Below are 57671 nucleotides of genomic sequence, written 5' to 3'. Positions count from 1 at the left end.
ACCAATGGATGTAGTAGAAATTGCTATTCCATTTTTGGAAATATTAACTATTTCGCTTATTCCGTTAAGTATTTTTTCTGCGTTCAAACAATTTGCTGAAGGTTTATCTGACACCAAAATAGCTATGTTTATTAGTGTTGCAGGCAATGTAGTAAATATCTTCTTAAACTACGTTTTGATATTTGGCAAATGGGGATTTCCGAAAATGGGTGTTTTAGGCTCAGCCTGGGCAAGCCTGTATGCACGAATTATCATGGCAATTGGAATGAGTATGTATATTTTTACAAATAAAAAGTTCAAAGCTTATTCCTCAAATTTCATAAAAGAAAAAACTGATTTTAAAGAAATATACGCATTGTTTAAAGTAGGAGTTGCGTCCGGCCTACAGTGGGTTTTTGAGGTGGGAGCCTTTAGTTGCGCAGTAATTATGGCAGGCTGGCTTGGCACAAAACAACAAGCGGCACATCAAATTGCCGTGAGTATTGCAGCAGCAACTTATATGATAGCAAGCGGTATATCGGCAGGAGTATCCGTAAAAGTTGGAAATGCAGTAGGCGAAAGAAACAAAGAGCATATTAAAATATCCGGGAATAGTGGATTTATATTGGTACTTGCATTTATGTCATTGAGCTGTATTTTGTTGATTGCATGCAAAAACTATTTTCCTCTGTTATTCAGCAAAGACATAGAAGTAATTGAAATGGCAGCGTCTCTTATTGTTATTGCAGGAATTTTCCAGTTGTTTGACGGAGCACAGGTAGTTGGGTTGGGAGCATTGAGAGGACTAAAGGATGCTAAAATACCCACCATTACAACACTTTTTGCCTATTGGATAATAGGACTACCGGTTGGATATTTTTTAGCTTTTACTCTTAATATGGGTGTACAAGGCATTTGGTGGGGACTTTCAGTCGGACTACTTTTTTCTGCAGTTGCACTGTATGCTAGATTTAAGTTTATTGCTAAGTCTATTCATTTGGAATAATCTCCACTCCCACACTTCTCAAATCAATCCAAAAATTTGGATATGATTTTTTTACCACCTCCGGATTTTCAATACGTATAGATCCCATTACAAATACCAAAACAGCAAAAGACATGGCCATTCTATGGTCATCATACACATGAATACTTACAAGTTCAGCTATTTCAGGCTTTCGAGAGTCAATTCGTAATGAATTATCTATTATTCCAACGTTTACATTCAGTTTAATCAATTCGTTTTTAAGTGCTGTTAGTCTGTCGGTTTCCTTATTTCTCAATGTTTGCAATCCATTCAACAAAAACGAATTAGTTGTAAATGCCGCAGTAACACTTACTGTTTGTGCTAAATCAGGACAATTAATAAAATCAAACTCAACTAGATTCGTATCCGACATATGCTTTTGTAAAACTATTTCTTGTAACTCGTAAATTGTATGCACCCCAAAGTGCCTATATATAGATGCAACCGCTGCATCTCCTTGCCAACTGTCTTTCTTTAATCCGACTAGAGTTAGTGTACACTCTTTACAAAGTGCAGCAACAGAATACCAATAAGAAGCCGCAGACCAATCTGATTCTACAGTATAAAAAGAAATATTATTTTCATCTCTATCCAACAAATGAGTTCGGTACTTTCCTGAATTTACAACTAACGTATTCTCTTTTCTCTGCACACGTACACCAAAAAGATTCATCATCTCCGTGGTCATTTTAAAATACGATTCAGATACAATCCCTTCGTTTATAGTAATACTCAAACCATCCTTTAAAGCAGGCGCAATAAGTAATAATGCAGAAATAAACTGACTGCTAATAGCACCCGTAATATTTACAGTACCTCCTTCTAACTTTTTTCCAATAATTTTCAAGGGTGGAAAACCAACAGACTCTAGATATTCGATATCTGCTCCAATTTGTTTTAATGCTTCTACCAAGGGTTTTATTGGCCGCTGGTGCATTCTCGAACTGCCCTTCAAAAACCAAGTACCCTCTGTTATAGAAAGTAATGCAGTTAAAAAACGAAAAGATGTACCGGCATCACCAACATCAACTACATTAGCACTTTTAGCTTTAATTAGCTGCAATGCTTCTTGCAACGACTTGGTATCATTACTCTCAGAAATATTCTTAATTGTAAAATTATCGTTGCAAAGCGCATGTATAATTAGCAGTCTGTTTGATTCACTTTTAGAGGCAGGCAATTGAATTCTGCCAACAACTTTATCTCCTGTATATTTAAGAAGGTAACTCAATCTGCTAAATAATATTCTATAGATTCGCGAATCATCTTAGATGTAATAAAATTGTCAAATGTTGGAGAGCCAATTTCTTTTAGCAATGTAAAATTAATTCTACCATCAACATTTTTTTTATCAAACAAAGTAAGCCTTACAATTCCTTCAATATCCGGTTTTGAAAAACGAACTTTAGTGTATTTTAACAGAATATCTTTTTTCATTGCGTCTACTTGTATCTTAGGAAACCCTAAAATTTTGAAAGACAAATAAGTTTCGCAAATTAATCCAATTGCTATTGCTTCGCCATGCAACAATTGGCGTTTACCTTTATTCATCAACAAAGCCTCAACTGCATGTCCAATGGTATGTCCGTAATTTAAAAATTTACGAATGCCTTTTTCTAACGGATCTTTCTGAGCTATCTTATTTTTATACTCTACCGATTTCTTGATTAATTCTATAAACAAATTATTCTTAGCAACATCTTTAAGAGAAATTTTTTGTGTAGTGCTGAAAAGGCTTTTACTACTTAATAACGCATGCTTTATCATTTCCGCAAAACCAGAGCGAATTTCCCTGTCTGATAATGTTCTCAAAAAATCGGAACCTATAAAAACTGCAATTGGATCGCTCACCAAACCAATCTGATTTTTTGCGCCTCCAAAATCTATACCCACCTTTCCTCCTACCGATGCGTCAACCATACTAAGCAACGTAGTTGGAATATTTATAAAACGAATTCCTCTTTTGTAAGTTGCAGCAACAAAGCCTCCTAAATCTGTTACAACACCACCTCCTATATTTACCAAAACGGTATTCCTATCTGCTTTAAGTTTCAACAAAGAATGCCATAATCGATTAACCGTATTAATTGATTTATGTTTTTCTCCACTTTTAATTGTAAGGACCTGAGCTTTGCTAAGTGTTGAAGAAGAATTTAAAATTGGCTTTAGGCAACATCGAAAAACATTATCATCTGTTAGAAATATAATTTTTTTTACAGGAATTTTGTTGACTCTTATAAAGCTAACAAAAGCAGAATCAATAGAATGACCTATTACTATAGGATACTTGTTATTCTTAACAACAGCTTTAGTTTTTTTGCCAGTTTTCAAAACAAATGAATAATTAACTTAAATTTATAGAGATTTCCATAAATAAGACTAAAATACTTTAAATATATGGTCTCTTTTGAGAATACAGAGATAGCTTTTGCATCAAAAACAACAGGTGCGTTAAACAAAGCATATTGGTTGTTTAAATTAATTGGCAATAGCAACGTTGTAACTGTTGGAAAATCGCTTACTGAGTTTGCATTGAAAATTAATTTCCCTATTAAAACAATTATTAAGGCTACTATTTTTAAACAGTTTGTTGGAGGCGAAACAATAGAGGAATGCGAATCGACCATCAATAAATTGGGGCAATATAACATTGGCGCTATTCTTGACTATTCTGTAGAAGGCAAAGAAAGCGAACAAGATTTTGATAATTGTGCTAAGGAAACACTAGCCACCATTCAAAAAGCAAAAAACAATAAACATATACCTTTCTGCGTTTTTAAAATTACCGGTTTGGCTCGTTTTGCTTTATTGGAAAAAGTAAGTGCAAATAAAACTTTAAGTGAAACAGAAAAAGAAGAATTTGAAAAAGTAAAAAGCAGAATCTATATCATTTGTAAATCTGCTTTTGAAAACAACATTCCAATTTTTATTGATGCAGAAGAAAGTTGGATCCAGCAAGCAATGGACGACTTAGCGGATGAAATGATGGAACAATTTAATAAAACCCGTGTAATAGTTTATAATACATTTCAATTGTATCGCAAAGACAGATTGGACTATTTGAAAAAATCGCACGAAAAAGCTAGAGCAAAAAAATATTTGTTGGGCGCTAAATTAGTTAGAGGTGCTTACATGGAAAAAGAACGCCTTCGCGCTAAAGAGCTTGCATATGCATCGCCTATTAATGATACAAAAACAGACACCGATAATTTGTATGATGCAACATTACGGTATTGCATAGATCATATTTCCTCAATTGCTATTTGTGCCGGCTCACACAACGAAAAAAGTTCGTTATTGCTAGTAGAATTAATGAGTAAAAATAATATTCCGAACAACCACCCCCACATTTATTTCTCTCAGCTATTTGGCATGAGTGATCATATTAGTTTTAATTTGGCTGCCGCAGGATATAACGTTGCAAAATATGTTCCTTATGGCCCGGTAAAGGAAGTATTACCTTATTTAATTAGACGTGCGCAAGAAAACACCTCAGTAAAAGGTCAAACCGGACGAGAGCTTAATTTAATTATCAAAGAGAAAAAAAGAAGAAGCTAATTTTATTGCATTAACAATACTTAACAATTAAATATTTAGCACATAAATTATTTATCCTACTTTTCTATTTAGTGAAAAACACAATCATAATTTATTTGCTTCTTTTACTCGTTGGCTTTAGTCAATTTATACAAAGCCAAACAAACCAAAATACCATAACAGTGGTTGGAAAAGTTGTTGACTATAAATCTAAAGTTCCACCAGAACGAATTATGGTTGTAAACAAAAGAACCTACACCGGAATGATTGTAGGAGCTGATGGAAAATTTACAACCACCATACCTAAAACAGATACACTCATTATTACTGCACTTGGGTATGAACTAAAAAACATATGTTTTAAGGATTCTATTTCAAAGACGAATTACCAAATATTAATTTCGCTCTACCCAAAAACCTATTATGGCAACGAGGTGGTAATACGACCTATAAAACCTATAAAAGAAGTTGAAAAAGAAATTGGAAGCATTTCCTCTACCTATAAGCCATCCTATAGCAACATTGGACGAGACAATGTAATTACCGCACTGTATATGCGCTTTAGCAAATTCGAACAAAGCAAACAGCGTGTGGCTGAATTAGAAGAGCGTGATGCCATGCAAGATGCACTAAAAGAGCTATTGCGAATTTACATCAAAAACGACATTATGTATTTAGATGATAAAGAATTTGATGATTTTATTGAATTTTGCGGTCTAAATATTAACTATGTTCAATCATCTACCATGTACGAGCTAGCAGAATACATAAAGCAACGATACGATATTTATAAAACTCTTATTTTTAGGAGAAAGAAAATCAAATAATTACTTGTCTTTACTATTTCATAAGTATATTTAGCTATGTCAATTATCAACTCTATAGCTTCTTGGGTGCTAAAAAAGCAAATGCACCAAATTGAGCTATTTATGAAGTACCCGAACGAAGTTCAAAACGAATGCCTTCTAAAACTTACACATACTGCACGAAATACGGAATGGGGAAAAAAATATGATTTTAAATCCATACAATCCTATTCAGATTTTAGTTCACGGATTCCGCTACAAGATTATGAATCATTAAAAAATGATATAGAACGGACAAGAAGAGGCGAGCAAAATATTTTATGGCCAACGGAAATAAAATGGTTTGCAAAATCGTCAGGAACCACTAGTGATAAAAGTAAATTCATTCCAGTAAGTCAAGAATCGTTGGAAGAATGCCACTACAAAGGCGGGAAAGATATGGTGGCTCTATTTTGCAATAACCATTCCAATACCGAGTTGTTTACCGGAAAAAATTTGGCACTTGGAGGCAGCCACAAAACAGACAAATATGGCGATTACGAATCTTATCATGGAGATTTGTCTGCCATTGTAATTCAGAACCTGCCGATGTGGGCTGAATTTTTGCGCGCTCCGGATATTACCATTGCACTAATGGACGAGTGGGAAGAAAAACTAGAAAAACTAGCACGCACTACTATGTTTGAAAATGTTACCAGTATTGCCGGTGTTCCTTCTTGGATGCTGGTTTTACTTAAACATATTTTAAAAATAAGTGGTAAAAAAAACATAAAAGAAGTGTGGCCCAATTTGGAAGTGTTTTTTCATGGAGGAATAAATTTCACTCCCTACCGAGAGCAGTTTAAAGAATTATTTGGTAGCAGTAATGTCTCCTTTTTAGAGTTATACAATGCATCGGAAGGTTTTTTTGGAATACAAGACAAATTAAATTCTGAAGAACTTTTGCTCATGCTCGACTATGGAATATTTTACGAATTTATTCCCATGGAATATTTTGAAACAGATTCGAAAAAAACAATTCCACTGAGTGAAGTCGAGCTGAATAAAAACTATGCGATGGTAATATCAAGCACATCGGGTTTGTGGCGGTACATGATTGGCGATACGGTGCAATTCACATCCACATATCCATACCGATTTAAAATTTCCGGACGTACCAAACATTTTATAAATGCCTTTGGAGAAGAAGTAATTATAGACAATGCTGAAAAAGCATTAGCCATTGCATGCGAAAAAACAAATGCCATTATTACAGAATACACAGCAGGACCAATATACATGGACAACTCTACTACAGGTGCACACGAATGGTATATTGAATTTGAAAAACATCCGGACAATTTAAATTACTTTACCGAAATGCTTGACAATGCGCTGAAATCAATCAACTCAGATTACGAAGCAAAACGCTACAATAATATGGCACTAAAAATGCCTACTGTTAAAACTGTGCCAACCAATACATTTCACAATTGGCTAAAATCAAAAAATAAACTGGGCGGACAAAACAAAGTACCTCGCTTATCCAATGACAGAAAGTATTTGGAGGAATTGAATAAATTTACTTGCTAAATAAACTACCAAGTGCTTTACAAAACATATATGAGCAAATCAATTATACTAGTTATATCTACATTCTTACTATTAAGTTTAAAATCCGACAACACATTCCAACTCAAATCTAACTTCAACTATCAAGATATATCGTATTTCGAAGCTGACTATCTAAACAACATTTACTTACTTTCCAACAATATCGTTCAAAAGAGAGATATAAACGGAAACGTAATGAGAACGTTTAATAATAAAAATTTAGGAAATATATTTTCCATTGATGCGAGTAATCCATTAAAAAATTTAATCTTTTATAAAGAATTTAGAACCATTCTTTTTTTAGATAACACACTTACGTTGAATGGAGGGCCCTACTTACTTGATGATAGCGGAATACACCAACCTTTATTAGCATGCAGTTCGTTTAACAATAGCATCTGGGTTTACGACCAACAAAATTTCGAATTAGTGAGATTAAGTGTCGATCTAAAAATAACACACCGGACAGGAAACATTGTTCAACTAACACAAGTAAGAAACATAAATCCAAATTTTATGGTTGAGTATAACAACCTACTTTACTTAAACGACCCGGCACAAGGCATTTTCGTATTCGATATTTTTGGAACATACAAAAAATTAATTCCGATTAAGATTAGCAATCATTTTCAAATAACCGAAGACTATGTGCTTTTTTGCAAAAACGATTCGTTATGGAGCTACAATTTTACATCTTTCGACAAAACATTTTTGACAACAGATACCGCACTTATTAAAGTAAAAAAAACAAAAGACTATTTAATAACATTTAGCAAAAATCAAGCTAAAACATATTACATTAAATAATTGATAAATACCCACTTTACACTCAAAATAAATTCATTCTAATCATTTGCTAAATACCAACCTATTTGTATATTAGATACGATTTACAAACAAGTACTTTTTGATAAAATAACTACTATGCATATTGCAATTGCCGGAAATATTGGTTCAGGAAAAACTACACTTACTACACTTTTATCAAAACATTATAATTGGGTTCCACATTACGAGGATGCTGACGACAATCCATATTTAAATGATTTTTACGAAGACATGCAACGTTGGTCTTTCAACTTGCAAGTGTACTTCCTGAATAGCCGTATTCAGCAATTATTAGAGTTCCGAAAGAAAAAACAAACCATCATCCAGGATAGAACTATTTACGAAGATGCATACATATTTGCTCCTAATCTTCATTCCATGGGTTTAATGACTACACGTGATTTTGAAAGTTACTTTGCCCTTTTTAAAGTAATGGAGCATTTTATTAAACCACCGGATTTATTGGTTTATTTACGTGCATCAGTTCCAACATTGGTTTCTCAAATTCAAAAAAGAGGGCGCGATTATGAAAACGCCATTCGTTTAGACTACTTAAAACGTTTAAATGAACGTTATGAGGCTTGGATTACGACCTACGACCAAGGAAAGTTGTTGATAATTGATGTTGATGACAATAAATTTTCGGAGAAAAAAGAAGATTTAGGTAAAGTAATTCAAAAAATTGACGGAGAAATTAACGGTCTCTTCTAATTCACAAATCACTTACTTAACTTTTTCAATATTTTTCTTGCCCTTGATTTGAATCCAGGCGAAGAATATGGATATTGTTTCTCCACCTCCCATTTTAACTCATTTACAATTTCCGGTATCCTTGAAGATATATTCGCTAGAACAGTCATAGAATACACTTTAACAGCAATAGGTTCGGAATTTGACTGCAAAAAACCAAAGCAGATATTAATTACCCTTCCTAACAATTCTTCAGGAATAGTTGCAAACTGAAATATTCGAACTGTATTTCGCTTCACAGCATCATGGACATTTTTGTTTTCCAGATTCAATACCATACGCTCTAAATAGCTATCGACTAAATGTGGGTGAGCGTCAAAACAGTGGCTAACAATCCAAGATGCGTACTGACTTAATTTATAATCATCACCAAAAAACAACTTCATTAAATGGCTAAACTTAGTTTTGTCCGAACCAATATAATTTGCAATTCGCAATGTATTTGCTTTTGAATACTCACTCAAAAGCTCCTTACGAAAATCCATTAAATTTTATCTGTTTTATTCAACGACATATATGTATTAAATATATCTCTCGATCTTAGATACCCAACAAATTGCTTATTGTCTGCAACCGGAATTTTATCGTAATCATGCTGCATCATCGTTTTTAAACCCGCGCTCAATTTCTCCGTAACATCTAATGCTACGATATTTTTATCTATAAAGTTGTTGATTGTTACAGTTTCATTCTTTAGAACTTCAGCTGCTACATTTACCTTTCGTAAAGAAATCATTCCCGCAAATTCATTGGAGTTTGTAACTACTACAAAATCACTGGCTGCAATTTTCACAGACATATCTAATAGACTTGACAACAAATCTGAATCCTTTACAACTGCAATATTTCTGAGCTCGTCTTTCTTATTGCTAAAATAAATTTTCTCTAAAACATCCAATCGCATATCCCAAAAATGAGCGGGACTTGCAAAACGATTCGGCAACTGATTTTTATATATCGATATCTTTTTAGATAAGATAAACGTAAAAATAGATACAATAATCAAGGGAGGAAGAAGAACATAAGTACCTGTCATCTCGCACACCATTATGATACCTGCAATTGGAGCATTAGCTACTCCTGCATAAAAAGCGCCCATTCCAACTACTACATACGAAGAAAAAGAAACCGTATTGTCATCAAAAAAAAGTTGAGCCAATGTACCTACACAGGCACCAAGCATAGCTCCAATAAACAAAGATGGGCCAAAAATTCCTGCTGCTCCACCTGTACCGATTGTAAGTGTAGTTGCTACAATCTTTAAAAGAGCAATCAACAAAAATGCTATTGCTATTGCGAACTGAGCATTCCCCATAAACACCGGCTTTTTACCTCCTGCTACAGCCAACATAAAATCTTGCCCGGTACCTGATATTTCAAAAAAGAGTAGCGAAAGTACTCCTACCAATAAACCTCCTATTGCCGGCTTTAATGCAGGATGAAGATTAAATTTCATAAAATATTTAGGAGTGTCATTAAATCCCTTTATAAACAAATACCCAAATGGATAACACATTATTCCCAACAACAAATAAAATGGCAATTCGGAAAAGTGAAAATGGTAGTTTGCAATAATATTCATAAAATGAGAGGACCCTGCAAACCAAGTGTAAACAATATAAGCAGTAACTGATGAGATAAAACAAGGAATTAAAGCATCTGCCTCAATATCTTCTTTATATACCATTTCGGCTGCTGTTAATGCTCCACCTAATGGCGATTTAAACACACTGCCCAATCCGGCTGCTGTTCCAGCCAATAACAAAGTTCTTCTGGCTCTAGCACCTGTATTTACAATTTTGGAAACTATAGCCCCAATTCCTGCTCCAATAAAAGCAATTGGCCCTTCCTTTCCTCCGCTTCCTCCGGAGGAAAGTGTAAATATGGTAGTTATCGATTTATAAAACGGAGCCTTTGTTTCAATTACACCCTCGTTTTGATGAAATGCATATATCATCTGATCGACTCCGGTACCGGCAGATGACTTAGAAAATTTATTTGTTATAATTCCGGTAATGAGCCCTCCAACAGAAGGAATCAAAACTATTAAAAGGGCTGTTACAACATCAATGTCAGTACGAAAAGATTGCGTTGCTATATCCGAATCGAAGTTGTACTTATGTAGCTTATAAACAAAGTGGGTGGCCTGTTCCAACAACCAAACAAAGCCAATAGCAAATAATCCGGTAACAACTCCAATTAAAATAGAGAGTACATATATATTATTGGCATTCTTCGTTTTGAAAAACATACGTGCAAATATATAGTAGAATTACTTATAAAATACTTTAAATAAAAATGGTCGAGCTACATGAACTCGACCAAAGGTTAACTAAAAAAATAAAATTGTAGATTGCAATTTAGGATAAATGTTACTACAAAAAATTGACTTAAGTCAATTTTTTAGAAAATTAAATAAGATACTTTACTTCATAATGAGTTTATCAATAGAAAAATATTACTTCAAACCTATTTCTATAATTGAAGGTCTCTCCCCTGAGCATGCTAATTTTTTAATTAGAAAAATGCAGCGACTAGAAATTAAGAAAGGGAAAATATTGTTTAAGGAAGGAGCATACCCTAGAGGGGTATTTATTCTTAGAAAAGGGAAGGTTAAAATTTTCCAGACAAATAAAGAAGGAAAAGAGCAAATTATGTATTTCTATAAAAAAGGTGAAGTATTTGGATACAGGCCTATTTTAAGCAACGAAACAAATCCGGTTTCTGCTCAAACGTTAGAAGACTGTGTAGTTTCCTTTATCCCCAAAAATTCATTTATACAAATCCTAAACTCTTCTGTTTTCCTATCAAATAAATTACTAGCAAATTTGGCGTTTGAATTTACAGTTTGGGTTAACAAAGTTTCCGTATTCACTCAGCAGCCTGTAAAAGAAAGAGTTGCCTTATCTTTACTAATACTGGAAGAAAAGTATCGACTAGAAAATTCTAGCAAACTAGCGACAATTAATCTTTCTAGAGATGATATTGCAAGTTATGTAGGCACTGCCAAAGAAACTTTAGTGAGGGTTTTAAAGGAATTCAAAGAAAAAAAATATATTGAAAGCAAAGGCAGAAGAATTACAATACTCAGCTTAAAAGGCCTAGAAAAGATTATTAATTGACTTATGTCAATGCACCCGCAAGAAACATGAAGTACTTTTATTAAAAAAGTACAATCATGATAAGTATAATAATTCCTGCCTACAATGAATCCAGTACAATAAGACAAGTAATTGAATTTGCCGCCTCATTTATAAATGTTACTGAGGTTATTGTTATAGACGACAACTCGCAAGACAACACTTTTGAAATTGCCTCTCTTACAAGTGCCACTGTAATTAAAAGTAAAAAACAAGGCAAAGGCACCTCTATGCAAGAAGGATTAGCTATTTCAAAAAATGAAATTATTATATTCTTAGATGCCGATATATACCCCTACCCTTGTAACACAATACAAGACTTATCTGAACCGATTATTTCGAACGAATTTGATTTCGTGAAAGGTACGTTTAACAGGCAAATGGGCAGAGTCACTGAACTTGTAGCCAAACCCCTACTAAGTCTATTTTTCCCAGAACTCAGTAATTTTAAACAACCACTTAGTGGAATTATAGCTGGAAAAAAAAGTTTTTTTTCACAAGTAACTTTCGAGGATGACTATGGTGTAGATATTGGAATTCTAATTGACTTATATACAATTAAAGCACGTATTACAGAAATTCATATTGGAGATATTGAAAACAAAATGAAGCCATGGAACGAACTTGGAAAAATGTCTAAAGAAGTTTCAAAATCAATAATAAAACGAGCGGTAAATAATAAAAGTACCTATTTCAATTTAGACGAAATGGAATCAATAAATATTATTAGAGGACAAATGGAAAGGGCTATTCAAGAGAGCCTACTTGGTTTAAAAAAAATGCTAATCCTAGATATGGATGGCACAATTTTAAACGGTCGATTCATTGATACAATTGCAAAGAAATTAAATTTTTACACTCAGCTTATTAATATAAGAAGTATTAATCATGACGATTTAATTTTAAAAAAATCCATAGCACAATTATTAAAAGGTTTATCTAAAACACAATTATTATCGGTTGCAGATACCATTCCACTAAATGATGATATTATTGAAACAATTAATCAACTAAAAAAAAGAGGATATATAATCGGTATAATATCTGATAGCTATGACCTGATTACAAACTTTATAAAAAACAAAATTGGAGCAGACTTTTCTTTGGCTTTAGAGTTAGAATTAGCTAATGGTTTGGCTACAGGAGAAATAAAAATCCCATCTTTCTTTATCAAAAACGAATCGAGCAAATGCAATCACAATAGTTGCAAGAGCAATGCGTTATTTCATATTTGCAATAAATACAATGTATCAATATCAAACGTAATTGCAGTTGGAGATGGAGAAAATGATATGTGTATGATTAAGTTTGCGGGTATTGGAGTTTCCTATTGCACAAAAAATGAATTAGTTATCCAAAACGCAGACGTAATCTTGAAAACGTCTTCATTTTACCAACTTTTAGAGTGTGCTCATTAAAATAAATCTTCGAACTTATTAAAATTCCTAAAAACGAATTCCTATAATTAACACATCATCTACCTGTTCTTGATTACCCTGCCAATTAAGAAATTCTGTCAATAAAATTTCTTTTTGTTGCTGCATGGATTTAGATTGAATTGAAAGCAGCAGTTTTTTTAGCGTTCCGTATTTGTACTTTTTACCCAATGGTCCGCCAAACTGATCTGCAAACCCATCGGAAAATATATAAATGGTATCACCTTTCTGCAAACTTATATTATTATTAGTAAACTGCTTTTGTTCTCCTAAACTTAAAGTACCTATTGGAAATTTATCTGCTTTTATCTCTACAAAATCTGCGCTGTTTGTAACCATCCATAATGGATTATATGCTCCGGCAAATTGCAATTCATTCGTCTTTTTATTATACGAACAAAGCGTTATATCCATACCATCTTTAACCTGATCGTCTCTACTTGATTGACGTAACGTATCACTGACACTCTTATTCAGCGCATCTAAAATTTCTGAAGGTTTCAACAACTCGTTCTCGCCCACCAATTTATCTAACAAGTTATGACCGACAATACTCATAAATGCACCTGGTACTCCATGACCAGTACAATCTACAGCTGCAAAAAAAACACAATCATCTTTTTCATAAATCCAATAAAAATCGCCACTTACAATATCTTTGGGCTTATATAAAATAAAGGCTTCCGGCAGCGCGCTACTAACCAAACTATCAGGAGGCAATATGGCATCTTGAATACGTTTTGCATAACGAATACTTGCCGTAATATCTTTATTTTTTTCGTCTAGCTCTTTATTTTTTAAAACAACTTCTGCAGTTCTCTCTTGTACCTTTTTTTCTAGGTCCAAATTTTTCTTACGCAATCTTCGACTGTTTAATTTCAAAACAGTTGGATAGGAAATAATTATAACTAGAGAGATTGTTCCTAAAAACCACCATGTTTCCCAAAAAGGAGGTTCAATGGTAATATGTATTTTCCTTATATCCGAAAACAATCCATCTGCATTTAGCACTTTAATGTTCAATACATATTTTCCGGGATTATGAATAAGTGGCTGAAAATGGGTTGGTGTAGGTATGGTATGCCATGATGTATCTTCATTCCCCTCAATCTGAATAAAGTAAGAAAGCTTGTCTGGATTAGAATAACAAATGCCCTGAACATTAATAGCAATGTTATCTTCGTTATGCGACAGAAGATACTGACTAGATATAGCTCTTGAAGAATCATTTACCAAAAAATCATTTACAACAATTGTTGGGGCAACTAAGCCCTTTTTAAAATACTCAGGGTTAAAACTCATTAAACCATCTACAGTGCCAATAAATATTTGTGCGGAATTTTCAACTAACGCATTAGGACTTACCTCTATACCAGTTAATCCATCTGATTGCCCAAATGACCTTACCCTATTGGTAATCACATCTAATACATCAAGGCCTTTATTGGTCCCTATGTAAATTTTTTCGTTATAGGATACAAGCGCTACAATGTTATCCGAAAGCAAACCATCTTTAGCTTTTAAACTTTTTACATTAGATTCATTTTCAACTCTAAATAGTCCATTGTTTTGTGTTCCTATCCATATAATACAATTACTATCTTCTGTAATGCATGTAGGATCTGTATTTTCAAACTTCTTACTTACAATAAATTTACGTCCTTCAAAGTAGCACAACCCTTTACCTTTGCACGCAACCCAAAGCTTTCCTTTTTTATCGAAATAAATAAACTTAATATCATTACCTGGAATACCGTCTGTAACTCTATAATTCTGTAATGTATTGGTTTTAAAATTATATTTTATAACACCCTCATTAGTACCTAACCACAAATTTCGTTCTCTATCAAAATCAAATGAGGTTGCTATTAAATCTTTCAAATCAGATGAAATAGCTCCATAACTGATTACTTTATTTGTTTTAAGGTCATATGATTTTAAATCATTACTAAATAAAATCCATAATAAATTTTCATAGACTTTAAGTGCAACAATACTATTGCCTGTAGGATTAAGAAATCTAAGAGGTACAACCGAATCATTTCTCGTGTTTAGCTCATAAACATCAGCTGTAGTAGAAACCCAAATAGTAGATCCTGTATCACAAGTAATCGATTTAATAGGTTTTTGCTGAACCGAAGGCACTAATGCATGACCCAAAAAATAATCACCTTTAAAAATAGTTAGTCCTTGTCCTAAAATACCACTGAATATATTACCTTCTCTATCTTCATTAAAACAATACACCTTATTATCAGGCAGCCCATTTGAGGAGTTAAAATAAGTAGTCTTATTATTTCTTATTCGCATTGCGCCTTTTCCCCAAGCTGAAACCCATACATCATTATTCTTAGCAACATAAATTGAACTAACCCACGAAGGAGTTGCGAAATAAGAAAACTCTTGTTTATCTACAGAATACTTAACTAAAATAGATGCTGAAGTAGAATAATATCCAATAAATAAATTATTTTGATTATCAATTGTTATTTGCGATGGATAAAGCATAGGCAACTCAGAACTTGTAAATGCATCAAACTTGCTTGCACCTCTCAATTTATATTTTACTCCATACTCGGTTACAAACCACAAAGTATGCTGCTTATCCTGAACCATGGAAGATATTTTTGAACCCAAACCATCGTTACTGGAATACATTGTATAATTAGAAGAATTGTAAATATCTTCAAACACATTGTTGCAAACTATAATCCCCTTTGATGCAAGAGAAATCCATATTTTACCATCTGCATCCTCATACAAGAACAAAATTTTAGCATTGGAAACACTTGGCAATTTTAGTGGCTTGAACTGGCCATTTTCGAAAACTGTTACACCTCCCGATTCATGCGCTATCCAAGCCCTACCTTTTTTGTCAGTAATAATATCCGCAATACTATTATTAAACAGCCCATCTTCCGTAGAAAAATTTTTGAATCTTACACCATCAAACTTTGAGAGCCCACTTTCTGTTCCAAGCCAAGCATATCCTAACGAATCAAACTCAATACATTTTACATTAGACTGGATTAAACCATCTTTTACATTGTAATTCTTGAAAAAATAGGACTGTCCGGGTAGATTAGAAACTACCAATAACCCAATAATGAGAACATAATTACAAAGAATTTTCATTCTATTTTTTTATAAAGAAGTAGGTTCCGCCTTCATCATCTACATCTTTAATTTTACCAAATTTGGGCTCTTGTCGGCCTGTTTGCTGAAATACTTCTTTTATTTTTTTGGCTATTCTATCGATAGAAATACAAGCATCTGAATTGTTATTTAACGAATTAGTAAAAACTTTTGTAAACTGAGAATTGTCAGCGGCAAGCTCGAAACCAGCAGATGTAAGCACTTGAGCCGACTTGAATTTTGTATCGCCTTTATCATCACATCTTTTCTCTTCTTTTGCATCTCCTCTCATGGCAAGCACAAAGGTTGGTCCCGACTCGCAGGCATCGGTAATTACCAATTTGTGCGTAACAGTTGAGTAGGATTGCATCGCTGTTTTCACATTACCTATATTGTAATAAGTAAACTCATCGTCAACTTTTGCATCCACCGGAATCCAGTACCCTGTTTGGCTTACAAACTTGCCATGACCTGCGTACCAAACTAACAAAGAATTTACATTATTGCTTCTTACCAAATCTCTCAACTCAATAGAAAAAAACTTTTCCAACTGTGTTTTAGTCATGTCCTTCTTGTGAATAATTTTACTAACCTTATAATTTGCCAACGAAGATTTCATAAGAGTAACATCTTTTTCCGGACCTTCTAAACTAACAAACGATTCGTACTTGCTATTCTCGATAAACACAACCCATGTAGTGCCCATAGGATTATCGGCTAAGGCATTAGCTCCCTCTCTATTTAATTTATATTGCTCCACTGTTGTGTTTCCATAAATATCTTTTGCCATAACGGTAAAATTATTTTTATTCGCAATATTAATTTTAGTAGAAAAAACAGGATCTATTCCTTGCAATGGAAAACTAGCAGCAATTCCATCTACAACAATTGATTCGATGGGGCTTTCGTCTTTTACTCTACCCTCTATATACAAATCGGAGTTTGTATTATCTAAAAACACTTCATTATCAAAAGAAGAATAAGGCGCAATAAGTGCAATTGCCGGTTTGTTAATCTCTGTTAGCTGCACCGAATAAACTATTTTTTGCTTATTTCCATAAACATCCTCAGCCTCTACAACAAGTTCCTTCATGCAGGATTCGGCTTTTAAAAGTATTTCAAATTGCGCATTTACAGTATCGCTAACATACTCCGGCTTTATAGAATTTACCAAAATACTTCTTATTGGACTTGCATCTTTAACAGTACCTTTTAAAGTAAACTCTGTTAAATTAGATGCAATTTTTATATTTCTACCTTCGCAACGAGGCGATATTATTGCGATATCAGGTTTCTCTGTTTCTCTGTTAAATTCGAACAATTTATTCTTCACTTCTTTCATTAATGCTACAGCACCTTCATTGTTGGGCGATAGCAGCTTAATTCTTTCGTAATCTTTCACTGCCTCTTTTAACGCACCTATTTGTTCGAAACAATGTGCTCTATTAAAATAGGCTTGCATATTACTATTATCAATATTTATACATTTTGAATAATCGTTTATAGCGCTTTGATACTGCCCCTGCTTTATATAGTAATCGGCACGAAGCAAGTACGCAGGAATATTATTGGTAGTAGATACAATCACTTTTGTTATATCATTTACCGCACTGCTGTAATCCCCCTTTGATGCGTATACACTACTTCTAGCCCATAAAATTTCATTGTTGGAAGGATTCTTGGTAAGACCTTCGTCACAAAACTTAAGCGCTTCGTCTTTCTTGTTTAGTTTTACTTGCACATTGGCTAAACCTACGTATGCCATTACCAATTTAGAATCATAGTATTTTGCATTCTTATATTCTTTTTCTGCTTCGGGGTAGCTTTTTAAACTATCTAATGTAAGTGCATGATAAAAATACGTGCTTCCTGCTTTTTTTATTTCAAGCGCTTTTTCTGAATACTTTAATGCATCCAAATACTTTTTTTGTTTGTGTAAAACCTGAATAATAATTAATGTTGCTTCCAAATAATCATCATCCAAAGCAAGTGCTTGCTTTGTTGATTGCTCTGCGTAAGCAAGGCTATTGAGCTCAAAATACAGCTTGCCCATTTTGTAATAATATTCTTTTTTCTTGGGATCAAAACCAACTAAAACTTTGTAATCCTCGATTGCTTTTGTTCTCTCTCCCAACATTTCGTAACAAAAAGCTCTTTCAGGATATGCTTTTTCGTAAGTAGGATCTAACTTTATAGCTTGAGAATAACTTTCCGCTGCATCCTTATAGTTTTTCAGCTCTTGAAACTTTTCTCCGCTAGAAAAATATTTTTTAGGCGTTTGAGCATAAATACAGTTTAGTACTGTAAAACAGATAAAAAATAATAGTTGCTTTTGCATGAAAGATTTAACTTATTTAAAAGCAAATTTAAACTTTTTGAGCTATTTTTATTGATTGTTAAATAATTAGCTAAAATATAGTTTTGATAACCTTAGATTTTAATAATAAGACTGAACCCACAAAGGGAAAGATAATTATTTCAGAACCCTTTTTAGATGACCAATTTTTTAAGCGGTCGGTTGTTTTGCTTGTAGAACATAACGAGCTGGGCACTACCGGATTTATATTAAACAAAGCATTGGATGTAAAACTACATGAGCTAGTGCCAGAACTACCTTATTATGAGGGTAATGTATTTTATGGCGGTCCGGTAAACAAAGATCAATTATTTTTTATTCATACTCTAAAAAGCATTAAAGATAGCCTGACTATTAGAAAAGGGCTTTATTGGGGTGGAGATTTTGAACAGGTAAAAGAATTAATGCAACAAGGAAAACTATCGGATACCAACATTCGTTTTTTTATTGGATACTCCGGATGGGACTTTAAACAGCTAGAAAAAGAGATAGAACAAAAATCGTGGATTGTATCTGACGAAAAAAACACGGTTCTTTTTAATGAAAACTTCTTTAATCTTTGGACAATCTGCTTAAAATCAATGGGTAAGGAATATGCTATTATGACTACATTTCCGGAAAATCCGGAACTTAATTAGGCAGGGCATGCAACTTTGCAGCTATTTTTTTCATCTATAAATACAAAAACGAATATAAAGACATGAAATTAGTAAGGCTAATCCTATTTTTACTTTTTATTGGTAATGCAGTAAACGCACAGTTAATAGTAGATAATACCACTTATAATCCAAATACTCAAGCACAACTTACCCAACTTATACAAAAGTATTTGCTCGGTAGCGGAGTTTCAATATCCAATTTAACATATGTAGGCAATGCGTCTCAATTAGGCTATTTTTTACAAAACAATTCGAATATTGGCCTTGATAGTGGCTTAATAATGGCAAGTGGTGATGTATTAAATGCCGTTGGTCCAAACAATTCAAGTTCTACCTCTACTTCATACGCGAGACCCGGAGAAACAGATTTGAATACAATTGCGAGCCCAAACCTAACCGAAGATGCAGTTAAAATCGAATTTGATTTTATCCCCAATTCAGATACACTTCGATTTGAGTATGTTTTTGCTTCAGAAGAATATATGGAATATGCTAATAGTTCATACAATGATGCTTTTGGTTTTTTCCTTAGTGGGCCTGGGATAAGTGGCCCGTATTCAAACAGCGCAGTAAATATTGCGTTATTACCTAACACAAACACTCCAGTAACCATAAACAATGTTAATTTGATCAATAATCCAACTTACTATTTTGATAATGGCGATGGAGGTGGCACCGGAACTGCACCTGACGGACAAACAGTTCAATACGATGGATTTACAATACCACTTACAGCAATTGCAGTAGTGCAGTGCGGACAAACTTATCATATAAAATTAGCTTTAGCAGATGTTGGAGATGACTCATACGATTCAGGAGTATTTCTTAAAGCAGGAAGTTTTGGAATTTCTTCGGGAGTTAGTTTAAATACAACCAATGTTACGTGTAATGGTGATGGAGATGGGTCTGCAACGTTTACCGTGTTGGGTTCAGGATCTTTTTCATATAATTGGAGTACAGGTTCAACTTCCAATTCAATTACCAACTTGAACGGAGGACTCTATACTGTAACTGTTAGTGGCAATAATTGTGTTACTACACTTTCTGTCAATATTATTGAGCCTTCAGCATTAACAATAAATTCCTTTTCATCAATATCACCTAATTGTAATATAAATAATTGGTTAATAATACCTTCTGTTGCAGGTGGAACAGGAGCGTACAGTTACAACTGGGCTCCCGGAGGGCAAACAACCTCAACTATTTCCGGAGCTACGCCTGGTGTTTATTCGCTTACTGTAAATGACGCAAACAACTGTACTAGTTCTTTAACTACTACTTTTGCCCCTACTCCAATCATACCGGATACAGTGAATATAGCAACTACAACTCATGTTTTATGTAATAATGGCAATAATGGTTCTATCACAACAACCGTAACCGGTAATAACTTACCACATAATTATACTTGGAGTAATGGCTCTACCACCACCAATATCAACAATCTAATATCAGGTACATACACAGTAACATTGAAAGACGCTAATAATTGTATTTCCACTGCAACAACAACAATAACACAACCAACTGCTGTTTCAACATTACTAAGTTCTATTTCTAATGATTGTAGTGGTGCAAATTGGCAAATTACAGCTTCTACTTCTGGCGGAACTCCCGGTTATCAATACCTTTGGAGCAATGGAGGTACAAACACATCAATATCTCCCGTATCGCAAGGGGTTTACACGATTACTGTTACTGATGCTAATGGCTGTAAAAAATCTACATCAACTGTTATAACAAATACACTTAATACAATTGTTGCTGTCGTTTCTACATCCGCCACATCAGCAGATACAATTTGCCCGAATACACCCATTCTATTTTACTCAAGTGGTAATTTCTCAAGTAATGCTATCCTAAATTGGTCATTTGATGGAGGCACTATTTTGGACGGACAGGGAGCCGGGCCTTATTTAATAAGTTGGACAACTGCTGGAGAAAAAACAGTTTCACTATTTGTACAATCTGCCACAAACCCTTGCGACACAGCAACATCTAAAACAATTGTAATTATTGACGAATGCCCTGTAACACCTATAAATGTTGTAACTCCCAATGGAGACAACAAAAATGACTTACTTAAATTTCCTAATTTGTTAAGCCATTCTAATAGCTCATTAGAAGTTTACAGTCGTTGGGGAAAAATGGTTTACGCAAATAATGATTATAAAAACGATTGGAATTTAAATGAAATTTCGGATGGAACTTACTTCTATATTTTAAATGTATCTAACGGTCAACAATTGCAAGGATTCTTTACAGTAATTGGCAAAAAATAACTAATTAGCAATGAATAAAACATTAACCTTAAAAAAGAGAGTATTAATTCTGCATAGTGCTTTATCATTAATATGCTCTATTAGCTTTTCTCAGCTATATGTAAATAATACCACTTACAAACCAACAGTTCAAACTCAACTTACAAATTTGGTTCAGAAATATTTATTGGGACCGGGAGTAACAGTTAGTAATTTAACCTTTAGTGGAGATAGTGCTCAAATTGGCTATTTTTTACAAAAAAACTCTAACATTGGACTTGATAGTGGATTGGTAATGGCAAGTGGAGATGTATTAAATGCAATTGGCCCTAATAATACTAGCTCAGAAACCTCTTCCTACTGGAATTTTTTCTCTCCACCAAATGGAGATAGTGATTTAGATTCTGTAAGCGGAAATACAACCTATGATGCAGCAATACTAGAGTTCGACTTTATTCCCAATGCCGATACATTGCGCTTTGAATACGTATTTGGCTCTGAGGAATACATGGAGTTTGCTTTTGGCAGTGTTAACGATGGTTTTGGCTTTTTTATTAGTGGGCCAGGAATTACAGGAAACTATTCAAATAACTCGAAAAATATTGCGTTGGTACCTAATACCACCACCGAGATTACGATCAATGATTTAAACCTACTTTCCAATTCTCAATACTATTTTGACAATGGTGATGGCCAAGGCTTTGGCACAGCTCCGGATGGACAAACAGTTCAGTATGATGGCTTTACCGTTCCTCTTTCTGCCATTGTAGGTGTAGAATGTGGACAAACATACCACATAAAACTTGCAATTGCCGATGCTGGTGATGACAGTTACGACTCAGGCGTGTTTTTGCGTGCAGGAAGTTTCTCTTCTGCAGGTGGTTTAACATTAGCCACAGACGCAAATTTAGCGGATACCATTTGCCCAAATAACGATGTACAAATAAGCGCTACTGGCTCTATACCTTCTACCGCCACAATAATTTGGGATTTTAATGGTGCTGCTAGTATTACCGGTTCGGGATTAGGGCCATACACACTTAATTGGTCTGAACCGGGATTGAAAAATATAAGCGTAAGTGTACAATCAGGCACTGGCGTATGCGATTCTGTTACAAATACCGTACAAATAACAATAGACGAATGCCCTGTAACACCTATAAATGTTGTTACTCCGAATGGAGATAAGCTGAATGACTTGCTTAAATTTCCTAATCTATTGAACTATGCAAATAGCTCGATAGAGGTTTATAACCGTTGGGGAAACAAGGTTTTTGAAAACAGCAATTATAAAAACGATTGGAATTTGAATGAAGTTCCCGATGGAACATACTATTACATTTTAAATGTGTCTAACGGTCAACAATTGCAAGGATTTTTTACCGTAATTGGCAAAAAATAAAAGCTACTTGTAGTTTTTTACAAATTTATCAATCTTGGCTATTACAGCATTATTGGGACTTTGTAAAGGTAAACGCAAATAATTTTTGCCAATTCCTAATCTTACCAATGCTTCTTTAATTCCACCCGGACTTCCATCTGCAAAAAGCAAATCGATAAATTCGGTTAGTTTGTAGTGTAGCTTTCTTGCTTTCACAAAATCTCCTTTTAAAGATAATCGTACCATATCCGAAAAATCTTTTGGATACGCATTTGCAACAACGGAAATAACCCCATCTCCACCACAAGCAATTACAGGCAAGGTAAGTGCATCATCGCCTGAAATTACCAAAAAATTAGTAGGCTTATCGCGAATAATTTTCATGTGCTGCTGCTCCAAATTAGCCGAAGCCTCCTTAATTCCAATAATATTTTTAAAATCATTGGCTAAACGCAACGTAGTTTCCGCAGCAATGTTAGACCCCGTTCTACCCGGAACATTGTAAAGTATGATAGGCATTAATGTAGATTGGGCAATAGCCTTGTAATGCTCATAAATACCTTGTTGCGTAGGTTTATTATAGTATGGTGAAACCGACAATATGGCTTCAATTCCTGCAAAATCGGTATGTTTAATGGTTTCAATAACTTCTAAAGTATTATTTCCGCCAATACCAATAACAATAGGCACACGCTTTCGTACCACTTTTTTCACATGCCCTACAATCTTCGTCTTTTCTTCCTTTGATAATGTAACCGACTCGCCAGTAGTACCCAACACTACTAAATATTCCACTTTCCCCCTAAGCAGATGTTCTATAAGTTTTGTTAAAGCCACATAATCCACATCTCCGTTCTTTTCGAATGGCGTAACTATTGCTACACCGGTTCCTTTTAATTTTTTTAGTGAATTGGAATAATTTATGCTCATGATACTTTATTTGAGTTACGAATATAGATATTTAGTGCGAAAATAATTTATTTATAGATTAAGTCTGATTTAAAAAAATGGCTTATCGAAAATCTTGGTTAATTTTGTAGAATGGTTCAACATTCTGTAGGAAACATACTCGAACTAATAAAAAAAGATACCAAACTAGAATTCAGAAATATGAGTTCGTTGGCTGGTGCTATACTGTATATTATTTCTACCAATTATGTTTGCTTTTTAGCTTTTAATAAGGTTATTAATACAACCACTTGGTTAGCTCTTTTCTGGATAATAACTTTATTTGCAGCTATTAACCTTATCTCCAAAAGCTTTCAAAACGAATCGAAAAAAAATTTCTTATACGCTTATCAACTTGTTTCTGCCAATCAATTAATTGTTTCAAAATTGATATACAACACTATTACTCTTACGCTGCTATCCTTCATAGGCTACTTTATATTTTCCATTCTTCTAGGTAGTTTGGTTAGTCAAATTGGATTGTTTCTTTTTGTACAATTTTTAGGATGTATCGGTTTATCTGGAATACTTACGTTAATTGCTGCCATTGCGGCTAAAACAGAAGGTAGTTTTTCGTTAATGGCTATACTAAGCCTGCCCCTGCTACTTCCACTTTTACTTATACTACTAAAAATAAGCAAGATAGTGGCTGATGGGTTGGCAATGTCAATTTTTTGGAAATATGCTGTTGTTTTAATTGGTATAAACATATTGGTTTCAGCATTATCATACATTTTATTTAATTACCTTTGGAGAACGTAGTTTTAAAACTTTTGTATTAATTAGTTATGCTCAAACATTGGTGGAAAGCACTATCCGTTTTACTTCTTATATACACAATCTCTGCGGGATTTTTGTTTGAGGTTCCTGCTCTTGCCATTTTAAATGAAACCATCCGAAACCTTTATTTTCATGTAACCATGTGGTTTTCGATGATTATTATTTTATTGGTTTCGCTCATTCACAGTATTAAATATTTACGAAAACAAGAATTACACAACGATATAGTTGCCTCCGAAGCAGCCAATGTAGGTATTTTGCTTGGTGCTTTGGGACTAGTAACCGGCTCTATTTGGGCTAAATTTACATGGGGCACATGGTGGGTAAGCGATAGCAAATTGAATGGGGCGGCCATCTCGATGTTGATTTATTTAGCCTATTTAATACTGCGCTCATCTGTGGATGATGTGCAGAAAAGAGCTCAATTAACAGCGGTTTACAATGTTTTTGCTTACACCATGCTTATTGTGTTTATAATGATTGTACCGCGCTTAAATGATTCTTTACACCCAGGAAATGGTGGCAATCCTGGATTTGGAGGATACGACTTAAACAACAATATGAAATTGGTATTTTATCCAGCAATTATTGGATGGACACTATTGGCTACCTGGATTTTATCCATTCGAATTAGAGCAAAAAAATTATTGATTAAACTAAACAGTATATGAAGAAACTACTTGCACTGCTAGTCATATTTAGTGGTTTCGCAACAACTATTTTTGCACAAAACCAAAACGAAGTAGAAATGGCAGATCAACTAAGAAGCTCCGGAAAAATTTATGTAGTTGTTACCGTATTGGTAGCAATATTTGTAGGTATAATTGCATACCTTGTAGCAATTGACAGAAAGTTAAGTAGATTAGAAAGAGAGATAAATAAAAAAGATTAAAATTCTTACTTTTTTTTGAAATGTCTGCAAATGAATTCATTTTCAACATTGAAAATAAAACTCAAAAAGAAATAGTTATTTTTTTAAATGATTTACTCTTATCAATACCTGGGATATACTGTAAGAAGAATTACAATATTCCATTTTATTACAAAAAAAGTTGGATATGTTACATAAACCTCTCGAAAAAACAAAAAGATGTTGAGTTATGTTTTATTAGAGGAGTAGAGCTATCAAATGAATATGGATTACTTGATTTAAAAAAACGAAAGCAAATTGCAGGGATAACATTTAAAAACTTAAGCTCTTATCCATTAGACCAAGTTAAAGAAACAATTAATGAAGCAATTATATTAGACGAAATAAGCGCACCCAAAGCTTCAAAGAAAAAAATTAAAAAAAAGGAATGAAAAAGAGTCACATAATTGCATTGATTTTAATTGCTGTTAGCATTGGTGCTATATATAGCACCTTAGCTGATTCGAGCACATACTCTAACTTTAGCGAGGCGGCTAAAAACCCTGATTCAGAATTTCATGTTGTAGGAAAACTAAATAGAGATAAGCCTCAAAATTACGAACCTGAAAAAAATGCAAACCTATTTACGTTTTATATGTTTGATAACGATAGTGTAGAAAAAAAAATTGTGCTGCATAAAAGTAAACCACAAGACTTTGAAAAATCGGAACAGATTGTAATTATTGGCAAGTGCAGTGGCAATGATTTTCATGCCAATGAAATTCTAATGAAATGTCCTTCAAAATATAACGATGCTGTCCCATCTGCTACAGCATCTTCAAACATTACTCGCTAGCCTTATGGAAACTATTTTTATTGGCGAACGATTACTTCCGGGACAAATAGGAAATGTTTTTGTAATTCTTTCTTTCGTTTTTTCTGTGGGAGCCACAGTTGCCTATTTTATGGCTACTCAACAGCAACTTGACATTACCTCCCGTTGGAAAAAAAATGCACGATTCTTTTTTTTAGCACATGCGGCTTCTGTAATTGGTATTGTTGCCACACTATTTTACATGCTGTACAATCATTTATTCGAATACCAATATGTTTGGCAACACTCGAATAAAGCCATGAATTTAAAGTATATTTTTTCTTGCTTTTGGGAAGGACAGGAAGGAAGTTTTTTGCTTTGGTCTTTTTGGCATGTAGTATTGGGGTTGATTTTAATGCGATCCTTAAAAAACTGGGAATCGCCAGTAATGACAGTATTTTCGAGTGTTCAAATATTTTTAAGCTCCATGCTGTTAGGTATTTATATTGGCGATTTTCATTTAGGAAGTAATCCCTTTACAATTCTCTTGCGTGAACATCCCGATTTTGCAAATATTCCGTTGTTTGCAAATCCTAACTACTTAGAGACACTAGATGGAAGGGGGTTAAATCCGCTATTACAAAACTACTGGATGACAATTCACCCTCCTACTCTCTTTCTTGGATTTGCATCCACATTAGTTCCATTTGCATTTGCCATTGCAGGGCTATGGCAAAAAAAATACAACCAATGGCAATCAATTGCGCTTCCATGGGCTTTTTTTTCTATCATAGTTCTAGGAACTGGAATACTAATGGGTGGAGCTTGGGCTTATGAAGCACTTAGTTTTGGTGGCTTTTGGGCATGGGATCCGGTTGAAAATGCTTCGTTAGTTCCTTGGATAATATTGGTTGCAGCTGCACACACGATGCTCATTAATAAAGCAAGAGGAACAGCTCTTTTATCAACGTATATTTTATCAATAGCAACATTTATCCTTATTCTGTACTCTACTTTTTTAACTCGCAGTGGAATTTTAGGAGAAACATCCGTACATGCTTTTACCGACCTAGGAATGTCGGGGCAATTACTTATTTATTTGCTATTTTATGTTGTTTTAGGAATTGTATTATTACTGCTAAACAGAAAACAACTGGCATCCGGTAAAGAAGAAGACCCGGTTTTAAGCAGAGAATTTTGGATGTTTATTGGAGCATTGGTACTTATTATATCTGCATTTCAAATTACCTACACTACCTCTATTCCGGTAATCAATAAAATTTTCAGTTTGAAATTAGCTCCTCCTTCAAAAATTGTAGAGCATTACAACTCTTGGCAGATACCGCTGTGCATACTTGTTTTATTGCTTATTGGCCTAGGGCAGTTTTTAAAATACAAAAACAGCAATGCAAAAGAAACAGCAAAAAAATTGGTTATCCCTGCTATTACTTCTCTCTTACTTACAATAGCTATTGCATTTGGGATGCAAATAAATAAACCTTTTTACGCCCTCTTATTGTTCAGTAGCTTATTTGCAGCAATTGCAAATGCTGATTATATACGAAGTGTATTAAAAGGAAATATTAAAAAAGCAGGAGCATCAATTGCACATATTGGGTTTTCTTTAATTATGTTAGGAGCTTTGCTTTCCGCAGGTAAAAAGGAAACCATTTCGCAAAACTCAGCAAATATGAGTGTTTCAAATTTAGGAGAAGATTTTTCTGACCAAAAAAATATTTTACTGCAACAACACGATACCCTTCAAATGGGCAATTACCATGTTACCTATGTTGGCAAAAAAAAAGAAGGTGTTAATATTTATTTTGAAATAAAATATTTTACGAAAAAAGATACAGGTTATGCCTATGAATTTACATTATTCCCATTAGTACAAACAAACGACAGAATGGGTAATGTAGCGGAACCGGACACACGGCATTTTTTAACAAAAGACATTTACACGCACATTACATATGCCGATTTAGATGTAATAGAAGACGATTCAAATAGTGAATACGCTAAGCCAAAAAACAATATCATTAAAATGGGCGATACGCTTTTTACATCTAATTCTATTGTGCTTGTAGATTCGCTAACAGCCGATGGGGACAAAATTGACACAACACAACAGATTGAACTTGCCGTAACAGCTCACCTACGATTAATTGATAAGTTTAGTACAATTTATTACGCTAAACCAAAATATATTATTACAAACGCCTCTGTCAAATCAACCGACTATACAGTTGATACCCTTGGCTTAAAATTTAATTTCTGGAAAATTAATCCTGAAAAACAAGAAGTGGAAATTTACATTTCGGAAAAAAAATCAAACAAAAGAGACTTCGTAGTAATGGAAGCTGCCATATTTCCCTATATTAATGTTTTGTGGCTAGGGTGCGTTATTATGATTATAGGCACAGCCTTAGCAATAGTTGAACGACTAAAAAAAAGTAGTTCTTACAAGATATAACTGTAGCCACCTCATTACTCTTTCAATAATTGCATTTGATACATTTCAGCATAATATCCATTTTGCTCTATAAGTTGTTGATGCGAACCTTGTTCTATAATTTGTCCCTCATTCAGCACAATAATAAAATCAGCTTTTTTAACAGATGATACTCTATGGCTTATTATTACTGATGTTCTATTCTTCATTATGCGTTTTAAATTTCTTTGTATTGTTTCCTCTGTTTCGGTATCAACAGCCGACAAACAATCGTCAAAAATTAGTATTTGCGGAGCTTTGATGATAGCCCGTGCAATAGATAATCGCTGCTTTTGTCCTCCGGAAAGAGTAATTCCTCTTTCGCCTACAACAGTTTCAAATTTATCGGGGAAACGTATTATGTCGTTATAAATGGCTGCATCTTTTGCCGCTTGCTCAACCTGAGTATTTGTAAAGATATTACCTTCAGTAATCGATGAAAATGAAATATTTCCAGTAATTGTATCAGAAAATAAGAAAACTTCTTGTGGAACATATCCAATAGATGTTCTCAAAATATTCAAATTGTGCTCCTGTATTATTTTTCCATCAATTTCAATACTGCCGGAAGAAACATCATACATTCTACATACTAAGTTTGCTAAAGTAGATTTTCCGCTACCAGTTTTTCCAATAATAGCAAGTGTTTTACCAGAATCCAGCACAAACGAAACATTCTTTAATGCCTGAATACCTGAATCGGGATATACAAAACTTACATTTTTAAATTCAATTTTTCCATCAAGTTTATAATTCAGAGTAGATTGATTTCTAACTTCGGGTTCTGTGTGCAAAAATTCGTTTATTCTGGTTTGCGATGCCGCAGCACGCTGTATAAGAGAGGTAACCCAACCCAACGAAGCTATTGGCCATGTTAAACGATTTACGTAGATAATAAATTCTGCAATGTTACCAATGCTTATAGAACCTTCAATAGCCTGCTTGCCTCCAATAAATATGGTAAGCAACGTACTAAGCCCAATCATCAAAATCATTACAGGCTGAAAAAGAGCATCCGTTCTTACTAAAGACAAATTTTTATTTTTATACACTTCGCTCTCGTTCTCAAATTTAGCAGCATAATAGTCTTCCCGGCCATACGACTTTATAACTCGTATTCCCGAAAAAGTTTCTTGTGCAATAGTAGAAAGCGTAGAAAGTTGTTCTTGTACTATTGTACTCTTTTTATTAATCAATGCGCTTACATAGTATATTCCAAAAACCAAGAATGGCAAGGGAATTAGCACATAAATGGTTAGCTCTGTATTTACGTTAAACATAAAAATGAGCGTAAGTACAAACGTTACCAGTGTATTTACTACATACATGATTGCAGGCCCGATATACATTCGCACACGACTTACATCTTCACTAATTCTATTCATCAAATCGCCTGTGTTGTTTCGTTTGTAAAATGCCAGACTTAGTTTTTGGTAATGATTATAAATATCATTTTTCAAATCATACTCTACTCTCCTACTCATTACAATTATAGTTTGGCGCATTAGAAACATAAAAATTCCGTTCAACAAAGCCGCTGAAAAAATTAACAAGCCAAACTGAACCAGCTCGCTAAAAACAGATTCTTTGTCATAGCCAGCTGTATTTTCAGAAACCTTTTTAATATAATCAACTGCAGAGCGAACAAGTGGAGCTGTGTAAACAGCAAAAAAGTTAGACAGCGCAACAAACACTATTCCCAATACAAGCTGGAATTTATACTTAAACAAATACGAATTGAGGTACGCTAATGATTTCAAAGCTTCATAAATATTTTACTTAAACGCTATAGCAAGTTGTGTAGATTTTAGTTTAAATGATTTACGATGGTACTCACACAAGCCATGCTTTTCCATCGCAATTCTATGATCAAGGGTACCGTACCCTTTATTCTTAAGCCATCCATACACGGGGAAAGAATCATGCAACTTGTCCATAAAATCATCTCTATACGTTTTAGCCAAAATAGAGGCCGCTGCAATAGAGGCATACTTTCCATCTCCGCCTATAATACAGTGGTGCTGAACATTCTTATAAGGCTTAAACCTATTACCATCAATCAATAAAAGAGCTGGTTCTGTTTTTAGCTTTGCCACAGCCAAATGCATGGCTCGTATAGAAGCATTTAAAATGTTAATTTTATCAATCATTGCTTCCGAAACCGATGCTACTGCATATGCAAGCGCCTCTTGTTCTATAATTGGTCTAAGAATTTTACGCTGTGCATCTGTTAATTTTTTAGAATCATTTAATAACGGATGGCTAAAACTCTTGGGCAGTATAACTGCTGCTGCATATACAGGGCCAGCCATACAGCCTCTTCCAGCTTCATCACAACCGGCTTCAATTAAACTTTTATCGTAATATTTTTTTAACACAACTTATATGAAACTGATACTAATTATAAGAGTCATAAAGTTTCTGAAATATAATTGAACTAAAAAAATTTAATTGCACAATTACATAAAATTCTATACATAGTATTTTGCCCTAGTATCGCTAAAAATTAGTATAATTACACCAATTAATACGAATACAAAAAAGGCAAAATAAATTTTATGAGTACTACCTTAAGCAAAACAGCTGAAGCTCCATCTGCTAACTTAACTGTATTATCAGATATGCTAAAAAATAACCACGAACAAGTTGTTTTTTGTAGCGACATAGAAACTGGGCTAAAAGCAATTATTGCTATTCACAACACCGTTTTGGGACCAAGCTTAGGTGGCACACGTATGTGGCAGTACAACAACGAAGCAGAAGCACTAAACGATGTGCTTCGCCTGTCAAGAGGTATGACATACAAAGCCTCGGTAGCAGGTTTAAATTTAGGTGGAGGAAAAGCCGTAATTATAGGCGACTCTAGCAAACATAAAAACGAAGCATTATTGCGCAGATTCGGAAAATTTGTAAATAGCCTGTCGGGCAAATACATTACAGCTGAGGATGTTGGAATGGGAAGTAAAGACATGGAATTTATTGGCATGGAAACAAAACACGTAAGTGGCATGCCGGAAAGCCTTGGTGGCAGCGGAGACCCTTCGCCAGTAACAGCGTATGGAGTATATCTTGGTATTAAAGCTTCTGCCAAAGAAAAATGGGGCAGCGATAGTTTAGCAGGAAAAAAAGCTATTGTACAAGGTATTGGCAGCGTAGGAATGAATTTAGTGAAGCACTTAACTAAAGATGGTGTTAAAGTTTATATTACGGATATTAATGAAGCTCGCCTGAAAATGGTAGCTGCGGAAACAAAAGCCGAAGTAATTGCAGCCGACAAAATTTATGATATTGATGCTGAGATTTATGCACCTTGTGCATTGGGAGCTACTGTAAATGATGATACACTTGGAAGACTTAAATGTTCTATCATTGCAGGTGCTGCAAACAACCAATTAGCAGACGAGGTAAAACATGGCGAAGCCGTAATTAAAAAAGGTATTTTATATGCGCCCGACTTTGTTATAAATGCAGGAGGCTTAATTAATGTATATAGCGAGTTAGAAGGTTACAACAGAGAAAGAGCAATGGCAAAAGCTGAAGGCATTTACAACACTACACTTTCAATATTTGCTATTTCTAAAGAAAAAAATATTCCAACATACATGGCGGCTAATCAATTGGCAGAAAAAAGAATCGCAGAAATAGCTCGAATTAAATCAACATTTTAACGGTAAACTAATCAACTAAACGTTCTTTTTTATTTATGCTAAACAGAAGATACTTACGAATAAAGGTAATGCAAGCCTTGTACGCATTTTTTCAGTCGGAAAATAGCGACATTGCAAAAGGAGAACAGCACCTTACCCACAGCATAAATAAAATATACGACCTCTATATTTATTTAATGCTCCTATTTACGGAGATTAGAGATGTTGCGGAAAGCACTCTAAACGATGCTAAAAACAAGCGTTTACCAACCAAAGAAGATTTAGATCCAAACATTAAATTTATTACAAATCCAATACTTCAACTTTTAGAAAAAAACTTGCAACTAAAAAAAGAAGCTGCTGCAAGAAAAATTGGCTGGCAAGAAGACCCAGAGCTTATTAAGAAAATTTATAGTGCAATAAAACAGCATCCAATTTACCAAAACTACATGCTTTCTGAAGACACTAGCTTTAAAGCTCACTCTAATTTCCTGTATGATATTTATGCTGAGGTGATTGGCGAATTTGAATTGTTGCGTTATTTCTTTGAAGAAAAAAACATCCATTGGGCTGATGATATTGACTATGTAAACTCGATGGTGGTAAAAACAATTGAAGGATTTAATGAAAAATCAAACGAAAACCATCCGCTATTACCTTTATATAAAGAAGCCGAAGATGATAGAAAATTTATTTCCGATTTGTTTAGAAAAACAATTGTAAACGACAAAGAAAATGCGGCCTACATATCCGAAAAAACGAAAAATTGGGAAGTTGAACGTATTGCAGTAATGGATGTATTACTCATGAAAATGGCTATTACAGAACTTACACAGTTTTCTCAAATTCCAATAAAAGTAACTCTAAACGAATACATTGAATTATCCAAATACTATAGCACTCCTAAAAGCAAAATATTTATAAACGGTATTTTAGATAAATTAGTGGCGGATTTTAAACGAACAGATAAAATACAAAAAACCGGCAGAGGTTTGATGGAATAGTATTGATTAGAAAATGAGTCAATTTGAAAGTTTGAAAATGAATACAAAATATACACACATACTTATTTTAGTAGCTACATTTTTCCTGTTCTCTTGCAAGCAACAAGAAACCAACAAAGAGATTACAACAGATTTAGTAACAAACCCACTTAGTGCAACAGACGCAAACAATTCTGCCATTCCGGTAATTGAATTTGAAAAATCAGAACATGATTTTGGAAAAATTTCACAGGGAGAAAAAGTATCTCACTCGTTTAAATTTAAAAATACCGGAAAGGCTGATTTACTAATAGCATCGGCTCAAGGAAGCTGCGGATGTACCGTTCCAACATTTTCAGACAAACCTATTGTGCCTGGTGCAGAAGGAACAATAGATGTGATTTTTGACAGCGAAGGGAAAGAAGGCAAGGTTTCAAAAACGATTACAGTAGTAACAAACTCAAATCCGAGCACACAAATTTTAAAAATATCTACAGAAATAATAATACCAACAACTAAAAACGAAAAATAAATTATGAATTATCTTCTATCAATTTTATTAATGGCACCTCCAGCAGGAAGCAAAGGAGCAGAAAATCCAATTATGCAACTACTACCTATTATTCTAATAATAGTAGTATTCTATTTTTTTATGATTCGTCCTCAATTAAAAAAATCGAAAGAGCAAAAAAAATTCCGCGAGTCTATTAAAAAGGGCGATAAAATTATTACCATTGGCGGTATCCATGGAAAAATAGCAGATATAAACGAGAAAACTTTTTTGATTGATGTAGGTGGAGGCGTTCGTTTAGAAATTGAAAAGCAAGCTGTATCAATGGAATCTAGCCAATTAATTGGCGCAACTAAATAATAGTTCGTCTTGGACATACGCCCTGACTACCAAGAAAAAAACAACATAAGAGTAATAAACAGAAAGATAATAGTATTTATCTGCTGTTTATTACTTTCTATCTTTTTCTGGTTTCTAAATGCCTTATCTAAGGATTATACTACCACCATTACGTTCCCTACAAAGTACATTAAGTACAAACAGAATAACGTTCTAAACAACTTACCGGAAAAAATCACCGTTACTCTGCGAGCAAGAGGATATAAACTACTTAAAAAAAATATCTTTGGCCTTTCTGATTCTGCAACAATCGATTTAAGAAAAAACATTGGAATAGCCGATGACAAATTTTATTACTCTACCAATCAAAATTCAGACAAGATAAAACTAGGTACGTATACCTCAAACAAAATTAGCAATATAACACCCGATACAATTTATCTTAGTTTGACAGAGGCTGTTACCAAGCAGGTAAAAGTAAAGCCAATCCTCTCTTATCAACTAGAATCGGAATACAAACTAATTGATAGCATTACAGTTTTACCAAACACCATAGAAATATCTGGCCCAAGGGATTTAATTAACTTGATTGATTATTTAGAAACAACTCCCATATCATTTGGAAACATCAAAGACTCTATCACACAAGAAGCTCCTTTAAATTTGAAAAAAGAATGGAAGGGATTACTAAATTTAAGTGTAGAAAAAGTAACTATAAAAGTACGTGCAGAAAAGTTTACAGAAAAAACAGTACAGATTCCAATTGAACTAGAGAACACTTCAGACATAAAAATTAAAATATTTCCTACAACTGCTACTTTAAAATTTTTAATTTCTCAAAAAAAATACGAAACCATTTCTGCTTCCGATTTTAAGGTTGTTGCGAATTATTCTAAATCTAAATCAACAGGCATAAATAAAATAAAACTGGAAATTACAAAGTACCCCACTTCAATTCAACGACTTGTTGTAAGCCCCGAGAAAGTTGAATTTATACAGAAAAAATAATGCTAAAAATTGGAATTACCGGTGGAATTGGAAGCGGAAAAACAACCGTTTGCAAAGTATTTGAAACACTTGGCATTCCCGTTTTCTACGCAGATGAAATTGCAAAACAAGCATTAACTAAACAAGAAATTATATCTAAAATTAAAATTGAGATTGACCATTCTGTATTAAATTCTGGTGGTGAAGTTGACAGATTAAAATTAGCAGAAATTGTTTTTAAGAACGAATCGAAACTTAAAACACTTAATTCAATCATTCATCCGTTTGTAGCTAAAGAATTTGATAAATGGGTACAACAACAACACGCACCTTATATTTTAAAAGAAGCTGCCATTTTATTTGAAAGTGGCTCTAGTAAAAACTTAAACAAGGTAATTTCCGTTGTTGCAAAGCTAGAAGATAGAATAACAAGAGTGATGGCTAGGAATAAAATAACTCGAATACAAGTAGAGGAGCGCATCAACAATCAAATTTCGGACGAAGAACGAATTGCAAAATCAGATTTTATAATTTACAATAATGATACAGTATCTCTAATAGAGCAAGTGATTACAATTGATAAAATTCTAAAGACACTTTAGAAATGATCGAAATTGACGAGTCATTGTTGGAAAAATCGAGCGAAAAAAAAACAATAGTACGCTATTTGTCTATTTCATCAATCCTTTTAGTAGTGGGTACTTTAGTGAAATTAATCGAAAAAAAATTGCAGTTTTCTGGCATGATCATAAATCTATATAAAATAGCACTTCTCATTATTCCCGTTTTAGCTTATCAACTTTGCGAAAAATCAGAATACCTTGCAACAAAATCAAATGACATAACAATTCTTATTTATAGATGGGCGTCTGTTTTGAAAATTGCGGCCATCTTATTTTTTATTTGGCTAGTTTTTTCGTTTGTATTTTCATAAAACAATAAAGGATATTTACACATGCAAATTCTATCATCTAAACAATTAAAGGAAGCTGATGCATATACAATAGCTAACGAGCCCATTAAATCGATTGAATTAATGGAACGTGCAGCGAAAAAATGCACTGATTGGATTGCTGAACATTTTTCTATAGATTTTCACTTTCATGTTTTTTGTGGCAAAGGCAATAATGGTGGTGATGGGTTAGCTATAGCAAGAATACTGTTAGAAAGAAAATATCATGTAAGTGTTATAATACTTGAGTATTCAACCATTCCAAGTGAAGACTTTCAAATTAATTTAATGCGACTACTTGAATTATCAATTCAAAATACTAATTGCTCTATTAAGCATGTCTCTTCCTCAATAGATTTTCAGACATACAATTTCGCCTCTCCAAATTCAATAATTATTGATGCTATATTGGGATATGGTTTGAATAAGCCAACAATTGGATTAATTGCCGAAACAATTCAATTCATCAATAGACAAACACTTCCTAAAATCTGTATTGATATTCCAACTGGATTATTTGCTGATGCTATCGCCAACAATACATTGGATAATACAATTGCGGCCGATATTACATTAACATTTCAAACTCCAAAACTAACTTTTTTACTTCCTGAAACGGGCAATTTTGTTGGACAGTTAGTCGTACTTGATATTGGTCTTAGTGCAGAATACATGCGCACTAGCACGAATACTAATAACTATGTAACACATGAATTAGCAAAAACAATTTTCAAAAAACGAAACAAATTCTCTCATAAAGGGAACTATGGGCATTCGTTGCTAATTGCTGGTAGTTATGGTAAAATAGGTGCGGCAATACTTTCCGCAAAGGCTTGCTTAAAAGCTGGCGCGGGGCTTGTTACGGTATATATTCCTAAATGTGGATACACTCCTATGCAAACAGCAGTACCTGAATGTATGGTAATTACAAGTGACCATGAGAATTATTTGAATGCATTTTATCCAAAATTTGACTACAATGCTGTTGGGTTTGGTCCTGGAATAGGCATGGAAAAAGACACTCAAAATGCTTTGAAATTTTTCCTACAAAACAATGCCTCCCCTGTTGTGTTTGATGCAGATGCAATAAATATTCTTGCAGAAAATAAAACTTGGCTTTCCTTTATTCAACCTGGTACTATATTCACACCACATGTAAAGGAGCTGGAAAGATTAGTTGGAAGAACGAGCAATAGCATTGATAGAATAGAACTAGCGAAAGAATTTGCATTCAAATACCAATCTTATGTTGTACTTAAAGGCGCACACACATGTATAATTTTTCCTAACAAAGAATTATTTTTCAACTCAACTGGAAACCCCGGTATGGCAACAGCAGGAAGTGGAGATGCTTTAACAGGAATCATAACTTCACTGTTAGCTCAAGGATATACATCGGCAGATGCGTGTATATTAGGCGTTTTTATTCACGGCAAAGCCGGAGATATTGCAGCAAATGAGTTGAGTGAAGAATCATTAATTGCAAGCGACATCATTAATAGTTTGGGAAATGCTTTCAGCACGATATGCAAATAATCAATCTATCTCAACAAAAGTATGTGTCCTACTTTTGCAATTTTACTTTCTTCAATGGAGCTGGTAGCAATTAACTTGTAAACATATATATCCGAATCTGCCAATTTACCATCATAATAGCCATTCCAAACTGCATTTAAATTTGGCAATGTAGCCAGATGCTCTCCCCAACGATTAAAAATTTCACATTTCATTTCTTTCATACACGTATATTCTACTCCCCATGTATCGTTGACACCATCGTTGTTGGGAGTGAATGTATTTGGCACATACAGCGTATTCATAAATTCCTCTTTAACAGAAATTGTTTGTAATGTGGTGTCTTTACAACCATAACTATTTTCTACAACTAATTTCAATTCGTAGTTTCCAATTGAAGGTAAGGTAATGACCGGCTCTTCTTCATTGCTCATTGGTTCATTATTTACGTACCAATAATTAGTAGCTGTCTGAAGAGACCCATTTACAATTAGTGCAGCGTAAGAGCAAAGAGAATCCTGCACTGTTAACGAAAAATTAGCCGTTGGAAGCGGGTTTGGATTGAGTATAACAGTTGTAGAATCTATACAACCGTTAGCATCGGTTCCTACAACTTTAATTTGTGTAGAAATATATAAGGGGAAAGCTTGCTGAGCTCCACTAATTCCATTACTCCAATTATAGGTTGCAGCACCTGTTGCAGCCAACGAGCACAATTGCCCTACGCAAGTAGGAGATGTTTGTACTGCGATAAGCGGAGTTGAGTTAACAACTACGCTAGCAATTACAGAAGTTGAACAATTGTACTGATTGGTACCAATTACTGCATATGCGGTAGTTGTAACCGGACTAACTTGTATAGATTGAGTTTGTGCCATGTTCGACCAAGAGTACGAAACTGCTCCGGTTGCATTTAGTGTTGCTTGTTCTCCTATACATATTTCCGGGCTATTAACAGTTACTACGGGTAATGGATTTACTGTAACTACTGCTTCGGCTGTGTCGCTACAATTAAATTGGTTAGTACCTGTTACTACATACGAAGTAGTTTGTAAAGGGGAAACAGTATTTATATTTCCAATGGTAGAATTATTCCAACTATAATTAGAAGCACCGCTTGCTTGTATACTTGCAGAAGTGCCTACACATATTGTATAATCTGTCGTTTGCACAAAAGGCTTTTTATGTACAGCAACAAAAATAGAATCGTTGTATGCACAACCTTGAATAGTATCTGTAAAATAATAGTTGCCCGAATCAGAAGATAATGCCACAGATACTTGATACTGTGTTGTTGCTTGTAACTGTTTGCTATTTGTCGGTGTTGTAATGTACATGGTGGAACTTGGAGTAACAGCACAATTATTCACAGCAGAAATAGTCAACTGTTGTCCTTCGCATACAGGAGAATTAGATGATAAACTAATAGCACACGGAAGATTATTGGCTACTTCAGAACCAACGATTAGATTAGGTTCCAGAGGTGCTGCTTTTTTTACAAAGACAAAATCAAAGTACATTTGCAAATTTTCATAATCTGCAGAACCTAAGTATATCGCTTCACTCCCTGAATTAGAAGCATGATTCATAAGACCTACAGTAGAAATTGATGTTGTTAAATTTGTAGTGTTGAATGGCTGATATGTAAATCGTTTTCCTGTTCCTTTACCGTTTACTGTTCTTAACCGAACATAATGGTAATTTCCTCGTACATCAGCATACATTGCATTATTTATCAATTGGCTTGCCACTCCTGTAGAGGCAACGGATTCCAGAATATCTTCATCATCTACTCCATAAGCATATAACCTACCCGAAGCGTTGACTGTTGTGGTGGAAGAACTTAGTAAAGTACTTCTAATAGGCGTTTCCAGCCATCCGAATTCCACATCCGAGTCGGGAATACTAGTTCCGTAAGGATGCGCAGCAATTTTGTACTTTGTTCCTAATTCATAATTTGCCATTGCCATTGGATGAGAGATTCCACTTCGTTTTTTTCCGGAACTGGCGGTAAATGTAAATTGACCGGAAGTGGTTGTAGTTGGTGTTACAAAAAAATTTTCTCCTCCATTGTATGCTACATAATCATTGGTATTCCATTTTGAATTATCTAAGGTACCCGCATTAAAATCATCAAAAAACTCGAATACACAATTGCCATCAAAGTAGGTATTGTTTGTGATTGTGTTATTTCCATAATACATATAAACGGTATTAACTCCCGGATTTAGCTGATCTACCTTTACCCAAAAAGTAGTGCGTGGCGCATTTAAACTCGAATCCTCAATCCAAAAACACAAATTTTTACACCCATGCTGAAACAATACATCTTTGGCGTTAAAATCCATTTTGGAGTTGGAAATAAGTTGCATCGTGTTTATGTCTAATGAAACTTGATAATCTATCAACGCAACATTGTTTGGGTTTGTAACTGTTATTGGAATCACATAGTTGTATCCTACAGGCACTTGAGCCTTTAGCAAAAAAGAAAAAAAAACAGTTGTCAGTATAAAATAATGTATCTGTTTGTGCATGGTCGTTTTTTACGTCAATTTAATCCCTAAAAAAAGTAATGTCGCCTAGCTAGTATTTTTATCCAACAATCAAGCAAAAAAAATAATTTTAAAATGCTGACTACCAGGAAATTAAAAAGAAATAAATGAACTCACAGAAAGTAATTATAGTGCCTATAAAAAATTTTTAACAAAAGTAAATTCATGTAGATAATTTTGAAGTGAAATTATCGCTATTAAATACAGCCCTTTCTAATACATAATAATATTGTCTTCACGTCAAGTTTCATATATTATATACTAGTATTTCCAGCGCCTCCTGTATTAAACGTACTAAAATTTACACCTACTCCGAATACACTTTCTGATACTAGATTCATTGCACCATACATAAAAGCTGTATTAGTAGCACCCCCATTAATAGTTATTTTATTTTTGTTAGGAATAGTTGTTACGAAACTCTGAACTACTAGTTCTTGTAAGTTTAGTTTTACAGTTTTTCTCATAGAATTAGATTTTAATTTTAAAATAAAGTCCATTGTAGTTGATACCAAAAAGGGGGATGCTCTCTCATATTATACAATATTACAGATAGCACAAGTCTTTGGCTAACATAATTTAGCACTTAAGCAAGCTCCAGTTCCTCCAACAAAACTTACAATCATACAGCCTCCAATATTTTGTGTTTGCATGCCTCCACAAAAAATATTATGTGAATCTGCACAAACAGCATTGGAAACTCCCTCTCCAATTGTAAAAGTATTGTTCTCATTCATTTCATCCACAATAACACAGGTTAAACCGGCCACAGCGGTTCCATATGCAACTGTACAATTAACCGTAGGTGCTGGCGTTGTTACTGTAGCAGTTGTTGTTGCCGATACTGCTGCACTTGCAATAGCAATATTTCCGCCACCGATAGTTTGCTTTTCAACTGAATGTAAGTTTGTCACAAAGCTTTTAACTTGAATTTCCTGAAGTGATAATTTATTCCTCATAACAATAATTTTTAAAGTTATATGCAATGTAGCACTCACTTAAAGAAAAGTCATCTACCGTGTTTTAACAAAAAACAAACAAGAAAAAAAAACAAAAGAAGGGAGTTGAATATCAATCAAATAGATTTATTTTACTGAACTCATAGAAAGATTTACAACAACTAAAAACATCTGTATATTTGAGCAAAAGGTCGCTGACAAATCTTTTTGGGAAGCATCATCGTTATGTAGGACATGTTGCGTTACTTAGATAATTTTAAATTTATTCTCTCATAGTAACTAATTATGTTAGCAATTACTTTCAACTTCAACCAAAAAAAACCTTGCCCCTCTTCTTTAATTATACGCTTTTGTATATACTCTAAATAAGCAATCTGTGCATTATTATCAGATAAAAATGCTGTGTGAAAAATTTCTAATTCATTATAAATTGTCGGATCCATGTGCTTCTTAAAATCGGACGTTTTATCAAAAATTTCTTCAACCTCCGTTTTATTCCCATTTATAAACAAAAGCATAGCAAGTGCTTCAAGAGAAAAAGAAAATCGAAAATGATTAATCTCTTTATAAAAAGAAACAGCCTCCCTTAATGACGGAATTAACTCCTTTGCATTTTTTGAAAAATTTTGTGTAGAAGATAAAAAGTAGGCAAGTGATTTGAATACAGCTAAATTACTTTTGTGAATAGCATCCGCAAGTCCAAATGTTTTTTCATATAATGCAATCACTTTTGCAACATCTTTTTCTTTATTTCTAATAGTTTTAAGCATTATAATTAATTCTATATTCCCGTTCGCCAAAAAAGTTCGAGATAATGGAGTACCCGTATTATAAAGGTCAATTAATTTATTAATCTGATTCTCGGATTCGTTCAAATCTCCAATATTAAAATAATACAGTCCATTAAAAAACAACAGAGATTCATTAAACTGCTCTGTCTTATACCTCCCGTCAAAAAAAAGTGGAACTTCAGGATTTGTATCAAATATATTTTTCAATGTATGGTAATGCTTTTTAAAAAGCTCTTGCTTGCTTCCATGATAGGCAAACAGTTTATAATTAAGTGCTGCCCAATGATAAATAAAACTAAATCGAGGATACTCTTTGTACTTATGGGCAAGCTGTCGTAGATAATTAATCAGATCTCCAACTTTATCAAAATTTTCGTGATGAGAAACGTACAAGCCACATTGTAATGAAGTGAGGTAACAGTTGGTAACTTCAAAATTGAGTTTATTGGCAATTTCCAATTTCTTATACTCATCATCACCCCAACGCATTCTGAGGCGTGTTTTAAGTCTTATAATTTGAGATAACAATGGAACCAATAATTCAAACTGATTCTTTTTCCAACACTGCTCTTCCAACTTTAAAAATTCACCCAGCACAAAAGACATACTTGCTATATCATACGATTGAACTACCAACTCTTTGTAGCGCTCCTCCTCTTCCGAAATAGGATTAAACTCTGAATTCGAAATAGAATCTAACAACTCTAGCAACTTAGCTCTTAATTTAAAAAAACGATTTCGCACTGCAGTCATTTCATCTGCAGCAATTTCATCTTTGTATATGCGATTAATAGCAAAATTCTCGTTGTACTGATTACTTTCTAAAATCTGAACAAGTTGTAAAAGCTTAGGCGCATCTGCCACTTTAGCCCTTACTTGCAAGAGCTGACTTACTGTTAATTTATTAAATATTATTTGTAAGTCTCTATTATGTTTCATTTGCAATCAAAATTATTAAAAATGAAATCGCTATCTGTCTCAGACAAACAATCCAGCATGAATATATTGACTATTCCACTTGACAAGTAAACGTTAAAAAATTATTTACAGATGAAGTTAGTAGAATAATTAAAATTAACAAGCAAAAAAACTGTGAACTCCTTTTTAATAGCCAAGCGCATTGAAAATGAGGTAGTACAAATTAAATTGGCAATCTGAGTGTTTAATTAAAAAACACACGAATAGATTAAATGTAAAAACAAAAATACATTTGTAGTATGTTCTTTTGTTTTATGAGGTCTAGGGCTGTTTTTCAAGTTAAAGGTTAGGCGTTAACTTGATTTAACAGCCCTTATTTTTTAGCAAATCTCGAACTAATTTATTTTTCGTGAGCTAACCTTGCTCAACTCAACTACATGATTTTCAAATAAAAATCATCATTAATTGTACTTGACTGTCGCAACAAAAAACACAGCAGTTGTAATCACCTATTTACGAAAGTAGTTTTGCTGCAACTTAACAAACCAAATTTATAACCATGAAAAAGCAAACCATTAAGGCTGCTGCACTAGCATTGCTATTGGCAGCAACTACATCACAAAAATCACATGCACAAGCTACGGTAGCTTGGAAACAACAATTTCAGGGAGATGCCATCCACCATTGGGGAGAAAATGTTACTTGGCTCTTATCTAGTTTTGATACAATAGCCGGTCAAATCTATTACCAATCTTCCGTTACTAGTAAAACAGGAGTGGATTTTAATCCCGATAAAAATATAAAAACATTAGTAAAAGCAGGGGCGGCTAACAATTATACGTTTGGCGAGAATGAGCATGCAGATGCTGGCACTCCCGTTGTTTCGGCTTATAGTACAGTATCTGGTCAGTTTAAATGGGTAAATAAATTAGAACCAATTTCCGGATTTGTATTACCCGATCATTTAAAAGAAGTAGGTAAATCAGACGGAACGTATGTTGGTGGTAGGTATAAGGGCAAATTTAAGTATAAGTCAACCATTTTTACTTCTATTACTAAAGGAAATTTTGCTAGCGAAGATTTATTTTTATTACGACTAAATAGCTCGGGTAATTTAGTATCAAAAGCATTTATTGTTCCGGCAAATCCTACTGATGAGTCTAAGGTTGTAATCAACTCCATTACTACTGCTAAAAATGGCGATTTAATAGTAGCTATATCATTAGAAATTACGGAAAATAGTTCTTCGCATTATATAATTAAAAGTTCTACCTACTCAAAAAATATAACGCTAAAAGAAAAGGGCGTTGCAATTATTCGATTTGATGGAAGCTTGAAATACCTAAGTCATACTATAATAGAGACTAATGGAAATAGCGTTGCTGTTGATGAAATGAAAACTGATGCATCCGGAAATATTGTAACTAAGTTATCGGTCTACAAATCAAATAATTTGGCTATTGATTTGAATCCATCTACAGCTGTGGATCCTATTGCCAATAATCTAGTTGCAGATCAAGATGGTATTTTCCTAGTTAAATATAACCCTAATTTAAGCGGTGTAGTTTGGAAAAAGCAATCTATGTTTAAAAAATATTTTAAAATGCAAATAGATAAAATGTCAAACATTTATTGCATTTCTGTTGTAGGAAGCTCTGATACAGCTATTATTTCGCCAACAATAAAAATTATTCCGGCACAAGGAGTTTCTTCTCAATTGGTTGCAAAGTACGATAAGAACATGAATTATGTAAGCCACTTAGCTACTAATAGAGCAGCACAATATGTTGATGATTTTCAAGTGCATATGGATGGTAATAATAATATATACATGGCTTATGGCTTAAATGTAGTTTCAACTTCAGATTGGTTGTACAAAAGAATGTTTATGTCTAAAATAAAAACAGCAGGTACTATGGCTGAGGTGTGGAAAAACAGTATTATGAATAGTATCAATGGTTATTCTGTGGAAGGAGAAGGAATTTATGGGCACAAAAATGGTGTGTATGCTACAGCTTTATTAGGCCCTCATGCAAATAAATACTCTGTTTTGGTAGGCAATCCGCTTCAAACAATTAAAGTAAGCGGAAATGAATACAATAGTTGCATAGTAAAATATACCTTAAGTGGTGCGGCTTTATCTCCGGAAGACCAAGTAGAAGAGGGTAGCAATATAGCATTCAAAACCGGTTTAGAAAAAACTACTTTACAGGTAGCTGTATATCCTAATCCTGCTGCAGATTTTGTAACGATAAAAGTTGAGAATACAGAAAACACTACCGCAACAATTTACAACTACAGTGGTGTAACCGCAAAAACAATTACTATAGAAGAATTAGAAACTACGGTAAGTATTTCTGAACTACCTGCGGGAATGTACATTGTAGAAATAGTATCGAACGGTGCCAAAGAAATCAAGAAAATAGTAAAGCAATGAATTAGTTAGGAAGGTTTTGAAGGTTAGGAAAGTCACGAAAGTTGAATAAAAAACTTTTTAAACTTTTTAACCTTCAAAATTATAAAAACTAGAATTAAAAAACTGACAAACTAAAACCCAAAAACATGAAAACAAGATTAATATTAATTTACATAATAGCATTTGCAACAAATATAATAGCACAAAATCCAATAAAAACAGAACCTTTCGAAAAACCTATTAATAAAGGGAAGTGGCAAATAGGAGGGGAAATTACTGGAAGTTATGATGAATCTACAGTATATAACAACAATACCAGTAACTATTCAATTGGAGACGATTGGGAATTTAAGACACTGTTTCTAGAAGTCAGTCCAAGTATCGGAAAGTTCATCTCAAATGGATTAGTAATTGGTATTAATCCTAGTCTTTCTTATGGTGGTTCCTTTTCAAAAAACAGTGGCTCTCCATCAATAGGAATAGGGTTAGGGGGGTACACAAAATACTATTTTAACAATGGTTTTCTACTTAATGCACTGGCTGGTATTGGCAAGTATGATGCTAGCTTCAGCTTTTATAATGGATTCTATTTAGGAGGAGGAGTTGGTTATGCATATTTTCTCAACCCACACGTTTCTTTGGAAGGAATTATAAACTATAGTCACCAAAGAACTCTTATGACTAAGCAGAAAATTTCACAATCAAACACTTGTACTTTCTCAGCTGGACTACACTTTTTTTTCGGTAGGAAGTAACTATGACAACTAATTAACTACAACTTTTAAACTTAACCAAACAAAATTACACCATGAAAAAGCAAACAATTAAACTAGCTGCATTAGCATTGCTACTGGCAGCATCCACATCACAAAAAACAAATGCTCAGGCTACAGTAAATTGGGCAAATAACTTTCAATTTCAATGTGTAGATAAAGATGCCGCTTTTGATGTACAAGATATGGTAGATTGGAGTCATTCCACAATTGATACTATTGATTCGCAATGGATACGTGTTGGCTACGCAAAAGACAAAGCAGATATTGATCCATTAACTACTAAAAAAATTGTAGATCCATCAAAGGATAAGATGAATGGACCTGAGGGCGAATTTGAAAACCCACATAACTATGGTACACCATTTATAGCATCTTATGGATACAGCAATTCCGGGAAATTAAAATGGACTAAAAAATATGATATTCTGTCGAATAACTCGGGGGTATTTGTAACAGCTATTACATCCAGAGGAAACAATAAAGGAGTGTATGTGGCCGGAAAGTATGAGGGTAAGTTCAAGTACGATACAAAAACATTTTCGTCTGCTAACAATAAATTATATATTATGCAGCTCTCGGAATTAGGTGTGCTGAATAAGTCAATTGAATTTGGAGCGACCTCTTTTAATTATAATAGCATAACAAGTATAAATACAGATATAAACGGAAACTTACTTGTGCTTATTAAATGTTCCAATGGAAAACTTACATTCAGTAATGGGACTTCTATCACTACTAAAGAACAAGATTTGGTATTGGTTAAGTTAAGTTCAACCTTAACTATATTGATGGCTAAAAAAATAGCTGAAGTAAAATCAAACGATTTAATGTTTAAGAATATACAATCGGATAAAGCCGGAAATATATTTATGGCAGGTATCTATTTGCAAACAGGTACAACCAAAATTGACTTTGACCCATCTGCTTCTATTAAAAATTTACCTAGCTATACAAATTATGCTCTTGCAATTGCAAAATATAACTCACAAGGTAATTTTGTATGGGCGAAGAGTATAGATGCACAATATGCGTACGAAGGCTTTGATTTTGCAGTAGATGTGAAAGGAAATTCATATATAGCATCTCAAACAACAGGAATGTCTATAGATGTAAATCCGGGAACGGCAGTTAATAAAGCAGGATTAAGTGCAGCGTACATCGTAAAATTAGATAACTCCGGCAACTATGTATGGCATAAAACAGAGAACTCGGATGGGGGAATAACTGAAATAACGCTAGACAATTATGGTAATTTTTATACACTTAGAGAAAAAGATGCGGAAAATATTACCGCAGAAGACAACCGAATTTGGCTAAGAAAATACCGATGTTCAACCGGAACTATTCTTTGGGATAATTTTATAGATAAAATACCGACTCAAAATTATACAGGTTCTACATCTGTTCAGAATGTAAAAATACATGCCTGTAAAAAAACGGTTCTAGTATCTGCAGAATTTTTAGGCTCTTTTGATTTGTTAGGAACAGGAACTCATAATCTTTCTAATGTAAATGTGCAAGATGGATGGTATCGCCCGGTTATGATTAAGTATAACATGTATGGCACTGCTTTATCACCGGAAGAACAAATAGAAGAAAATAATAACATTGCATTTAAAGCTTCGAACGAAGAATCTACAACTAGCGTAGCTGTATATCCAAATCCTACAACTGAGTACGTAACTATAAAAGGAGAGAACACTGAAAATACTACCGCAACAATTTACAACTACAGCGGTGTAGCCGTAAAAACTATCTCAATAGCAGAACGAGAAACTACTGTAAGTGTTTCTGAACTACCTGCGGGAATGTACTTTGTAGAAGTGGTGTCGAATGGCAATAAAGAAATCAAAAAATTAATCAAGCAATAAAAATTATTTCATGTCTCGGGTTTCGTGTTAATAAAAAACAACACGGAACTCGAAACGTGAAACACATTTTCCATTTCTTTCGATTCATTAAAATCTTATATTTGGCTGTAAACAGTTAGTTGCAATGAATCCAAACAAAGAACTACAGCATCTATATAACAGCCTAACCCCGGGCCAAAAAAATATTTTAAAGAGCAAACTAAGTGATTCTCCAAAACTACAAGAACTTGTACTCCTATTAGAATCAGGTAAGTATAGCACTACAAGTGCGGTAAGTACAATTTATAAAGATGATGCTGATTTAGAATTTAATGTTCTTAAAAATAGATTCTTCAAACTAAAAGCAAAATTAATTAGTTTACTAGAAGATCTTGAAACCACATCGGATAAAGAAACTTTACCCGAAGAAGAATTAGAACTGCAAGAATTAGAAACAAAATTATACGACCTAGAAAATCAAGAGAAAACACTACTTCGATTAGAGCAATTAAAGAAAAAATGTTGGGAACGAAATATTTTTGAATTGCCACCCAGAATTATAATGAATGTAATGCAATTGAGGGCAAACATGCGTTTACCTCACGTGGAAGAAAATGCAATTGAATTTGAAAAAGCATCCCACCTACTCTATACATTAAATGGTTGTTATAAATTATTCCTATCCATTAGAAACAACAAAAAATCTACACAAACAGAGCTGAGGCTGGAGCAGCTTAGACAAATTCATCAAAAAAACAAAGAATACCATCGCTTCTCACTTATATACAACGAAACTTGTTTACGGTTTAAAATCGAAAAGCAGCGAGGTCTGTTACAAAGACAATACCAAACACATTTCCAAAATTTCACAAAAACATTTAACACCAACCCTAAAACACCTATCTATCAATATTTCTATCAACACGAAAAATATTCAGTGGTGAATTTATTGTACTGGTCTATGGTTTATCATTTCAACAAAGGCGAAATGTTAGAAAGTGTTAATAATGCAATTCGCATATCTGAACTACTCCACAAAAATGTTTACCTAAGCAAACACTTTTTTTCTAAACTAGTTTTAGACTGGCCTATTTATGTATTACTTAACAATGATAAATACCAAGAAAGTATTAAATTTTTAAACTTATATCGCACGGCTTATAGCAATCAAAAATCTATTCTATTTGACTATACTGTTTTGCTTACCGAAAGTTTAATATATACACACAGCTTTCCTAAAATAAACCATTCTAATCCGAATGAGTTATTTCATAAATTAAATGAGCTATACAGCAAAATAGCAAAGCTAAACGAGGACGAAAAAAATTACTGTTTACTGATGCAACTTCGTTGGGCTTTTATTCTGAACAAAAAAGAAAAACTTGCAGAGCTGTTAAAAAAAGAAAAATTTGTTACTTATTTAACCAAATCAAGCAATTTTTCTGCTATTGTAAAACTATATGAAGCTCTTAACAACAAAGAAGAGTTGGCGAACTACATTACATACTCTAACAAGCTAATTAATCAAGAATTAGATAAAGGAAATTTAGTGTCAGATTTAGTATGGAGTAAAAAAATTGCTACACACCATCATAAACTTTTATAAAAACAAAAGGTGCTTGTAACGAATTACAAGCACCTTTTGAAAAACTACCTAATTTTTATTAATCTACATTATCATGTAAAAAAGAGTTATTCGGACGAATATTTACTTTTTTATCATCTCCTTCTTCAGGAGTTAATGTATATCTAGATACTTGAGATTCGGAAGAATGTGAAACTTGATCTAACTGCACATTTCTTCTTTTATACGCTGGCTCATTTTCTAATTCATTTAAGCCATTTGGTGTTTTAAGTTTAAAGCTAAGTTCTTTCAACTTATTGATACGCTCTTGCGCCTTGCGCATTTGCTCTACATCTTGAACCGGCTCTTCTTTTTTCTCGATATTTTCAACACGCTCGGAAGCCTCTACAGTTCGCACGGTAAATTCTAGCTCCGGGTGCTCATTCTTATTTGCAATAGGAGCTCCACTCCACTCATCCACATTACTCAAATCAGTAGTTTGATTTACAAATGAATTTACTGGAGTTTCCTCTACTATATTTTCGATTATAGTTTCTTCATTAGTGGATAACAAAAATGGCTCTAACGAAGAAGTAGTATTCTCTATTTCTGCATTTACTGTTGAGGTAGTATCTGAAACAAAACTTTCTGTAATGGTAGTAGTTGTTGTAGAGGTAACAACCGGAGCAACATTAACAACCGGAGTTTCTTCTAAATTAAGAACAACTTTCTCTTGTTTCTTTGCAACAGTATCTATTCCAGGAGTTTTAAACCCTTTGGTATTAAAGCCTGTAGCAATAATTGTGATATTCACACTATCTCCCAACTCAGGATCAACACCATAACCTTTAATGATTTCGGCTGTTTGTCCGGCAGACTCTTGAATAAAATCAGTTATATCACCCAATTCATCCATTGTAATTTCTTCGCTACCACACGTTATATTCAAAAGAATATATCGAGCACCACGAATATCATTATCATTTAAAAGTGGAGATGCTAAAGCATTTTCTACTGCTCTAATAGCTCTGTTTTCTCCGGATGCAGTTGCAGATCCCATAATAGCTACTCCACTATCTTTCATTACCGTTACAATATCGGCAAAGTCAACGTTAACGTGTAATGTAACTGTTATAATCTCAGCAATACTCTTAGCTGCTGTAGTTAATACATCATCTGCTTTTCCGAATGCTTCAATAATTTTTAAATTTCCATATATCTCGCGAAGCTTATCATTGCTTATAATTAGCAATGTATCTACGCATTGTTTTAACTCTTCAATTCCTTGCTCTGCTTGCGATTTTCTTTTTTTGCCTTCAAACGCAAAAGGAACAGTAACAATACCTACAGTAAGTATTCCAAGTTCTTTTGCAACTTTAGCAATAACAGGAGCCGCACCAGTTCCTGTACCACCGCCCATTCCGGCAGTAATAAATACCATCTTCGTATTCTTTGCTAAAATTTCTTTTAATTCTTCAATATTTTCAATAGCTGAATTTTTCCCCACTTCAGGAAGCGAGCCAGCTCCTCTACCTTCTGTTAAACTAGCACCTAGTGCTATTTTAGTCGGCACAGGACTCATATCTAACGCTTGTTGGTCTGTATTGCAAACAATAAAGTCAACGCCTTTAATTCCTTGTTTAAACATGTGGTTCACAGCGTTGCTGCCTCCACCGCCTACTCCAATAACCTTTATGATTGAAGATAGTTCTTTTGGTAAATCGAATTGCATCATTTGGTAGTTTTTAGGTTTTTCCTAAAATTAAATACTACAACAGCCCATTTAACATTGGCTTAACCAGACTTATAAACTTTGAAATGTTAATTGTGGTGGATAATTTTCAACAATTAAGGCGCAATACTTACTAGCACCCTTTTATCTGAAATTAATTTCTGTAGCACCAAACCCGTACTTTTTGTATGAGGCGTCAAAGTACTCTAAGCGTGTCATTCCCGACAAAACTTTCTTAATCTCATGCTTCAAAACCCCTTCTCCAACTCCATGTATCACAACTACCTTTTTAATACCGCTCCTTTGAGCGAATTCCAATTTTCTTTTTAAATGCTCTAATTGAATTTGCAACATATCCCAGTTAGACAGGTTTTTATACGAATCTATTAATTCATGAATATGTAAATCTACCTCTAATACATCTGGAGATGATTTCCTTTTATTGAGTAATACGTTCTTTTTAGGCCGCTCTTTTCCTGCTGACAAATAGAGCTGCTCTACTGTGGGCTTACTATAGTCTGTTTTAACCGGAACCAAGTATTTTATTTCGTATTCAATTTCAAATCCATTATCAATCTCAACAAGAGCAACTAATTTGGACACATACTTCACAAAAGTACCACCTCCGCGTTCATTTAAAAAACCAACTTTATCGCCTTTGCTAAACATGTTATAAATTTTCTATATAAGCTCCACTCTTCAAAACCGAGTAAAACTTGACTCCACTTTCCTTACACACTGTCTCCCATTTGTTTGTATAATATAACGAATTAGATGAATCTAAAATAAGTGTATCAAAAATAAAATAACGTTTTATGGTTTTCAAATCTATTTGTGCATTATCACTTACAACAAGTAAATCTAAATGCACCTTAACATCATTAACAGGAATACTAAATGTACTATCTATTATACAAATCCTTTTATTGTAAAATTGAATAAAGTTGTGTTTCTTAAATACAGGCTGAATTATTGTGTCATTAACAAGTGGAGTAATTGCATTTACATACAAACTATTGCGATGATGGTTGATATGAAAATCCATTTTCGATTTACCAATTTCGACTTCATTCATATATGAAAACAATCTATTGCCACTCACAAAATCTATTGCAGTGTACTTTTTAATAGCATACACAATTAGTTGTTTTTGTCTGGCGGACTGAATCTTAGTAACTACAACCGTTACAAGAAACGAAAGCACAACTAAAACGGTGTAATTTAAATATGTTCTTTTTCTCAATACAATCGCAGTAGTAACAATAATTACACCCAAATACAACAAACAAGTTTGCAAAATAGAAATATGAATATTTTCGAAAATAGAATAAGGTAATTTATCAATCATCAAAACAGACTGATTTAATGCAAACGTTAGTTGCTCTAAAATGTACGCCAGGGGCTTAGCAATAGCATTAATAGGAGATACTGCTAAATAAAACATTCCACAATACAATATAATTGTAGAGATAGGGATAACAAATAAATTAGACACGAGAAAATAGTTAGGAAACTGATGAAAATAAAGCAGCCCAAGCGGAAACGTTGCCAACTGTGCCGAAATTGAAACTACACTTAACGACCATATTTTATCTACCAACCAATTATCCGGTATCCACCAAGCATAAATATTTTTATGCAGCATCACAATTCCCAGCACCGCTAAATAGGATAACTGAAAACCTACATCCATTATTAAAAAAGGATTTATGATGAGCAATAAAAATGCTGACGCTGCTAAAGAATTATAAACACTAATTTTTCTGTCTAGTGATTTTCCAATTATAACAAAACTCAACATAGTGGCCGAACGCAATACAGAAGGAGATAGTCCGGTTATAAATGCATACCCCCATAACAACAGCAACAAAACTATTGTTCTAAAACGAACTGCCCTTTTAAAGTAAGGAAGCAGAGAAAGGAAAAATTCGAATACAATAAATATAATTGCCACATGCAGTCCCGATACAGAAAGCACATGCAATGCGCCAGAGCTAGAATATGCCTTTACTAAATCCGGACTAAGATCATTTTCATATCCTAACAACAAAGCCGACAAGACAGAAAATTCATCTCCGCTTGAAATATTCTTCTGTATCTCGTTCAACAAATAAAACCTGCATTTATTTGAGAGGGTAATGAACGTATTACCATTATTCGAAGACACTAACTTTACAACATCTCTTTTTACATACGCTTGCGCAAAAATATTTTTGTAGGATAAATATTGTTTATAATCGAATTCATCAGGATTTTGTGGCGCATTTACCAATGAAAGTTTAGCTTGTATAAGCAATTTATCTCCATAGTTTATCGAAGAAGGTGCGGAATCATTCTCAATATAAAACAATGCTTTTCCAATTGTCTTACTTTTTCCCTTTTCAGAAAAAACTTCCTCTATCTGCCCGACCACTTGTATAGTAGATTTTTTACGAACGGGAGCCTCCACAACCTTTACCACAAAAGTCGAAGGTTCGTTCAAATGAATTTTATATAGATAATGCTTGGAGCTATTTAATTCATTATTAAATTGAGTTATCAATAGCCCCAATAAAATAAATAAAATGGTAATTACAACTCCCAACCAAGATGCAATGGCATACGTTGAATTAATTTTTCTGTTGAAAATTAAAAAAGTATAAATGCAAAAAAACAAAGGAAACAAAAGAGAAATAAATCCAATTTGAGGAAAAACAAATATCCCCAAAAGAATGCCTACTAAAAGAGACAATACAAGACGGATAAAAGGATTTGAGCTCCAACTAAACATGTAAAGTTGCTTATATTAACAGAGGCTTCATGTTACTCTTGTCTAAAGAAATCTAATATTGACAAATCAACTATATGTACATCTTTATAGTAATAATGAATAATCTCCTTATAGGAATAGTTCTTTTTAGCCATCTCCATCGCTCCCTGCTGACAAAGGCCAACACCATGGCCAAAACCTTTTCCTTTCAAAATTATTTCATCGCCATTCTGCTCAACAGAGAAATAAGTAGACTTTAATTGCCAATCATCGCGTATTACTCGCAACGGAATTCGCCTAGTACTATCTACCGTGTAATATGTTTTTCGAGTTTCTTCTTGCGAATATATTGGGCTGTATGTACGAACCATCGTGCAATCCGTTGGCAATGAGTTTACTTTAGAAAAAACATAATTATTCCATTTCTGAGCAGTTGTCTTTTTTACCCAATTGGCTTGTGTTTGCGCTAGGCAAAAACTATCTTTTCTGGAGCGCAAATAACTTTTAGGCAACGACCAAATATCTTCGGAATTAACCGTTTCACCACCACAATTAGAATGGTATGCGGCAGTAATTAAACTTAAGTCGGAATCAACAACTACCAATCCTTTTGTGCCTTCAACAGCGTCTATAATTTCCTTTTTTAGAGTTCTACTTTTGTATGCCTGACAGTGCACTTGGTCGCATAACTGAAAACCCTCTAACTCATGTCTGCGCAAATGCGCTAACGTATAGGTTCTACATAATATTGCTTGTAACTTATAATACTCCACAGCCGCCTTTCCTCCACCCTCCGACTCTACAACACCACCGATATAATTTTCAATATCAACAATATTCAATAATCGCAACAATCCATTTACACTTCGTATTTCTAGATTATCGTGGTAATTGCGAGTTGCCGAATTAAATGGCTCAAGTGGCTTTATTTTAAATGTTCTAAGCGATGTTTCTCCCGAATAAAGCAAAGATTTATAAACACCAAAAACAATTCCCTCTCGTTTTAATACCAAGGAATCTCCTTTAGTTGCTATCTCTATAAAATTACCATTTGAAAAACTATTTATAATTTTTCCATCGCCACTTAAAATATAAGTGCCTTGTGCCGGATACAATTGTAAATAAGTAAGCGGGATATCCGCATATAAACGTATATATAGATAATTAGATTTCCCAACTTGCGATTGAAGAAGAATACAAAAAAGTATAAGTATCACTCTACTTTTCATTCTGCAGCGTTAAATAATTATACATTAATTCGGCACAACGCTTAGATGCGCCAAGCCCACCAAGCTTTTGCTCCAATTCCTTATAACTTTTTTTCACAGATTCTATTTTATTCGTATCACTGATAATTTTCTGTAATTCTATTTTCAAATTTTCTTCCGTTAATTCATTTTGTATCAACTCCTTTACAATCTCTTTATCCATAATCAAATTAACGAGCGAAATATATTTCACTTTAATCAACCTCTTAGCGATATGATACGAAACAGAGCTACCCTTGTAACACACTACCTCCGGCACATTGCAAAGTGCTGTTTCTAGAGTAGCTGTACCTGAAGTAACCAATGCTGCTGCAGAATTAGTAAGCAAATCGTAGGTTTGTCCCGAAACAATTTTGATACCATGCTGCGCAGCAATAGATTGATAAATATCAAACGACTGGGAAGGAGCTGCTGCAATTACAAATTGATATTCAGGAAAATATTTTACAACAGAAGCCATGATAGGAAGTTTGCTTTTTATTTCCTGTTTTCTACTTCCCGGCAATAGTGCTATAATCGGTTTATTCGCAAGTTCATTTTTAGAAAAAAAAGCATGCTTATCCTTCAACGTTTCATAATTCTGAATTGCATCTAGCAAAGGATGCCCAACAAAATCAACTTGATAATTAAATTTTTCATAGAATGCCCTTTCAAAAGGCAGTATAACAAACATCTTATCCACCGTTCTTTTTATGGCATGCACTCGAGATTGCTTCCATGCCCATATTTGAGGGGAGATATAGTAATACGTTTTAATTTTTTTCTTATTTGTAAAATCGGCAATTCGGAGGTTAAAGCCCGGATAATCTACCAAAATAACCACATCCGGATTAAACATTAGAATATCATTTTTGCAAAAGCGAATATTTTGCAAAATGGTTCTTAAATTGAGTACCACCTCCAAAAAACCCATGAAAGCTAAATCTTTGTAATGCTTTACCACATGAGCTCCCTGAGCTTTCATTAAATCTCCACCCCAACATCTAAATTGAGCATTCGCATCTATCCTTTTTAATTCTTTGATAAGATTAGAGGCATGTAAATCTCCCGAGGCTTCTCCAGCAATTATGTAGTACTTCACGTTTTTTATGTAAAATATTTTAAGAAAACAACCAATCCAGCATACAAAAATGTTGATAACAAAACCCCACGTGCCGAATAATATCTCTCTGTCCAAATAAATCCAAAAAATGTAGGCAGATTAGCAATTACACACAAACTAATTAAGGGAGTATAAATATGTGCCAACTTTATTTTAGTAATAAAACTTTCAAATGGCATGTGACTAAAATTAATCACGTAAAAAAGTCCAAAAGCTATACTAGGAGCAATCAACCCCAACAAAACCCCTAGCTTTTGTGTATTGTATTTTAAGCCCATATTACAATTTTAAATTCCAGTCTTTCATTTTTTCAAATGCTGTATAGGCAGTTAAATCAAATTGTACGGGCACAATAGAAACATAATTATTATCAACAGCCCACATGTCTGTATCTTCACTATTGGGTTCAAAATTTTTAAAACTTCCGGTAAGCCAAAAATATTGTTTGTTACTCGGATCCAACCTTTCGTCTAACTCCTCTTCCCAATATCCCTTTGTTTGCCTGCTCCATCGTATGCCTTTTATCAAATCACTTGGTACAGGAGGAATATTTACATTTAAGCATACGCCTTCAGGCAACTTATTTGCCAAAACTTGTTTAGAAATTAATTGCACAATATTTTTTGATGGAGAAAAATCTGCCTCGTGAGAATAATCACACAACGAAAAACCTATAGAAGGAATTCCTTCTATAGCGCCCTCTACCGCAGCAGACATAGTGCCTGAATAAATTACACTTATAGATGCATTCTGTCCATGATTAATTCCCGACACGCACAAATCGGGTTTACGGTGCAACACTTTGTTAACAGCTAATTTGACACAATCTACAGGAGTACCGCTACAACTATACTCCTCAAGCACTCCGTAATGCTTCATTTTGTTTAATCGCAGTGTAGAGTTTATTGTAATTGCATGCCCCATGCCCGACTGAGGCTTATCCGGAGCTATTACCACCACATCACCAATCTCTTTAACCGACTCTATTAATGCTCCAATACCTGGCGCATAAAATCCATCATCATTCGTTACCAATATTAAAGGCTTTCCCATCTCTAATTACTTTAGTTTTAATACATGACATGCAACAAACACATTAAATAGTTTGCACCCAATGTTGTACTAAAGCTACTAAAAAAGGCGCAACCTTTTGGATTGCGCCTTTCACTAAATATCGACCGACTATTGTTAAGAAATTTTAATTTCTCTTGTAGGTTTTACTTTTGCGTGGTCTTTTTTGGCAATAATAAGCTTCAAAATTCCTTTATCGTAAGAAGCACTTATCGATT

Annotated in this window: 49 protein-coding genes (1 of these 49 running past the window's edge); 29 read left to right on the top strand and 20 right to left on the bottom strand. The window is 33.9% G+C overall.

Annotated elements, in window-relative coordinates; genetic code table 11:
• Window positions 1-985, top strand: partial view of an MATE family efflux transporter gene (locus tag J0M08_03685; protein MBN8702139.1) — the 3' portion only. The gene continues 362 nt to the left of window position 1, outside the view; the window shows 985 of its 1347 coding nt (coding positions 363-1347); its start codon lies beyond the left edge, outside the window; it ends in the stop codon at window positions 983-985.
• On the opposite strand, the gene aroA is transcribed toward J0M08_03685, so the two are convergent.
• Window positions 969-2237 (bottom strand): 3-phosphoshikimate 1-carboxyvinyltransferase, encoded by a 1269-nt coding sequence (gene aroA, locus J0M08_03680; GenBank protein ID MBN8702138.1) that lies wholly within the window; start codon window positions 2235-2237, stop codon window positions 969-971. The two genes, J0M08_03685 and aroA, sit on opposite strands and share 17 nt — an antisense overlap.
• Window positions 2234-3337 (bottom strand): 3-dehydroquinate synthase, encoded by a 1104-nt coding sequence (gene aroB / locus J0M08_03675; GenBank protein MBN8702137.1) that lies wholly within the window; start codon window positions 3335-3337, stop codon window positions 2234-2236. Before aroB ends, aroA begins: the two co-directional genes overlap by 4 nt.
• Window positions 3338-3403: 66 nt before the next feature.
• Here aroB and J0M08_03670 point away from each other — a divergent pair, with 66 nt between their 5' ends.
• From J0M08_03670 to J0M08_03650, 5 genes are all read left to right on the top strand, one after another.
• Complete coding sequence (locus J0M08_03670) at window positions 3404-4564, top strand: proline dehydrogenase family protein (protein MBN8702136.1); 1161 nt, start codon at window positions 3404-3406, stop codon at window positions 4562-4564.
• 71 nt (window positions 4565-4635) lie between these two features.
• Window positions 4636-5370, top strand: a complete 735-nt coding sequence (locus J0M08_03665) for a hypothetical protein (protein ID MBN8702135.1) — start codon at window positions 4636-4638, stop codon at window positions 5368-5370.
• Between the two features lie 36 nt (window positions 5371-5406).
• Window positions 5407-6921, top strand: a complete 1515-nt coding sequence (locus J0M08_03660; protein ID MBN8702134.1) for a GH3 auxin-responsive promoter family protein — start codon at window positions 5407-5409, stop codon at window positions 6919-6921.
• A gap of 30 nt (window positions 6922-6951) precedes the next feature.
• Window positions 6952-7749 carry a hypothetical protein gene (locus J0M08_03655; protein MBN8702133.1) on the top strand — a complete coding sequence of 266 codons (798 nt, stop codon included), beginning with the start codon at window positions 6952-6954 and terminating at the stop codon, window positions 7747-7749.
• Between the two features lie 117 nt (window positions 7750-7866).
• Window positions 7867-8481, top strand: a complete 615-nt coding sequence (locus tag J0M08_03650) for a deoxynucleoside kinase (GenBank protein ID MBN8702132.1) — start codon at window positions 7867-7869, stop codon at window positions 8479-8481.
• Between the two features lie 8 nt (window positions 8482-8489).
• Here J0M08_03650 and J0M08_03645 read toward each other — a convergent pair whose 3' ends face one another.
• Both J0M08_03645 and J0M08_03640 read right to left on the bottom strand, forming a co-directional pair.
• Window positions 8490-9005 (bottom strand): hypothetical protein, encoded by a 516-nt coding sequence (locus J0M08_03645; protein MBN8702131.1) that lies wholly within the window; start codon window positions 9003-9005, stop codon window positions 8490-8492.
• Window positions 9005-10771, bottom strand: coding sequence for a chloride channel protein (locus J0M08_03640; GenBank protein MBN8702130.1), 1767 nt, complete (start codon window positions 10769-10771; stop codon window positions 9005-9007). Before J0M08_03640 ends, J0M08_03645 begins: the two co-directional genes overlap by 1 nt.
• A 118-nt stretch (window positions 10772-10889) precedes the next feature.
• On the opposite strand from J0M08_03640, the gene J0M08_03635 reads away from it, so the two are divergent.
• Window positions 10890-11642 carry a Crp/Fnr family transcriptional regulator gene (locus tag J0M08_03635; GenBank protein MBN8702129.1) on the top strand — a complete coding sequence of 251 codons (753 nt, stop codon included), beginning with the start codon at window positions 10890-10892 and terminating at the stop codon, window positions 11640-11642.
• Between the two features lie 56 nt (window positions 11643-11698).
• Window positions 11699-13078, top strand: coding sequence for an HAD-IB family phosphatase (locus J0M08_03630; protein ID MBN8702128.1), 1380 nt, complete (start codon window positions 11699-11701; stop codon window positions 13076-13078).
• 27 nt (window positions 13079-13105) lie between these two features.
• Here J0M08_03630 and J0M08_03625 read toward each other — a convergent pair whose 3' ends face one another.
• Complete coding sequence (locus tag J0M08_03625) at window positions 13106-16231, bottom strand: SpoIIE family protein phosphatase (protein ID MBN8702127.1); 3126 nt, start codon at window positions 16229-16231, stop codon at window positions 13106-13108.
• A 1-nt stretch (window position 16232) separates the two neighbouring features.
• Complete coding sequence (locus J0M08_03620) at window positions 16233-18569, bottom strand: tetratricopeptide repeat protein (protein MBN8702126.1); 2337 nt, start codon at window positions 18567-18569, stop codon at window positions 16233-16235.
• 83 nt (window positions 18570-18652) lie between these two features.
• Here J0M08_03620 and J0M08_03615 point away from each other — a divergent pair, with 83 nt between their 5' ends.
• From J0M08_03615 to J0M08_03605, 3 genes are all read left to right on the top strand, one after another.
• Window positions 18653-19225: a YqgE/AlgH family protein gene (locus tag J0M08_03615; GenBank protein MBN8702125.1), complete on the top strand. Its 573-nt coding sequence runs from the start codon at window positions 18653-18655 to the stop codon at window positions 19223-19225.
• 62 nt (window positions 19226-19287) lie between these two features.
• Entirely contained in the window at window positions 19288-21528 is a 2241-nt protein-coding gene (locus J0M08_03610; GenBank protein MBN8702124.1) for a choice-of-anchor L domain-containing protein, read from the top strand.
• A gap of 10 nt (window positions 21529-21538) precedes the next feature.
• The gene (locus tag J0M08_03605; GenBank protein ID MBN8702123.1) at window positions 21539-22909 is read left to right on the top strand and encodes a gliding motility-associated C-terminal domain-containing protein; all 1371 of its coding nucleotides are present in this window, start codon (window positions 21539-21541) and stop codon (window positions 22907-22909) included.
• Between the two features lie 3 nt (window positions 22910-22912).
• Here the strand turns inward: J0M08_03605 and J0M08_03600 are convergent, their stop codons facing one another.
• Window positions 22913-23818, bottom strand: a complete 906-nt coding sequence (locus J0M08_03600; GenBank protein MBN8702122.1) for a 4-hydroxy-tetrahydrodipicolinate synthase — start codon at window positions 23816-23818, stop codon at window positions 22913-22915.
• Between the two features lie 111 nt (window positions 23819-23929).
• Here J0M08_03600 and J0M08_03595 point away from each other — a divergent pair, with 111 nt between their 5' ends.
• Genes J0M08_03595 through ccsA (J0M08_03570) form a run of 6 tightly spaced genes read left to right on the top strand, consistent with a single transcriptional unit; the run spans window position 23930 to window position 28753 of the window.
• A complete protein-coding gene (locus tag J0M08_03595) occupies window positions 23930-24598 on the top strand; it encodes a heme exporter protein CcmB (GenBank protein ID MBN8702121.1) in 669 nt (222 codons plus the stop codon).
• 26 nt (window positions 24599-24624) lie between these two features.
• A complete protein-coding gene (gene ccsA, locus J0M08_03590; protein MBN8702120.1) occupies window positions 24625-25287 on the top strand; it encodes a cytochrome c biogenesis protein CcsA in 663 nt (220 codons plus the stop codon).
• Entirely contained in the window at window positions 25284-25508 is a 225-nt protein-coding gene (locus J0M08_03585) for a CcmD family protein (protein MBN8702119.1), read from the top strand. The genes ccsA (J0M08_03590) and J0M08_03585 overlap by 4 nt, the downstream gene beginning before the upstream one ends.
• 20 nt (window positions 25509-25528) lie before the next feature.
• Entirely contained in the window at window positions 25529-25918 is a 390-nt protein-coding gene (locus tag J0M08_03580; protein ID MBN8702118.1) for a DUF1801 domain-containing protein, read from the top strand.
• On the top strand, window positions 25915-26322 hold the full coding sequence (locus J0M08_03575) for a cytochrome c maturation protein CcmE (protein ID MBN8702117.1): 408 nt from the start codon (window positions 25915-25917) through the stop codon (window positions 26320-26322). The genes J0M08_03580 and J0M08_03575 overlap by 4 nt, the downstream gene beginning before the upstream one ends.
• Before the next feature lie 4 nt (window positions 26323-26326).
• Window positions 26327-28753: a cytochrome c biogenesis protein CcsA gene (gene ccsA, locus J0M08_03570; protein ID MBN8702116.1), complete on the top strand. Its 2427-nt coding sequence runs from the start codon at window positions 26327-26329 to the stop codon at window positions 28751-28753.
• A gap of 14 nt (window positions 28754-28767) precedes the next feature.
• Here the strand turns inward: ccsA (J0M08_03570) and J0M08_03565 are convergent, their stop codons facing one another.
• The gene (locus tag J0M08_03565) at window positions 28768-30531 is read right to left on the bottom strand and encodes an ABC transporter ATP-binding protein (protein ID MBN8702115.1); all 1764 of its coding nucleotides are present in this window, start codon (window positions 30529-30531) and stop codon (window positions 28768-28770) included.
• 15 nt (window positions 30532-30546) lie between these two features.
• Window positions 30547-31149 (bottom strand): ribonuclease HII, encoded by a 603-nt coding sequence (locus tag J0M08_03560; protein ID MBN8702114.1) that lies wholly within the window; start codon window positions 31147-31149, stop codon window positions 30547-30549.
• Window positions 31150-31392: 243 nt separating this feature from the next.
• Here J0M08_03560 and J0M08_03555 point away from each other — a divergent pair, with 243 nt between their 5' ends.
• Genes J0M08_03555 through J0M08_03520 form a run of 8 tightly spaced genes read left to right on the top strand, consistent with a single transcriptional unit; the run spans window position 31393 to window position 37726 of the window.
• Window positions 31393-32439 carry a Glu/Leu/Phe/Val dehydrogenase gene (locus J0M08_03555; GenBank protein ID MBN8702113.1) on the top strand — a complete coding sequence of 349 codons (1047 nt, stop codon included), beginning with the start codon at window positions 31393-31395 and terminating at the stop codon, window positions 32437-32439.
• Window positions 32440-32474: 35 nt separating this feature from the next.
• Complete coding sequence (locus J0M08_03550; GenBank protein ID MBN8702112.1) at window positions 32475-33422, top strand: transcription antitermination protein NusB; 948 nt, start codon at window positions 32475-32477, stop codon at window positions 33420-33422.
• A gap of 37 nt (window positions 33423-33459) precedes the next feature.
• The gene (locus J0M08_03545; protein MBN8702111.1) at window positions 33460-33933 is read left to right on the top strand and encodes a DUF1573 domain-containing protein; all 474 of its coding nucleotides are present in this window, start codon (window positions 33460-33462) and stop codon (window positions 33931-33933) included.
• Between the two features lie 30 nt (window positions 33934-33963).
• Window positions 33964-34272 carry a preprotein translocase subunit YajC gene (gene yajC / locus J0M08_03540; protein ID MBN8702110.1) on the top strand — a complete coding sequence of 103 codons (309 nt, stop codon included), beginning with the start codon at window positions 33964-33966 and terminating at the stop codon, window positions 34270-34272.
• A gap of 9 nt (window positions 34273-34281) precedes the next feature.
• Window positions 34282-35259 (top strand): hypothetical protein, encoded by a 978-nt coding sequence (locus tag J0M08_03535; GenBank protein ID MBN8702109.1) that lies wholly within the window; start codon window positions 34282-34284, stop codon window positions 35257-35259.
• Window positions 35259-35840, top strand: coding sequence for a dephospho-CoA kinase (locus J0M08_03530; protein MBN8702108.1), 582 nt, complete (start codon window positions 35259-35261; stop codon window positions 35838-35840). Before J0M08_03535 ends, J0M08_03530 begins: the two co-directional genes overlap by 1 nt.
• 2 nt (window positions 35841-35842) lie before the next feature.
• Window positions 35843-36172: a hypothetical protein gene (locus tag J0M08_03525; GenBank protein ID MBN8702107.1), complete on the top strand. Its 330-nt coding sequence runs from the start codon at window positions 35843-35845 to the stop codon at window positions 36170-36172.
• A 21-nt stretch (window positions 36173-36193) separates the two neighbouring features.
• Window positions 36194-37726, top strand: coding sequence for an NAD(P)H-hydrate dehydratase (locus J0M08_03520; protein MBN8702106.1), 1533 nt, complete (start codon window positions 36194-36196; stop codon window positions 37724-37726).
• Between the two features lie 5 nt (window positions 37727-37731).
• Here the strand turns inward: J0M08_03520 and J0M08_03515 are convergent, their stop codons facing one another.
• The 4 genes from J0M08_03515 to J0M08_03500 all read right to left on the bottom strand — a co-directional run bounded on the left by J0M08_03515 (window position 37732) and on the right by J0M08_03500 (window position 42946).
• Window positions 37732-40239: a DUF2341 domain-containing protein gene (locus J0M08_03515; GenBank protein ID MBN8702105.1), complete on the bottom strand. Its 2508-nt coding sequence runs from the start codon at window positions 40237-40239 to the stop codon at window positions 37732-37734.
• Between the two features lie 272 nt (window positions 40240-40511).
• Complete coding sequence (locus J0M08_03510) at window positions 40512-40724, bottom strand: pinensin family lanthipeptide (protein ID MBN8702104.1); 213 nt, start codon at window positions 40722-40724, stop codon at window positions 40512-40514.
• A 102-nt stretch (window positions 40725-40826) separates the two neighbouring features.
• Complete coding sequence (locus J0M08_03505; GenBank protein ID MBN8702103.1) at window positions 40827-41216, bottom strand: pinensin family lanthipeptide; 390 nt, start codon at window positions 41214-41216, stop codon at window positions 40827-40829.
• 242 nt (window positions 41217-41458) lie between these two features.
• Window positions 41459-42946: a hypothetical protein gene (locus J0M08_03500; GenBank protein MBN8702102.1), complete on the bottom strand. Its 1488-nt coding sequence runs from the start codon at window positions 42944-42946 to the stop codon at window positions 41459-41461.
• Between the two features lie 538 nt (window positions 42947-43484).
• Here J0M08_03500 and J0M08_03495 point away from each other — a divergent pair.
• The 4 genes from J0M08_03495 to J0M08_03480 all read left to right on the top strand — a co-directional run bounded on the left by J0M08_03495 (window position 43485) and on the right by J0M08_03480 (window position 49573).
• Entirely contained in the window at window positions 43485-45362 is a 1878-nt protein-coding gene (locus J0M08_03495) for a T9SS type A sorting domain-containing protein (protein ID MBN8702101.1), read from the top strand.
• Between the two features lie 125 nt (window positions 45363-45487).
• The gene (locus J0M08_03490; protein MBN8702100.1) at window positions 45488-46096 is read left to right on the top strand and encodes an outer membrane beta-barrel protein; all 609 of its coding nucleotides are present in this window, start codon (window positions 45488-45490) and stop codon (window positions 46094-46096) included.
• Window positions 46097-46149: 53 nt separating this feature from the next.
• Window positions 46150-47988, top strand: a complete 1839-nt coding sequence (locus tag J0M08_03485; protein ID MBN8702099.1) for a T9SS type A sorting domain-containing protein — start codon at window positions 46150-46152, stop codon at window positions 47986-47988.
• Between the two features lie 124 nt (window positions 47989-48112).
• Window positions 48113-49573 carry a hypothetical protein gene (locus tag J0M08_03480; GenBank protein ID MBN8702098.1) on the top strand — a complete coding sequence of 487 codons (1461 nt, stop codon included), beginning with the start codon at window positions 48113-48115 and terminating at the stop codon, window positions 49571-49573.
• A 58-nt stretch (window positions 49574-49631) separates the two neighbouring features.
• Here the strand turns inward: J0M08_03480 and ftsZ are convergent, their stop codons facing one another.
• The 7 genes from ftsZ to surE form a co-directional block, all read right to left on the bottom strand.
• On the bottom strand, window positions 49632-51263 hold the full coding sequence (ftsZ, locus tag J0M08_03475) for a cell division protein FtsZ (protein ID MBN8702097.1): 1632 nt from the start codon (window positions 51261-51263) through the stop codon (window positions 49632-49634).
• A 144-nt stretch (window positions 51264-51407) separates the two neighbouring features.
• Complete coding sequence (locus tag J0M08_03470) at window positions 51408-51932, bottom strand: Smr/MutS family protein (GenBank protein MBN8702096.1); 525 nt, start codon at window positions 51930-51932, stop codon at window positions 51408-51410.
• Window position 51933: 1 nt separating this feature from the next.
• Window positions 51934-54033: a ComEC family competence protein gene (locus tag J0M08_03465; protein MBN8702095.1), complete on the bottom strand. Its 2100-nt coding sequence runs from the start codon at window positions 54031-54033 to the stop codon at window positions 51934-51936.
• A gap of 32 nt (window positions 54034-54065) precedes the next feature.
• The gene (locus J0M08_03460; protein MBN8702094.1) at window positions 54066-55241 is read right to left on the bottom strand and encodes a SpoIID/LytB domain-containing protein; all 1176 of its coding nucleotides are present in this window, start codon (window positions 55239-55241) and stop codon (window positions 54066-54068) included.
• Window positions 55231-56361, bottom strand: coding sequence for a lipid-A-disaccharide synthase (lpxB, locus tag J0M08_03455; GenBank protein MBN8702093.1), 1131 nt, complete (start codon window positions 56359-56361; stop codon window positions 55231-55233). Before lpxB ends, J0M08_03460 begins: the two co-directional genes overlap by 11 nt.
• A 5-nt stretch (window positions 56362-56366) precedes the next feature.
• Entirely contained in the window at window positions 56367-56660 is a 294-nt protein-coding gene (locus J0M08_03450) for a hypothetical protein (GenBank protein ID MBN8702092.1), read from the bottom strand.
• Window position 56661: 1 nt separating this feature from the next.
• Window positions 56662-57435, bottom strand: a complete 774-nt coding sequence (gene surE / locus J0M08_03445; GenBank protein MBN8702091.1) for a 5'/3'-nucleotidase SurE — start codon at window positions 57433-57435, stop codon at window positions 56662-56664.
• Window positions 57436-57671: the final 236 nt, after the last annotated feature.

It is taken from the genome of Bacteroidota bacterium (assembly GCA_017303975.1).
Taxonomy (GTDB): domain Bacteria; phylum Bacteroidota; class Bacteroidia; order JAFLBG01; family JAFLBG01; genus JAFLBG01.
This window is presented reverse-complemented; position numbering and strand designations above follow the sequence as displayed.

Excerpts from the sequence above, each read along its gene's own strand:
- J0M08_03580 (MBN8702118.1), top strand. The coding sequence starts at position 25,529 with ATGTCTGCAAATGAATTCATTTTCAACATTGAAAATAAAACTCAAAAA.
- J0M08_03520 (MBN8702106.1), top strand. The coding sequence starts at position 36,194 with ATGCAAATTCTATCATCTAAACAATTAAAGGAAGCTGATGCATATACA.
- J0M08_03575 (MBN8702117.1), top strand. The coding sequence starts at position 25,915 with ATGAAAAAGAGTCACATAATTGCATTGATTTTAATTGCTGTTAGCATT.
- J0M08_03585 (MBN8702119.1), top strand. The coding sequence starts at position 25,284 with ATGAAGAAACTACTTGCACTGCTAGTCATATTTAGTGGTTTCGCAACA.
- ftsZ (MBN8702097.1), bottom strand. The coding sequence starts at position 51,263 with ATGCAATTCGATTTACCAAAAGAACTATCTTCAATCATAAAGGTTATT.
- J0M08_03650 (MBN8702132.1), top strand. The coding sequence starts at position 7,867 with ATGCATATTGCAATTGCCGGAAATATTGGTTCAGGAAAAACTACACTT.
- J0M08_03460 (MBN8702094.1), bottom strand. The coding sequence starts at position 55,241 with ATGAAAAGTAGAGTGATACTTATACTTTTTTGTATTCTTCTTCAATCG.
- ccsA (MBN8702120.1), top strand. The coding sequence starts at position 24,625 with ATGCTCAAACATTGGTGGAAAGCACTATCCGTTTTACTTCTTATATAC.
- J0M08_03625 (MBN8702127.1), bottom strand. The coding sequence starts at position 16,231 with ATGAAAATTCTTTGTAATTATGTTCTCATTATTGGGTTATTGGTAGTT.
- J0M08_03525 (MBN8702107.1), top strand. The coding sequence starts at position 35,843 with ATGATCGAAATTGACGAGTCATTGTTGGAAAAATCGAGCGAAAAAAAA.
- J0M08_03610 (MBN8702124.1), top strand. The coding sequence starts at position 19,288 with ATGAAATTAGTAAGGCTAATCCTATTTTTACTTTTTATTGGTAATGCA.
- J0M08_03465 (MBN8702095.1), bottom strand. The coding sequence starts at position 54,033 with ATGTTTAGTTGGAGCTCAAATCCTTTTATCCGTCTTGTATTGTCTCTT.
- J0M08_03515 (MBN8702105.1), bottom strand. The coding sequence starts at position 40,239 with ATGCACAAACAGATACATTATTTTATACTGACAACTGTTTTTTTTTCT.
- J0M08_03595 (MBN8702121.1), top strand. The coding sequence starts at position 23,930 with ATGGTTCAACATTCTGTAGGAAACATACTCGAACTAATAAAAAAAGAT.
- J0M08_03450 (MBN8702092.1), bottom strand. The coding sequence starts at position 56,660 with ATGGGCTTAAAATACAATACACAAAAGCTAGGGGTTTTGTTGGGGTTG.
- J0M08_03530 (MBN8702108.1), top strand. The coding sequence starts at position 35,259 with ATGCTAAAAATTGGAATTACCGGTGGAATTGGAAGCGGAAAAACAACC.
- J0M08_03490 (MBN8702100.1), top strand. The coding sequence starts at position 45,488 with ATGAAAACAAGATTAATATTAATTTACATAATAGCATTTGCAACAAAT.
- surE (MBN8702091.1), bottom strand. The coding sequence starts at position 57,435 with ATGGGAAAGCCTTTAATATTGGTAACGAATGATGATGGATTTTATGCG.
- J0M08_03470 (MBN8702096.1), bottom strand. The coding sequence starts at position 51,932 with ATGTTTAGCAAAGGCGATAAAGTTGGTTTTTTAAATGAACGCGGAGGT.
- J0M08_03670 (MBN8702136.1), top strand. The coding sequence starts at position 3,404 with ATGGTCTCTTTTGAGAATACAGAGATAGCTTTTGCATCAAAAACAACA.
- J0M08_03510 (MBN8702104.1), bottom strand. The coding sequence starts at position 40,724 with ATGAGAAAAACTGTAAAACTAAACTTACAAGAACTAGTAGTTCAGAGT.
- J0M08_03505 (MBN8702103.1), bottom strand. The coding sequence starts at position 41,216 with ATGAGGAATAAATTATCACTTCAGGAAATTCAAGTTAAAAGCTTTGTG.
- J0M08_03555 (MBN8702113.1), top strand. The coding sequence starts at position 31,393 with ATGCTAAAAAATAACCACGAACAAGTTGTTTTTTGTAGCGACATAGAA.
- J0M08_03630 (MBN8702128.1), top strand. The coding sequence starts at position 11,699 with ATGATAAGTATAATAATTCCTGCCTACAATGAATCCAGTACAATAAGA.
- J0M08_03600 (MBN8702122.1), bottom strand. The coding sequence starts at position 23,818 with ATGAGCATAAATTATTCCAATTCACTAAAAAAATTAAAAGGAACCGGT.
- yajC (MBN8702110.1), top strand. The coding sequence starts at position 33,964 with ATGGCACCTCCAGCAGGAAGCAAAGGAGCAGAAAATCCAATTATGCAA.
- J0M08_03605 (MBN8702123.1), top strand. The coding sequence starts at position 21,539 with ATGAATAAAACATTAACCTTAAAAAAGAGAGTATTAATTCTGCATAGT.
- J0M08_03480 (MBN8702098.1), top strand. The coding sequence starts at position 48,113 with ATGAATCCAAACAAAGAACTACAGCATCTATATAACAGCCTAACCCCG.
- J0M08_03645 (MBN8702131.1), bottom strand. The coding sequence starts at position 9,005 with ATGGATTTTCGTAAGGAGCTTTTGAGTGAGTATTCAAAAGCAAATACA.
- ccsA (MBN8702116.1), top strand. The coding sequence starts at position 26,327 with ATGGAAACTATTTTTATTGGCGAACGATTACTTCCGGGACAAATAGGA.
- J0M08_03620 (MBN8702126.1), bottom strand. The coding sequence starts at position 18,569 with ATGCAAAAGCAACTATTATTTTTTATCTGTTTTACAGTACTAAACTGT.
- J0M08_03640 (MBN8702130.1), bottom strand. The coding sequence starts at position 10,771 with ATGTTTTTCAAAACGAAGAATGCCAATAATATATATGTACTCTCTATT.
- J0M08_03545 (MBN8702111.1), top strand. The coding sequence starts at position 33,460 with ATGAATACAAAATATACACACATACTTATTTTAGTAGCTACATTTTTC.
- J0M08_03635 (MBN8702129.1), top strand. The coding sequence starts at position 10,890 with ATGTTACTACAAAAAATTGACTTAAGTCAATTTTTTAGAAAATTAAAT.
- J0M08_03660 (MBN8702134.1), top strand. The coding sequence starts at position 5,407 with ATGTCAATTATCAACTCTATAGCTTCTTGGGTGCTAAAAAAGCAAATG.
- J0M08_03550 (MBN8702112.1), top strand. The coding sequence starts at position 32,475 with ATGCTAAACAGAAGATACTTACGAATAAAGGTAATGCAAGCCTTGTAC.
- J0M08_03655 (MBN8702133.1), top strand. The coding sequence starts at position 6,952 with ATGAGCAAATCAATTATACTAGTTATATCTACATTCTTACTATTAAGT.
- J0M08_03495 (MBN8702101.1), top strand. The coding sequence starts at position 43,485 with ATGAAAAAGCAAACCATTAAGGCTGCTGCACTAGCATTGCTATTGGCA.
- J0M08_03485 (MBN8702099.1), top strand. The coding sequence starts at position 46,150 with ATGAAAAAGCAAACAATTAAACTAGCTGCATTAGCATTGCTACTGGCA.
- J0M08_03500 (MBN8702102.1), bottom strand. The coding sequence starts at position 42,946 with ATGAAACATAATAGAGACTTACAAATAATATTTAATAAATTAACAGTA.